Below are 55,950 nucleotides of genomic sequence, written 5' to 3' on the forward strand. Positions count from 1 at the left end.
TGCCGCTCAGAATCTTTCCCACTGATAAAGGCATCGGCCATTGCTCGGGAGGTGGTATTGGTTTCCAAAAACTGGATCAGGCTATCGGTATCCAGGTACTGGTAGGTAGCGATAAGGTGCGGGAGCGTACAAAACTTCGGGTAATCCGTTTTTAATTTCCAGATCAGTCCCCCGATTAGCCCTTCTGCGGCATCATTAAAAAATTTTGTAGTCCCCGAGGTACCTGACTCTCGTTGTTCAAGTAGGTTTTCCACTAGGACCCGGGAGACTTCATTGACGCTTTCCTCATTTTCCAGGTATCGTGGAGCTATGGGATTCACCCGATGGATGATTTTATCAAAGGAAATAATCTTAAAGGGAATTTCCCGGTCCTTAAAAAGGGGATAGGCCATTTCGGTAAGCTCAAAGTCCTTATAGTCGTGAATCACCCCACAAAAATTTTCCTTTTGAAAATGCTTTAAAAAGCCATACACCACGCTTTCGGTCTTCCCGCTTCCGGCAGAGCCAATAACGGAAACACCGCGTTTAATATTCTCCAGTTTAAATTTTCCGTTGGTGGTCGTAAAACCGACTTGGTATTTTCTATCGATCTTTTTATTATTCTCACCCTTATGTAAAAATACATACATCAGGGTATTGATTAGGAGCAACGGACACCCCAGGAATAATAAAGCCGGAATCCACTGGTTATCCTGGACCCCATAAATGCCAAGGGTCACTATCAGCAATAAATTCAAAATAAAAGCAAAGCGGTTGATCAGCCTAAAACATATATAGAACAATATGCTTACCAGCCCGATGATCAGAAGCAGTCTAACAAGATTTTCTATGTCCATAATAATTAAAATTAAATACCGATTGAACTTGATTTAACGGCTAGCTCCACCCCTTTCTTAAGCCTGTTAAAAATTTTGAGGGCAACTTGTGCCTGGGAAGTTGGAATGCTGGGCATCATCGGGATCCCTGATTCCCGGATAAGTTTAAAAGCAAGTGCTTTTTCGTTAGCCGGTAATCCCATTAGCGCGGTAAAATAGTGGTTCGGGTTTTTAATAAATTCCTTTCGAGCCGTATAGGTTTCCACAAAATTGCGCTGATAGCCGAAGGTTTTATCAAAGGTCTTTTCTGCTTTTTCAAAAAAGCGGTCCCGGTCAAATCCGCGTTTAACGGTCTTACCATTAAAATTAACTTCCGAAGCTTTGTATTTACTTCCCGGGGATAAGCTAACCGAATTGGAAGCATCTTTTCTACTTACGATAATATGAATATGGCTTTGGTTTCCTGCTTTGGGCATCCCCTGTACAATTCGCTTACCATCTTGCCGGTGTGGTGCCCTGGTTTCCAGTTTCTCAATTTCCTTTTCCCGTTTTTGAATACTTCCCTGCATCAGCTCGGTTTCTATTTTTCGGATTTCACTTTTGAGTTGAAGGATTTTAGTGGCATAAGGTTGGTTTTCGCGAACCTGGCGATCTGTACCTTTAAAACTCCGGCTATGTTCAATTTTAGCGTAATATTTAATATCATTGACATTAATTGGCCTTCCGTCTATTTCACGGTTAAAGCAGGCCACATAATCCTTCATCAATTCCCGGGTGTACTTTTTTAGATCCTTACTACTGCTTTGTAGGCGTTTTAATTCATATTTGGAAGGGCTAACGGTAATGGAATAGAACTTGGGTTCTTTCTTTTTGAGCTTGGAGGTATTATTATCAATTTCTTTGACGACTTTCTCAGGGGTAATGGCATCCTCATATTGATTAAAGAAATGTTCCTTTACCCCTTCTTCTATCCCTTCATTTTCTTTTTCCAGGTAGCTAACAAAACCGGCCGAACTTTGGGAGTAATTCCCACCTAATTTTTGGGGAGTGATCGTGATATACATAGCAGGAAATTTTAAAGGTTATTATCAGAAAAATTCTTTTCACCCCTACCATCTTGTTCCTGTTTGGGAATACCATCTTTTTTCTCCCGGAGGATTTTCTTTTCCAGGATGAGGGGTTTCTTTGGAGGTGCTTCGGTTTGGAAAAGTGAGGCGATCATCGCCGCGGTAGGTTTGGTTTGGGTTTTTTCCATATCACGCATAATGGCAATAACCGCATTGATACGTTTCTTAAAAGAAGCTTCGATAGTCCTGCCGGTTGGCCCTAATTTTTCGTGGGGGGAAATTTCATTATAGAAAAAAAACTCCAGCATTGTTTCCAGGGCTTCGGTGTGTGATTTGAAGTGTGTTCTTGAAAATTCCTGGAAACGTTTTGCTGTTTCTTTTTTAAACCTGATGCCAATAAATGAGTCCATAATTCGCCGATTTGTCGCAAATTCTTCCCTAGAAATGGGCGTTGGCAGGCCATTTGTCGCAAATTGCTTAAACACAGGAATTCAAACAAACATTAAATAACTGATTTACAGTTATTTAAAAACGAAAAGGAGTACTTAACATCGCGTAGCGTGTTACCCTCTTGCTACTCCTTTTCGTCCCGCAGCGCGGGACAAAAATTCCGTACAATTTGGCCTATTGCCTGTCTTGATAGACAGTCAAAAGCCCCTTGCCATTTTTCAGGAAAAAATTTCCGTTGTTAATTATTTGATTGCAGGTTTATCGGCGAAAGTCAAAAATGGATACGCCTGCGTAAATTTGAATGCTGAAAGTCAGCGAAATAAATATAAGGATTTTTTTAGTACCAGGTTGTAATAAACAAATATTTCCTATTCAACAGGGTGAGCAAATTCAGGAATTTTTTTATCTTTATTGAATAGGTTTCAATGACCTAAAAAGAAAGGGGAAATTCAGGTAACAGCGAATTTTCCCTTTTTGTTTTCAAGGAATTGGTTTATATAAAAAACTGCCGAATACATTTTAGAATAAAATACTTGGGAGCTTCTTGAATGATTAACCTATTCAGATATTAAAAATATAGGTATAGGAATATAAGTTTTTTAAGCCTTCCTCCTCGATTATTTTCTTAAAATCGGATTGGTGTTCCCTTGCATACCTTTGGATCGATTTCCCGTATTTTTGGGGTTACTTCTTCCCGGGAAATTTTGATTAGCCGTTTTTGGGGTTTTTTGTTCAAATCGTTAAAATTCAGATAAACCATGACTTTCGGGTTTTAAAGCATGCCATTATCGGCAAAACTATAGTAATCTCCACCGGGCGTTAAAATCAAATGATCCAACACTTTGATATCAAATAACCCAGCGGCATTTTTAATTTTACGGGTAAGGTCTTTGTCGGGGTTACTTGGTAGTAGCGTTCCCGAGGGGTGATTATGGCAAAGGATAACCGCTGTACTAAGGCTCTTTAGGATAACTCCGAAAATAAGGCGCAGATCCACAAGGGTATAGGTAATCCCGCCTCTGGACACTTCAAAAATCCCTTTTACACGGTTATTGTTGTTGAGCAGAAGGAGTTTAAAACTCTCGCTCACTTCTATTTCATCTTTATCCCAATTGGAATAAAGGACATCGGCAGCGGTAGCGGAAGATTTTATTTTTGGTGCTTCACTAAGTTTTACCCTGCTGCGATAGGCTATTTTTATTTCACTAACTTTGGTTTTCATAATTATTGATTTTCTTAGATTAATAATTAAAAGAGGGCGCAACTTTGGAGATAGGCGCCCTCTTAGTTTTAAAAATTACTGGTCTGCGTTTTCCTTGTTTCCAAGGAATAGGATTTCATTCACCAAAATTTCGGTAACATATCGTTTCTCCCCGCTTTGGGTTTCATAGGACCTGGAAGTTAGTTTGCCACGGATGGCCACTTCTTTACCTTTATCAACATATTTCTCGATAAGCTCCGCCTGTTTTCCCCATGTCACAACATTGTGCCATTGCGTATCCTGTACTTTTTCTCCTTTTGAATTTTTATAGAATTCATTGGTTGCAATTGAAAAGCTGGCTACTTTTTTACCACTTTCAAGATTTCTGATTTCCGGGGTTTGTCCCACATTTCCGATTAACTGAACTTTGTTTCTAAGCGTACTCATAATTAAAAGATTTAAAAATTAATAATTGATTTACTTATTATATCCGGGGCGTTTTCCTGTTTTTGATTTTTTTTACTTCGCTTCCGGGTATGTTGTTTTGAAATGATTTCATGAGATTTTTATTTGATTTACTTCCTATAGAGTATCCTATGATAAATCCAAATTTCCTTTCATAATTTTCTTCTATAGTTCTGCTTTTTATCCACAAAGCCTTTTTGATCGACATACTTTTTATATCCAGAGCATTTTCCTTTTTTTGATTCTTTTGTGCCGTTGCGATATTTTGTGGTGGATTTGATTTCATCTTTTTTTGTTTTCGACTTACTTCCCATAGAGCCTTTACATTACCTTTTTTTGATGCAAATAATTTTACAATATCCAGACCTGCATAGGGCGTATAAAAAGCGAAGCGGCTTTATGCCGCCCGCAGGAATGGATGTTGTTATTTCGCCACCAAAAAAAGTTAATGTGCTATGTGGACGGCCAGGAAGTCGAAGGCCTGAAGATGAAGAGAAGCTACCTTCAACGCTAAGGCATAAAATGAGGTATGAAGGAATTCTATGCAGAATTTGGAAAATAAGTTTCTAACCGCTAAAAATGTTCACTTGGATTGAACCTTCTTGCAGTACATATGAAGAATAACTGGAGCGGTGAATTAGGAAAAGTAGCCCATTGTATTCACATAAGGTGTCCCTCGCGCAATCACCGCAAATGCCCGGGCCACCAACTTATTTCTTATTATATTGATTGTACTCATTTTGCTCTTACCCATTTCAAGCCTCCTCTCATTGTATATATTATGACAATATCCCGTTGTCCCTACAGTAAAACCTAAAAACTTAATCATGAAATAAGTAGGGAAATCTTCAGAATATCCATGAGAACTAATTGAAATTTAAACTTTCTTACCAATACTTTAAAACCTATTTAACTAATTGCGTAAATAATTATATATAATTTGAAGTTCTAATAATAAAAATTAGAGCTATGAAAATATCTAATATTTTATTTGCATTCGCAGGCAGTATGGGAAGTGGGTATTTAGCCACTAAAGTGATGGAGAAAGTGTCCATGAAGCTGTTTGAGTTAGGACCTCAAAAAGATCAAGAGAAAGAAGAAGAGGTAAGGCCAGGTCCTCCCTTTAAAATCGCGGCAAAAAAAACTCTTAAAAATTTGGGATTTGAATTAAATGAGGATCAGGAAAAAATGATGGGACAGGTTTTCCATTTTGGTCTGGGTATGGGATGGGCAGGTCTATATCCTATTTTAAAATACACCAATTCCTTCTCGACTACTTCTAATGGCTTGATTACGGGTGCTTCCCTTTCTCTAATTGTAGATGAAGGGATTACCCCTGCACTAGGTTTTAGTGCTCCAAACAAAAAATATCCTACATCTACCCATATACGCGGTTTTCTTGCACATTTGGTTTATGGTGTGGCAGTGGCGGTGATTTATGAGGGGATTTCCGGTATAGTGAGTAAAATTGATGAAAGGAGATAATTCAGCAGTATAGGACCTTTTCGGTTGGAAAATTAAGCAGTCTCATCTAACATTCAAATTAAACCAAAAGGGAGGCTAGAGAATTTGCTAATTTTTATATTTAAGTTTTTGCTTAAATAATATATTAATGATACATTTGTTTCGTAATTAAAAATACTATTTATGAGTTTAGAAATAACCTGTACCAGAAATGAAGCTGATCATAAGCAAATATTACGCTGTAAGAACACTATTGACAAATCTTCTTCCAGCTTTCAAACAATGAGTAAAATTTTAACGCTTGCGGGAAATGAGGTACGTTTAAAAATCCTTTTCCTGTTAGATATGGAAAATGAACTTTGTCCTTGTGATATCGCTGATATTTTGGAAATGAGCGTGCCGGCAGTTTCCCAGCATATCCGGAAAATCAAAGATGCCGGTATCATTTCGTCACGACGGGAAGGTCAAACCCTATTTTATTCTTTAAACGATGGAGGGGAAAAAATCCTTTCTTATATATTTCAAGGAATAAAACAATCTAAAATAGCCGTTTAAATAGTTTAATAAATAAATCACAAAAATAAAATAGCTTAAATAATGAAAACGAATTCTAAATCACCTAAAAAAAATGAATCCAGCGGACTTTTAGGAGCTGGATTGCTTACAGCGGCGGCGGCCTCACTTTGCTGTATCACACCGATATTGGCCTTGATTTCAGGCAGCGCCGGCATCGCCTCCTCTTTTTCCTGGATGGAACCCTTCAGACCATATCTTATTGGTATTACCATCTTAGTACTGGCTTTTGCCTGGTATCAAAAATTAAAACCAAAAACCCAGGAGGAGATAGACTGTGCCTGTGATGAAGACGAAAAGCCTTCTTTCTTTAAATCCAAAGCTTTTCTGGGTATAGTTACTATTTTCTCCGTGTTAATGTTGGCTTTTCCTTACTATTCTGAAATCTTTTATCCTGATAATAAAAAAGATATTGTAGTGGTGAGCCAGTCAGATATTCAAACTATAAAGTTTGATGTTGAGGGAATGACTTGTGCTGGTTGTGAAGAAAGCGTAAAACACGCAGTAAATCAATTGGATGGGATTTTAGATGTAATCCCTTCTTATGAAAATAAAAACACCGAGGTTAAATTTGATAATACAAAAACTTCTAAAGAAGATATTGAAAAAGCGATTAATTCTACCGGATATAAAGTGGTACATAAGTAAATTCAAACAAAATATTATGAAAAATCTATTAGTAATAACAGTTCTAGTTTTATCATTAACCTCATTCCAGGTTAAAGCGCAACAATGTTGCCCTACATCAAAAAGCCAAACAATAATGGAAGCAAGTATCAACCAGCAAACAACAAACACAGTTAAGTTTAAAATTGACGGAATTACCTGCGCGGGTTGTTCTAATGCTATTTACAATGCGCTTAAAGAAGTAGAAGGTGTTGTGGAACATTCGGTTGAATATCCCGGGGATATTGCCATTATTAAATTCGAAAACTCTAAAACAAATATCGAGACCTTAAAAAAGATTATAGAAAAGAAAGGCTATAAAGTTGAAAAGGTAATAGAGACTACCCAAAACGAGTCATAATTTTTTATTTACTCATATACTTAAGAAGTTACTTATATAATTAAGGAACAATTTACCTTTTTACATATTCAAAAAAAACAAAATTAAAATGGAGTGGTGAATCGTTATTTTATGCCTTCTACAATTTTAAAACAATATAAAGGAACTGAAGCTGTTGCAGGTGAACTTGATGGGTTAGTTAGTAATATTATTGCAGAAGTAACAAAATAAATCTATAAGCTATGTTGAATAAAAAATCTTTTTTATCCTTATTAGCCTTGTTTACAGGAGGATTTGTGCCTATAAACTTAATTGTGCTTTCTTTTGGCTATGCCCAATATTTCAAGGGAATCACAATGGGACCGAAAGTCATTAAAACAGCCCATGAATTTGGTGAGCCATATATGCTATTTGTATATATCCCTTCTATGCTCATCTTAACATGGATTATTTTTTACAGCAAGAAAAATTTCCCTGATCTATATAAACGAATTGTCGTGGGCCTCTTAGCAGGGGCAATAGCTACTATAGGTCTGGACTGGCTTCGTCAGATGGGGGTGATAGCCAGCTGGTTACCGGGAGATACTCCGGAAATGTTCGGGAAGATGGTAACGGGTAGTTCCGACTTTAATTCGTATTACTGGATAGGTCAATTGATCCATTTTATGAACGGTGCAAGTTTTGGATTGATATTTACCCTGGTATTTGGAAACTTTATCTCATATAATAAAACGGTTTTATGGGCAATAGGCTGGATGCTGATTATGGAGTTAGGCATGATGACCGGCCCTCCTATGGGACCGATGGTTGGGCTTTTTGGCATCAAATATATGTGGCCTCAATTATTTTTGATCACCCTTGCGGCCCATATTGTCCACGGTACCATTTTAGGATTGTTGGTACACCACTGGCTGGGGATTAACCATACCAAATGGCTAATTCCATTTTTAAAAGATAAATCATAATCAAAAATAAATTGGGTAGTAATTACCCTCAATATAAAAATAAAATAAATATGCAGAAAGAGATCACTTTGCCCATTCAGGGTATGACCTGTACCGGTTGTGCTACAGGCATCGAAAAAAAAGTAAAGCAATTAGAAGGAGTTATAGCATTAGATGTATCTTATCCTAAAGGCGAAGGAAAATTCATCTTTGATTCCAGCACCACATCTCAGCAAGATATTATTGATAACATAGAAATGTCTGGCCAATATAAAGCTAGTAACGGCCAACAGGTTTCAGATAAAAATAATTTTGACCTTATCATTGTTGGTGGAGGGTCAGCCGCATTTTCAGCAGCCATAAAAGCTGAAAGTTTAGGTCTTAAAACCCTTATGGTAAACGCGGGCTTGAATTTTGGCGGCACTTGTGTTAATGTAGGCTGTGTTCCTTCAAAAAACTTAATAAGAGCTGCCGAAACGGCATATCACGCAACCCATTCTAATTTTCAAGGGATCAGGCCTAAAGGTGTAGATATAGATTTTAGCCAGGTTATTAAAGATAAAAAAGACCTGGTAGCGGCCCTGCAGCAACAGAAATATATGGATGTGGTAAAAGATTTTAAGAACCTGGCCATGTTAACAGGATGGGCTGAGTTTGTGGATAAAGGTACCATTATTGTTGATGGGAAAGATACTTACACAGCCACAAACATTCTTATTGCGACCGGAGCTACCACCTACATCCCTAATATTGAAGGATTAAATGAGGTTGGCTATCTAACCAATGTATCCTTATTCGATTTAGAAGAAAAACCGCAAAGCCTGACCATTATGGGTGCGGGCTATATCGGGTTAGAAATTGCCATGGCATACAATAGATTGGGCGTAAAAGTGCGTATCATAGAATTCACCGACAGGCCTTTAAGAAGCCAGACCAAGGACATAACAGATGTGCTCGAAGCACAAATGAAGAAGGAAGGAATAGAAATCCTGCCTAATTTTCGAGCCTTTAAATTTGAAAAACAGGGAGCGGATACTATTATTCATTGTAACTGTCCCGACGGTACTACCACACAAATTATTGAAAAAGGCAAAATAGTGGTTGCCACAGGAACAAAACCTAATACTTCTAAACTAGGACTGGATAAGATCAAAATGAACCTTTCAGCGGTGGGACATGTTTTGGTGAACGAAAAGATGGAAACCAATATATCCAATATTTTTGCTGCCGGGGATGTTACCCAGACCCCTCCTTTTGTTTATACTGCAGCCACTGAAGGAAGTACTGCTGTAAGCAATGCGTTCTCACTTTCAAAAACCGGTATCGATTATTCTTCATTGCCTTGGGTAGTATTTACGGACCCTCAAGTTGCTGGGGCAGGTATGGACGAAATAGTAGCCGAAGAAGCCGGCCTTCCCTTCGAAGTGTCTAAATTAGACCTTAGCCATGTTCCCAGGGCTTTGGCCGCACAGGATACCAGAGGGTTTATTAAACTCATACGTAATACTGAAACCGATAAATTAATTGGCGCCAGAGTAATCGCACCCGAAGGAGGTGAATTGATACAACAATTAAGTATGGCCATAAAGTTTGGTATAACCGTAAAAGATTTGGCAGAAAGCTTTTATCCTTATTTAACCTTAGGAGAAGGGATAAAACTGGCAGCTATTACTTTTGGAAAGGATGTTTCTAAATTAAGCTGTTGTGCCAGCTAATAGTATGGGAGTTTCACGATGTATTCAATTGAAGAAAGGGATCATGCCGGGATTATTGCTAATCCCGGATATTACTGGCTTTACTAAATATATTAACGAGGCAGATCTACAATACAGTCAGATTACTATCGCACTCTTGCTGGAGGCAATACTTAAAAACAACAAATTAGGGCTTCAGGTTTCAGAAATAGAAGGTGATGCCATACTGTTTTATAGTTTCAAAAAAGATTATACTGTAGATGAAATTATAGAACAATGTTTTTTAATGCATCGAGCGTTTCACCATCAATTAAAGCAAATAATTGAAACAGATTGTTCGTGTGGGGCATGTACGCTTTTAGGAGAGCTTAGTTTAAAGTTCATTCTCCATTATGGAGAATTGGGATCTGTTATGATCAATGATTTTTGCAAACTCTATGGTAAGGAAGTAATTATAGCCCATAGATTATTGAAAAATGATTTGGCACTCAAAGAGTATATCCTTGCTACGGAAGATTTCTTTACCCAGTACGGAACTAATTATATAAGAAATTTACAATTTGAAAAAACATCTCAGGTTATTGATGAAGTCGGGATTATAAATTATCGATTTCTAAAATTTTATTAATTGTAATTATTAAAAGCATATGAAGAAACAGGAAATAATATTTGACGGTCATCAATTTGTGAATGGTTTTGAAAAGATGCTCAAGGAAATGAACCTTCCCAATAGTGATAAAGTGTATTGGGAATTACTTAAGGGAAGACCCCTGCCTCGAGGTCGCTTTTCTGAAGTGATGGATGTCCCTATAGATAAAGCACATCAAATAATACAGCAATACGGAGAGGTCAATAAAGAAGGTGAAATTGTGGGTTATTTAGGACTTTCTTTAAATAAAACTGTACATCAACTAAACTTTGACAATAAAACTTTGTATGCCTGGTGTGCAATGGATAGTATTTTATTACCCCGGTATCTAATGCATAGATGGGAAATAATATCAATAGATCCTATAACCGACATTCCTGTAAAATTGTCTATTTCAGATAATCTTCTAGAATGGACCAGGCCTGTTCCCCTCTTTATTTCATGGGTCGAAAAGGCCGATAGTTGTGATATCAAATCAAGTTTCTGCCGGCACTCCTTCTTTTTTGGTTCAGAGGATGCCGCAAACAAATGGTTAGAAAAAAATCCATTAGGAAAAATTTCAAAAGTAGAAGATTTTTTTTCCAATTCTAGCGGGTTTAAATGTTGTTAATTCTATTTGTATGTATATCATAAAGTTATTCTAAACCTTCTTTGGTTTTTAGGAAAGAAAACGAGATTTATATAAATTAAAAACTAACCAATCTAAAATTTAAATTATGAAAAAGTACGATGTATTTGTAATAGGTTCTGGTATGTCAGGTATGACCGCTGCCAATAAATGTGCCTCCAAAGGCCTTAAGGTAGGCATTACCGATGAACTTCCCTATGGTGGAACCTGTGCCCTAAGAGGCTGTGATCCCAAAAAGGTGATTATAGGCGCAACGGAAGTACGTGATTTTGCAGAAAGGCTTAAAGGAAATGGAATAGATACAGTGCCTAAAGTCAATTGGGAAGATATTATGGCATTTAAACAATCTTTTGTGGATGCCATGCCTCCTAAAATTGAAAAAGGATATAAGAATAAAGACATAGACACCTATCATACTTCAGCTAAATTTTTATCTGATAACACCTTAGAGTTAGGTGATGAAGTTATTGAAGCCGATAAATTTGTGATCGCAACCGGAGCAAAACCCCGGGTACTGGATTTTGAGGGTGGAAATTTGGCTCTTTCAAGTACAGATTTCCTTAACCTGAAAAAACTACCTGAATCGCTTTTATTTATTGGAGGTGGCTACATTGCCTTTGAATTTGCTCATATCGCTGCACGGGCTGGTGCCGATGTTACCATATTGCATCGTGGTGATCACCCATTAGAAAACTTTGATCATGACATTGTACAACATCTTGTGAATGCAACCCGAAACCTGGGAATTAAACTTGTTTTGGAAACTGAAGTCTCTAAAATTGAAAAGAAAGAAGATCATTATGTAGTTACAGGAAAATCAAATGGAAAAGAGGCCACTTATAAGACTGACTCTGTCTTTAACTCGGCCGGTCGTCCTCCCGCCATATTTGATTTAGATTTGGAAAAAGCAGGGATATCTTTTTCAAAAAAAGGAATTGCGGTAAATGAATACCTTCAAAGTACCTCTAACGCCAATATTTATGCAGCGGGAGATTCGGCAGATTCAAGAGGATTACCCCTTACCCCTGTTGCAGTAATGGAAGGGCATGTTGTGGCATCAAATATCATCAAAGGGAACAAGAAAAAAGTTAATTATCCACCAATGCCTTCCGTAGTTTTTACTTTGCCTACCCTGGCATCAGTAGGATTAACCGAAGCAGAAGCCAAATCAAAACAGATAGAATATCAGGTCAATTATAACCATGCGGAAAGCTGGTTCAATGCAAAAAGACTGAATGTTAAGGAATATGCCTACAAAACTATCATTGATAAAGAGAATCAGACTATTCTTGGCGCACATTTAATAGGACCTAACACGGAGGAAACCATCAATTTATTTGCCATGGCGATAAAGACCAAAATGAAAATCAATGAGTTAAGGACGATGATCTTTACGTATCCAACTTTGTCATCAGATATCCCTCATATGCTTTAAAAATAAATAGATTATGGAAATAGAACTAGTTTCTACCATTACATGTCCTGGTTGCGGACACACAAAAGAAGAGGAAATGCCCACAACAGCCTGTCAGTTTTTTTACCAATGTGATAATTGCAAGCATTTATTAAAACCAAAAGAAGGTGATTGCTGTGTTTATTGTTCTTATGGTAATGTTGCCTGTCCACCCATTCAGGAAGGAACAAATTGCTGCTAAAAATTTAAAATACTTTTGGTGACCTCCCCCACTCCAGATGTATCTTGCTGAAAATTAAAAGTATGATTCCTAGAGATCTAAGTAAAGATATAAAAACTCGCTTGCAGAGCATCAGCGGCCAGCTTAACGGACTTATAAAAATGCTGGATGAAAATAAAGATCCAGAAAAGATTCTGATCCAGTTCAAAGCGGCGCAAAAAGGACTTGATAAGGCGCATTTTCTTCTTTTAGATGAAGTGTACCGCAAAGCGCTGGCGATCACAATTTCAGAAACTGTGGAAGCCTGTCCCGGTAATTGCGGTAATGAAGAGCGAATTGAATTTATTCGCAAACAATTTCCCGACCTTGAGCTTAACAGCCTTACCGATAAAATGAAGGAGATTGATGAACTTAAACGAAGGCTGGAATCTTACATTTCCGAAAATAGATCAGAGTAAAACATTCAAAAATTTTCCATTTAATTTTAATACTAATAAAAATCTGTCGTAAAAAAGCAGGTTTTTTTATTTGGAGACCACCCCGGTTCCGCTCTTATCTTTGGATTGTTCTTTAATAAGAAGGATAAAACTGATTGTTAATTTAAATTCAAAAAAAAATGAAAAGACAAATAGAAATATTTACGGCAAATTGTCCGGTTTGTGATCCGGTTGTAAAAATGGTGAAAGAGTTGTCCTGCGATAGTTGCGAGATTACCACCTATAACCTGGTGGAACAATGTGAGGATAAGACCTGTATAGACAAAGTGCAGGAGTACGGTGTAAAGAGAATTCCCGCGGTGGCGGTTGATGGAAAATTGCTTGAGTGCTGTACAAACAATGGTATAAGCAAAGAAAAACTTATCGAAGCAGGAATAGGAAAAGCCAGTTAGCAAAACCATCGTACTGAAATTAAAATCTGAAACTTTTTATGGCAGCCATTTTTGGCTGCCTTTTTTTTTAATCAAATTAAAATGTTAAATCTTTATTAATCGGCTTGCCTACCCCCCGGGCTATGAGTCGATATTTGAAAAGAGGTTCGGCTCTTAATCTTTTATTTCTGATTTCCGAGCAAATCAGGAAGTAACTAAAACCATTTAAATTATGAAACCATTAAGTTCAGAAATGCAAAAATGTATCGATGATTGCAACGCCTGCATTACTGCGGCGAGAATTTGCCTTGACCAACATTTGGGGGAACCAGACATGAAAGAATGCCACAAATTTTGTCTGGATTGTATTGCTTTATGCACAGCCTGTGTTCAACTACTTGCAAGCCAGTCTGATTATTCAAAACGCCTATGTGCCATTTGTGCCGACTTATGTAAAGCCTGTGCTGATGAATGTGCAAAGTTTGACAGTGAAGTTTGCCAGCAATGCGCAGAAAAATGTCGAACCTGTGCCGAAAGCTGTAAAGAAATGGCAGCTTAAAAAAAATGTAAAAAAATTTTAAAAGGAGCGGCTAAAAAGTTGCTCCTTTTTTTTAATAAAGAAAGCTAACATTAGGATACCACCCCAGGTTAGATTTTATGTTTGACATCTTTATAACTGTGAGATGGCAGTTTATTCAAGAAGCCAAATAAATATAACAGCTTTAAAATTCCCAGTAAAAATAATACAGAGTAATGGAAAATCCCAATTCAAATAAACCCTTAAAAACCATTTTTGCTCCCCTGGCCATGGCAGCGGGCTTAATATTTTTTCAGGCGTATATGATAGCGCCACTTATTCCTAAACTGGCAACTATTTTTAATGTATCAGAACAGCGGATTGGTCTTATAGTACCAGCTTATATGCTGGCTTACGGAGTTTCAGTCCTGTTTTATGGTTTCATATCCGATAAATTTGGAAGAAAACGCATACTTCAAATATCCCTACTGGCTTTTATTGTATTAACAGCGATAACCGCCCTGGTGCAATCTGCTTCACAACTCATCCTGTTACGATTGCTAACGGGTTTAGGGGCAAGCGGTGTGGTGCCAATGTCCCTGGCCCTTGTAGGAGATATGTTCAAACCTTCAGAGAGAGGGAGACCCCTGGGACTTTTATTTGCCGCTATGGAAGGGGGAATGGCTTTAGGTTCTACCGCCGGGGTAATGTTGGAACCTTATACAGGCTGGCGTATGTTATTTTTGGCAACTGCCCTCTTGGCCGCTTTGGCTTTGTGGATACAAGTAGCCCGAATGGGCTGGAAACAGGAACCTCATAAATCCAATCGTACTTCATTCAAAAAAATGGTAGGTGGGTTTTACAGGCTACTTGCTTTCCCACGCGGGTTAAGGACCTATTTATTTGTATTCTGGAATGGGATCTTCCATTCAGGTATTTATACCTGGTTAGGGGTCTATTTTGTACAAAAGTATGATCTGGGGCCAATAGAAATTGGTTTGGCCATTCTGGGTTATGGCCTGCCAGGATTTTTCTTTGGTTCCCTTATAGGGCGCGCAGCCGATCGCAGGGGGCGATATCCTATTATTTTAACAGGCTTGGCAACAGCGGCCATAGCAACAGCCAGTCTCGCCCTGGAAATACCCGTTCTTGTCGCGGCCCTTGCAGTCACCTTGATCTCTTTGGGATACGACCTCACTCAACCTCTATTTGCAGGTATAGTAACCGAATTGGGTGGTAAAACAAAGGGAGGCCAGGCCATGGGACTGAATGTTTTTGCATTGTTTACCGGCTTTGGCCTTGGGAGCTTATTGTTTGGGGAATTATTGAAATTAGGATTAGATCAGGCGTTAATTATTTTTGCGGTTGTACAGGCAGTATTTACGATTGTAGCCGCAAAACTTTTGCAGACAGAAATGAAATTATCAATAAAATGATAAGCTATAACATCCATTTAGATTCTGGTAAGGCCATAACTTTTTTAAGGTGGAGCATTGGCATAATTTTCATCTGGTTTGGGATGGTTAAATTTTTTATTGGTCTGAGCCCGGCAGAAGATTTGGCTTCCTCAACCATTTGTACCCTGAGCGGCCATTTCCTTCCACAAGGAAGTTGTATGCCTATATTGGCTATTTTTCAAAGCCTTATTGGCATATCCTTGTAATTGGGGAAGTTTTTGAAATGGGCTTTAGGCTTATTTTTCCTGCATATGTTAGGAACTTTTTCAACCTTCTTCATTTTTCCCGAACAAATGTTCTCCCATTTCCCATTTGTATTAACTATGAAAGGTCAATATGTAATGAAAAATATAATCATACTGGCAGCAGTGACCAGTATTTGGGCCTCAACAAGAAAAATGGTGTCAATAAGGGATGATCCCAAAAAATAGAATGTGCTGCAAACAATTTTTTAAAGCCTATTTTAAATATAAAATTTTTAGCCTATGAGAACTACAGAAGAAGTATTAAAAGATCATCTGGAACTTTCTAAAAAGGGATCTATAGAAGAGGACCTGCATAGAAACTTTTCCAAAAATTTGATCCTTCTTACTACGCATGGTATTGATAAAGGACATGAAGGACTAAGGGAATTAAATAAAATGCTGATAAAGGATTTCCCCGAAGCGGAGTTTAACTATATCAATTTTCTTTTTGAAGATGAAATAGCTTTTCTGGAATGGACTGCATATTCAGACAGTTCACAAATAGATGACGGAGCAGATTCCTACATAGTGCGCGAGGGGCTGATAATTGCCCAGACCATTCATTATACTATCCGAAAGAAAAAATGAAAAAAGAATATTTCAGATTTTTAGAAGATTAAGCAGTAGGATTTTTTTAAAGAAAAAAATAAAATCTAATTTGGTTACCACCCCCCTGCTGCCCCTAATTTTGACATAGTTAATTTTTAAAAATCAATTATAAGATGATAGGTTTACATAAAGAATTATTCGCGGTATTGTTAACCGGAACGACCCTTGCGTTTTCTGGAAATACCGCTAGCGCTATGGATCAGAAAAATGAAAATCAAATTGAATTTAAAATCCAAAAGGAGATGACGGAAAAAATCTTACACTTAAAAATTAAAGGCATGCATTGCCAGTCCGGTTGTGCTAATGGTATCGATACGATGCTGAAGGAACAAAAAGGCATTATAAAAAGTGAGACAAGCTTTGATAAAAGCTCCTCGATAATTGAATATGATCCAAAGCAGATTTCAGAAGAAAAGATACTCTCCCTTATCAAAGACCGTGGGTTTGAAGTGGAAGTTGTAACCGAAAAGGGGGCTTCTGTAAACGGATAGAGATACCTGTATAAAAACAATAAAGATGTTTGCTAAAATAAAAGAAGACTTCGTAAGTATAGGATCCCTTTTTACCTCGGTTTCCACCTTACTGTGTTGCGCCCTGCCTTCGCTACTGGTTGCCCTGGGAATGGGAGCTGTGGTTGCGGGATTGGCTTCTGACCTGCCCTGGCTCATTACCATGAGCAAATATAAAGACTGGACCTTCCTGATTGCCGGGATTATGATAGGCTTTAATTTCTGGTTGTTCTACGGAAGAAAAAGAAACCAAACCTGCGAGATCGATGAAAACGGAAATGAGACCGCATGTGATACAGCAACAAGATGGAGCAAAGCCATTCTTTGGTTTTCCTTTGGCCTTTATGTCCTTGGATTGTTTGCTGCTTATTTACTATTGCCCATTCAAAGATTTTTAGAAGTTTAAATTTACAAAACATGAAAAATTATTTTTTGATCCTATTCATAGGGTTATCGACACTGTATAAAGTAGAAGCCCAGGGGCATGGCCCAATTTATGGATTACAAACCCCCACCCTGGCAAAAGGCGGTATAAACATGAACGCTTCCGGAATGAGTATAGCGACCGAAGACGAGGCCTCTTATATGCTTCGGTATACATTTTTCTATGGCATTACGGAAGATTTACAGGTTACCCTTACCACTCCTACTGTGATTGAGCGTCTGGAAAATGCTCCACGAACCCGTGGAAATAGCATGATGCCTTCCAATGGAGATATCGAGGCTGCTTTGTGGTATCGTTTTTTTTCAAATGCTTTTGGGGTAGGAAAGAGGTTTGAATCCACAGCAATTTTAGGTGTATCTGCCCCTACTGAGGATGTTCGCGGACAGGTGAATGTAGGGAACTCTATCCATGGGGCCATTTCTACGGGATATGCCTCACGTACCTGGTACGCCTGGTTAGGTGGCGGTTACCAATATTATTTTGAAAAGGACAACGAGCAATTAGGCGATTTACCCTATGCAAGCATGGTGATAGGTTATCGTCCCGATGTTTTTATGGGGGATTATCCTAAACCCGACTGGCGGATATTTGTAGAATCACTGGCCGAATTTCCCGGAGATAATAAAGTTAACGGACAATTTTTTTCTACAGATGAACGGAGTAAAAAAGTATTGGTTGGTCCTTCAATTTTAGGACTTACCGGTCCCTGGGGAATTTCCTTCGGGGCATTGTTCCCGGTATACCAGGATCTTATTCCGAATACGCCCCGTGAAAAATATAGGGTCTCACTGAACATAAGTTATTGGTTATAACAGATATTAAAGAAGAATTTTAAACATAAAAAAAGAGTAAAATGAAAAGAATAGCATTAATTATCGTAGTGACAGTGTTTGGAATCATAAGTTCCAACGCCCAAATCACCAAAGTAGATCAGGAAGTTTTTGGAATGGATTGCGCACCTTGTGCCTATGGCCTTGAACGCGGACTCAAAAAAATGGATGGTATAGAAAAGGTACAAGTAAGTCTGAATGAAGGCAAAGCTTATTTAGATCTGACTGCAAACAATAATTTAAGCTTGAAACAAATTCAGGAAGAAGTGAAAGTGAATGGTTTTTCAGCTAAGAATGCCGAAATAGTTATAAAGGGCAACTTCGTTGAGCAGGATGGCACTTATGCAATACAAACCGGGAAAGAAACTTTTAAGATAGCTGAAGCAACTTCTACCAACTTACGTTCCAGGTTAAAACCCGGAGTCCTTACAGTTAAAGGGATAGTTCAGGATGAAGAAGACGGGGAGCTAACCACTAAGTGGGAAATTGAGCTTACTGAAATCCTTTAATTAAATGAAGATTAAAAAATACAGCTTATTGGGCGCAAGTTTTCTTAGTGCAGGGGTTCCATTTTTATGTTGCTGGACCCCTGCTATATTAACTGGAGTAGCGGGAGTCACCGGTATTTCCTCTGGTTTTGAATGGTTACATCCAGTAAGACCGTATATGTATAGCATGTCTTTCTTATTCTTAGGTGTCGCTCATTATAGGGTGTATAAGGATACCAAATTCTCGACTTTAGAAAATAACAAAGATGAAAACGAATGTGGATGTAGTCAAAATCCTGAAAATTCAACAAAAAACAAATCGATATTATGGCTAACCACTTTTTTGGTCTTTTTTATGATGATAATAAACTACTTTCTGGAATGGTGAAGATTTCCGGGAAGAATATTATTATTACCTGCTTAATATTCATATTGGGTTTTAATATGAATGCTCAGGGCCCGCCTATTTTTACGGATACACCTATCATATTAGGTGTGCAGGGACGTGGAGTGCGTACTTTTGGCAATATAACTTCTAAGGAAAATGCCAAGGCTTACGCGCAGGTACTTATTGTTCCTTATAACATTACCAGTAAATGGCAGGTAGATGCGGTAATACCCTATGTCTCAATTTCGCCCGATGGCTTGGATTCCCAGTCGGGATTTGGAGATTTAAAAGTATTTACAAAATATCAACTCTTTCAAAAGGATGATAAAGGAGAGGCCTTAAGAAGTTTAATTAAATTAACCGAAACTTTTCCTACGGGAAATTCCAGTCAAATGCCTGCCCTGGGTGCCAGTGCTTTTCAAACTACCATAAGCCTTGTATTGACGCACAACCTTCCCGTTCCCCTGTAAAACCTTCCTAAAAGTTCGATTAACCACGATCTGATCACCGGGACATGATTCCAGGTATCCAGTATACCTTGTATATCAAGCTTTTCGCGGAACTGTGAAAGCAAATCTGTATCTTCGTCGATAGCCTGTAGCATACCAAATTCAATCCCATTGTGCACCAGCTTAGTAAAGTGACCTGCCGATGGAGGACCGGCATGTACATAACTCTACCAGTAGCAACAGAATAGCTGCCTTACGATAATCTTTCGCACATATTGTTCATTGAATCTCGAATGGTTTGTAATACTTCATGTGTATAGAATATGGTTATCCTTAAATGGGTATAATCCAAATCCCGCTAAATTACTTTCTTTCTTATTTTCAACAACAGTTGCGAGGTTAAAGCCAAAATTGGCAATTCAATTAAAGGACCTATAACTAATGACAATGCAACCAATGGTTCATAAGCAAATGCGGAAACTGCAATGGCCAATGAAATAGGTGAATTTCTTGCCATTGTTGTCAATGTGAGGCTTACCCTGTTTTGATAACTGAATTTAAAAAACCTGCTGACCAGCTGTGCCAGTAAAAAAGTAATGATAAAAAATATAATCACGGGAAATAGCAATTTGTAAATAACATCAGGATTTTCCAGTAGATTTCTTCCTTCTGAAGCAAACATTGCGACTACTGCCAATGATAAAAACAACACCTGGGATTTTACAAAAAAGCCGGTAAAAGACGTCCCTGAAGTATTGCTTCGGCTAACTATTTTTTTGGTAACTAATACTAATAAAAAAGGAATCAGGAGCACCAGAAGAATACTTTCAACCAGTGACCTGAATTCAACATTTCCTGATCTTCCAAAGAATAGTAACAAAAATATTGGAAGTAAAAGAATCTGCAATATCAGGTTGATTGGAAGAATAGAAGTAGATAGCGGCACATTTCCTTTTGCAACACCGGTAAACACCAGGTACCAATCTGTACAGGGAGTTACCATAAGCATCACAAACCCTATCTAGATGGCCAGCTCGTTATCCAGAAACAAGTATCCCAGCAAATAAGCAAACAGGGGAGTCCAGATAAAATTAATAACAAGGCTGCTAACTGAAAATTTGAGATTGAAGAAAGCACTTTTAAGCTCGCCGATGTTTATACTTAAGAATAAGCCGTAAAGCATTACCATAAGCAAGAGTACAATAAAGCTCGATGCATATCTCTCCAAAATAGCCAAATTCCCCAATAATAATCCCAGTACAACTGCCAATAAAATGACACCTGTTTGGTATTTATTGATTTTTTCCATTTACTCTTCTGTAACCAATTCTTGTGAGGACTTGTCTGCTTTTTGATTCAGATTCCTCCATTGGAAAAAAACTATAATACCAAGTACGAGGAGCTGCGCCAGGATAGACTGTAAATTCGGGTAAATCCCCAATAGTTCTATACGGGGAGCAAAATCTATGGGTGAAATGGGGATGTAACCTGCTTCCTGAAAGGCCATAATTCCTTTGCCTGTTAAAACAATTGCCAGGGCTGCTACCATATAGGAAGCCAATTTGAAGAATTTTCCTACAGGTAGTTCTTTAGTAAATTTCAGAAACACGATTGTTATAATGGCTATTATAATAACGGAAGTCAATAAGGCCCAGTTAATAGCAGAATTTGCGACATCGGGATTGCTCAGTTTCAGTGATGAAAGAAACAGAACCACTTCAAAAGCTTCCCTAAACACCACGATGAACGAGAAAATCAACAAACCTATCATATTTCCGGTTTCAGAAATGCGGTTTATTTTATTTTTTATGAAGTGTTTCCACTTCGATATCTCAGAATGGGAATGAAGCCAAATACCTGCAAAGAGCAATACCAGTACAGCCAGAATAGCTCCAACACCTTCCATCAATTCTCTTGACGCACCGCTTAAATTGATAAGTTTATCTACAAAAAACCAACTCACCACACCAGTTAGTACTGCGAAAATCCATCCGGAATGGACGGCTATCACTGCGCGTTTGATTTTCATAGGTCTTAGAACACGGAGAATAATGAGGATAATAAGCAACGCTTCCAAGGCCTCCCTGATAAGGATTGATAATGCAGCACCATATATAAATGCAAAGGAATAATCCTTTTCTGCTAAAACAGTTTTGGCAGAGGTTATTTTTTCTTTAAGGGCATTATAATAATTTTCCGCACCTATTTTGTTGTTGTTTTGAAGTGCTTTTCGGTAAGCAATCATATCCCGCTCAATACCCCTCACTAATGAAGGCGCAGATGCACCCAATATATTCTCCACCAGCTCAACGCCTTCAAGGTAGGATGTCAAGGCATATTTTTCGGCAATTTTATTATTGCCTTTTTGAAATTCCTGATATGAAAGATCAAGGTTGGTCATAGCAACATTTAGAGGTTCAGGCCTTTCAGGTTCATAATTCCGCACCTGGCCAACTGTTATATTGCTGAAAGATTTATTCAAAAAATGTTGCAATTCTTCATCGTTCCATTTGCTGATGCTGTCAAGATGCAAATTGGAAGGCAATGGAGCTCTTGAAATTTCTTCATTGTGCTTTAGTGACAGCACGTAAAAAGATAAGTCCCAAAGCTCTTCTTCTGTAAGACGGTTGTAAGAAGCCATCCCCGTGCCCTCAATCCCCAATTTGATGACATTGTAAGCCTGAAGTGGGGACAACTGGGCTTCGTGGAAATTGGTCGGTGCAGGATTTAAATTTCCGGCTAAAGCTCCGTTCCCATATCCTTTGCCTCCGTGGCAGGATACGCAATTATTCTGGTACAGGGTGGCTCCATTCTTTAACGAGGGATAACGATTAGGTGTAATTTTTAAAATTCCAAGATCGAGAATTTTGTTTTTGATATTTAAAGCAATTGTAGAAATCGCTTCTGGATTTTTTTTGTCCGCAACAGCTTGTTGCAATTCCCGCAGGGGTTCATCAAGCTTTTCAAACCTGGTATTATTAATTGTCGGCAATAGATCCTGCTGAAGTGCAATGGATTTTTTTGCAAACTCGCTCATTTCGGCGAATTCAAACTCATTGATTATTTCGCCATTCTCCACCGCTACTGGATAATCCTTGGAAATGTAATCCAGGAGAGTCACCAAAGTGCGCAAATCTGTGTCATTAGCCGTATTTTGCGAAAACGTATTTATTGAAATGAAAATGACAAAGAAGAAGAATACCCTATATTTATTCATACTAAATCTAAATAAGGGCAAATATACAGTTCTGTGATTTTATAAAAAAATTTATAATCACTAATACAGATTTTTTTTTTCGTTTAGCTCCAAAAGGATAATGGGATTCCTTTCGGTGCCTTAATCCGGTGGTACAAGATTTAATCCCTGGGGTTGTTAAAGAAAACTATCGGGTATTTCTTAATTTAAGTTATTGGTTATAGTATAAACAAACTTTAAAAAATTAACAGATGAAACATCCATGACAAGGGACTTGACACAAAGAAGAATGATTATTAACTTTGAGACAATTCCAAAGGGCGATTTTTACTGGAGGTTGAAATATCTTATTCAGGCCTTGAGCCATAGAAACCCCGAAGATGAAACTGCCCTCACACAGCTAAACACAAAGAAGTATTGCCTTGAGAAGGAACCTGAAATTTTCAAATTCTTAGCTGTATTTTTCTTACCAATTAGAGTTCCTGCTTTAGTGGGTAAGGGTACTTTTGTGATGGTTCCAGTTAGTAAAAATCCTACTTAATTGAAAAACTTCCGGATGGGAGTGTAATAATAGTTATTGTATTTGGAAGTTTTAGTTCCAATGCTCAGATTCAGAAAGTAGATCAGGAAGCGTTTGGAATGGACTGTGCCCCCTGTGCCTATGGTCTGGAACGCGGACTTAAAAATATGGAAGGTCTGGAAAGTGTAAAAGTGAGTCTTAATGACGGTAAAGCTTATTTAGATTTGGCAAAAAATAATGATTTGAGACTTAGGCAGATCCAGGAAGAAGTGAATAAGAATGATTTTTCTGCTAAAAAAGCCGAAATTGTTATAAAAGGTACTCTCGTTGAACAGGATGGTAATTAAGCCAATTCAAACCGGGAAAGAAACTTTTACAATAGCTGAAGGAACTTCTACCAGCTTAAAACCCGGAATTGTAAAAGTGAAAGGAACAGTTCAGATGAAGAAGATGATAATTTGACTAATGAGTGGAAATTAAATATCATCCAGATTTATTAGCCACTAAAAACGTAGTAATAATGAACACTAATTAATGGCGGACTCCACATCGAGTCCGCCATATTTTTTTAAATTTTAGAAGTAGAATATTCTTTTCTGGTAACAATCTGATACACATAAAAGGAAAATATGTTTGGAAACTATAAAAACTAACGGATTACTAATCATTTACTTTATATGGCTATTTGTTATCATTTCTGAAAGTTAATTTAAATCATTAACCTAAATCTACCTGCCGGCTGGACAGGCTGGCTTTACTATTTCAGAGTTCAGTAAATCGATTATTAGTTATACGATACTCGGTAAATTACGCCATTGGTATCATCACTAACTAAAAGCGATCCATCGGGCAATTCTACCAAACCGGCTAACCTGGCGAATCGGGAAGTACCTTCCTCCATTAAAAAACCTTTTACAAAATCTTCAGCCTTTACAGGCTTCCCATTTTCGAAAGTTACTTTCATTATTTTGTGTCCGGAAGCTGGCCGTCTATTCCAGGATCCCCGAAAAGTTACCAGGGCAGTATTTTTATATTCCGAGGGAAACATTTTCCCTCTGTAAAACTTTAAATTCATTGGAGCGCTATGGGCTGTAAATAACATCTCCGGTTCTGTAGCTTTCTGCGCGTATTCTTTCCAGGTCATTTTTGGCGGTTCATCTGCCTTATTATATTTACCATCGTCGTAGATATACGGCCACCCATAATCAGCTCCCTCAGTGATACGATTTAATTCTTCTTTTTGTTCATCATCTCCCAGCCAGTCAATTCCGCTATCCATCCCAAAAAGTTCCCCCGTCTCAGGATGCCAGTCAAAACCAATGGTATTTCGCAGTCCCGATGCAAATATGGTTCTATTGCTCCCATCAGCATTAGTCCGTACTATAGTGGCATTTTCTTCCCGTGTTTCATCACAGGCGTTGCAGGTGCTTCCAATCGATATATATAGCATCCCATCTGGGCCAAAACCAATCGTGCGGTTGGGGTGCTGACCACCATCTGGTAGGTTCCCTATAATCTTTTCCAGTTCTCCAATAGTACCATCTTCTTTTAACTGTGCCCTGAAAACATCATTTACCGTAACAAGGTAAAACATATCTTCATGAAAAGCTACCCCATGCGCTCCTTCTTTAGTTACTACCGTTTGTTGATGGTCAGGTTTCCCGTCATCATTAGTATCCTTAAGCATCACTACGTCTCCCTCCCTTCGAGAAACATATATATTTCCCTGGGGGCTTACAGCCATCATTCTGGGTTCTCCCAGATTATCTGCGAATTTTTCTATTTTAAACCCCTGCGGTAATTGAAGTTGCGATATCCTCTCTTCGGTGGCCCCAACCATCTTAGGTTTATAAATATGTCCCGTAATATTTTCTGAAATAAGGCTATCCTTCTTTTGTGCCATGATTATACTCGTTGAAAGAAGGAGAAACAGTAAAGCTTTTTTCATAAGTGATTGATTTTCAAAATTTAAACTCATTAAAAATATAACATATGGTTTCGATGGATTGTTAATACATGGTTAAATGAAACTTATTTTTTTCATCATATAAGATTCTAATTGAGCTGTTCGACAGAGGAAAAAAAAATTTAAAACCAACTATATCCGCCTGTCCGGCTAGCAGTACCGTGGCGAAGCTATCGGGGAATTTTTAAGATTAAAAGTTTAAAAAAATTGAAACTAAACACCTGTTCGACGTTATCTTACCGTTCTAAAATAATAAAATCTGAGACCGGTAATAAATAATATTAGGGGGACAAACCCGGAGATAAAAACTAAAATTCTCCCCAGCATGCCTGCCATTTCTCCAATATGAATCGGATAAAATTGTGCTGCTATCTGTTCGCTAACCGGGTCGTCGTTAAAGGATGAGGAATAAATGGTATTACTATTATTATCTAATTTTAATTCCCTGGTTTTTCTTAGACCGGGGTTTATAAATCGGTTTTTGATATATCTAAATTGATACACTTCATTTCCATCTTGAGGAAAATAAATTGCCCGGAGTGCATATTGGTTGTCTGGAGTCTCCAATAAGTGCAGTATATCGATCCCGGTACCTGCTTCAATCTTTTTTTCAGGTTGTTTATTGCCTATAAAACCATCTATTAACTTCAAACCATCCTTATAGTAGCTGTTATAAGTAAAATATCCACCAGAAAAGGCCATTACAGCCAAAGGAAGGGAAAAAAATATTCCAAGTGACTTATGTACATCGTAGTTAAATCTTTTTCTATTTCGTTTCCATTTAATTTTAATTCCCTTTTTAAAATTTGATTTATACTTTTTCCACCATAGAAATAAACCGGAGGTAAGAAGAAACAAGAAAAATATAATAGCACTACTACCTACAATGTATTTGCCAATCTTAGGAATTCCAAGGCTTCGATGGATCTTCAACAAATCTTCAAACAATTTTATGGAAGCTGATTTTTTTCCTAAAGGTACTCCCGTCTCCGGGTGATAATAAAGGGTTTGACCATTCTTATAAATAATGGAAACCGTCTCCTGCTCTCGATAAGGTAGGAATATCTTTGCTATAGTATCTTTCTGACTCCTATAAAGTTCTGAGGAAGTTTTTAATAATGTCTTTTCCGAAAGAGTATTAGTAGATTCCCTTTGTAGTAAGCGTTGATTTAAGGCCGACGTTATTTCCGGCTGCCATACATACATGGAACCAGTAAGACCTGAAATGGATGCCAAAACCCCACATGTTATTCCTAAAAAAAGATGTACTTTCTTAACTATGTTTGAAAATGCTTTCAAGCAATAAATTTTAGTGTAAAATGGTAGTCGTTACTTCTGAATATCAATTCTTAATAACGACTACCACCCCTTTTAAAAATTATAAGTTACACCAAGACGGGCATTCGCTCCCTCCCCAGCTGTAGTAAAAGACCTTAATGGCGCCGCCCATTGAGATCTTGCCGGTAAATAATACTCATTAAGAAGGTTATTGATACCCAAGAAAACATCAATATTACTCTTAATTTGGTAGGTGGCCGTTAGATTTACCAGGGTATATCCATTTACAGGAAATTCCGTATGCCTAAAAGCATAATTTCCTTCCCCATCCTGAAAAGGAGAAAACCTGTTTCGATCTCCTAAACTCATAACATTCAATGAAGTATTAAACTGTTCTGTTGGCTTCCAGGTAACATAAGCCGTTAATTTTGGAGCAGAAATGACATCACCACCAACATAACTTAAATTATTTTCATCATCGTTTGGGTTTTTAAGCCCTTCCACATACGAATAAGAAGTCCCAATAAGTAGTTTATTGCTTGGGAGAGCATAATCTATTGCTACCTCTCCACCGAATATTTTCTGAGGTTGTTCAGAAGGTATAAACGAGTTTAGTTCATCACTAAATACAACACCAGTACCTAAATTAGAGGTACTGTAGTATCCTACAGCCTCTAAACGAAAATTATTAAATTTTGAAATAAACCCGAATTCATAGTTATTGGTAACTGCGGGCTCCAGTTGAATGTTGTCTATACTTTCAGCTCTTGCAGATCTTAAAATAGAACCTAAATCAGCTATGGAGAAACCCTGGGAATAACTAATGTAGGGAATGAATTCCTGATGTTCAATATACCGGACTCCCATATTAAATGCCAGATTATCGAACGCCAACTCTCCGCCCTGAACGGAGACCGAAGGATTAAAGTTACCATCTCCTTTAGGTGAATAGGGAAGTGTATTATAATTGGCAATATCCATTTTTAAATCATCGTATCGTAATCCAGCTTTAAAGGCCCATTTTTTATCTAGTTTTAAAGTGGTTTGTAAATACGGTGCTACGCTCATCAGTTCGATATTCGGCACCCAAAGCCTTCCATCTAACAGCCCCTGATTAGTCTTATCCCTTAAAAGATCCAGTCCATAGATCAGAGATATATTCATATCGCCATACAAATTGAACTGAGTATTAAAATTAGGTCTTAAGCCATACTTTTCTGAATTGATCACGGATTGCCCTCCGTCTTCGAATTTATCAGAATAAAAGAAAATACTTTTGGCTTTGGAATAATATAGATCGGTTTCAAAATCTGTGGTACCGGAGAAAATATTATTTAAATTGTATTTTAACCTCCCATTTATCAATTCGGAACCAGTTGGTTCCTGTCCAGGAATTGATCCTTCGATACCATAACCCGGTTCTAAAGAGTAATCCCCTTGGTCATTAAACACCTGAATATTTGCAAAAACCGGAATAAAAGGAGAATCCTGAAGTGATTTATAAAGATTCCCGTTAATGGTTATTTTTTGATTAGAAGAAAGGAGATATTCCAGTTTTCCATACGTGCTGTAAATATCGGTATTATCTAATCCATAAGTAGGAAGTAAGGGAATCCCTTCAGCATCGTATTTATTCCCGGTATGTTCTATACTTCCGCTTATATAGTAACTAAACTTATTAAATTGTCCGGAAAAGGATTGATATACCCCATATCCCAAGGCATCTTGGCTATTGGAAAGTTGGGAGGTTCCCCAAATATCAGTAGTGCCGCTCAATTTTTCTGAAGTGGTTGGATTTTTGGTGATATAATTGATAAAGCCTCCACTACCACCATTTCCAAATATTGAAGTAGCTCCTTTGATTACTTCAACTCTGCTTATATCGTTAGGATTAATACTTTTAATTCCCAATTGTCCATTACGTAGCGGGGTGGATTGAGGGATTCCATCTACCATAACGAGTAATGACCTACCTCTTAATGTTTGTCCCCAATTGGAAAATGTTCCTGTGCTTACAGCAAGACCGGGCACTGTATATGCTAGAATCTCGTTAATATTGGAGGAGATTTTAGTAAATTCCCGCAGCTTTTCTGAGTTCACCACAGTAACAGAAGCTGGAATTTCTGAAAGATATTCCGGGTTCCTGCTTGCAGAAATCACCACTTCATCCAAACTTCCATACGTATCCTGAAGGTTCACACTATAGGTTGTTAAGGAATCTCGTCCAATTTCTATAATTTGCTCTATAGTTTGATAACCCAACATTTTGACCGTTACCTTCCAGTTTCCAGGGGGAACCTCCTGGAGTTTATAAAACCCGTCAAAATTTGTAGTAGTTCCTTTTTGTAATTCCTCGATATAAATAGAGGCACCGGCAATAGGTTCATTTGTTTCATTTTTTATTTCCCCTTTTAATCCTGATTGGGAGAAAGCAGAGAGGCTTAAGGCCATTAAGGCGAGAAAAGTAATGTGTTTCATTATTCTTATTTAGATTTATTAAAAATAAATGCAAATATAGAAGCCTCTTTTAATTACACCAAGAAAATTTGATTTTTTTCAATGGAGTGGAGTGGAGTGATCACAGCCCTCTTGAAGATAATTGGTAGATTATTTTTTGATTTAATATAATGATTAAAAGCAATTTTTTACTCAAAAAGGATTGGCATAAAAAATATGATATTGGGAAACAACTAAAGTTACCATTCTATCCCTTTCTCAGTTTTTAATCGTTTCATTATGAAATGCTAAAATCCTATTATTTAACAATACCTGTTATCTGCGATGGATTTGTGGGCGGATGTATTTTTAATTATGATTTACAAATAGAGCAATTGGATTCTCCAATTAATTTGCCATCTTTATCAAACTCGTATTTACAACATTCATTGAATTTTTGTTTTAAAATATCTTTAGCTCTTCGTGTTCTAGCCTTGACATTTGTAAGACTTATTTCTAAGATTTCAGCCGCTTCCTTTTGTTTTAGTCCTTTGATATAAATCAATTCAATTATCTTTTTATAAATATCTGGTAGTTCATATACGAATTTATCAAAACAGCATATTGACTGATATTTTTCTAAAGCAGTTTCATTCTGTAAATTAACACTCGGTAAATAAACAGATTCTTTATTGAAGTAGTTTGCTATCTCGTTTCGAGCAATTTGAAAAATCCAGGCTCTTACTTTTTCATCATTCTCAAGTTGATGTAATTTTTTATGGATTTTTAAAAATGTATTTTGAAAAATATCATTTGTAGCACTTTCATTTTTTACTTTTTTGAGAATAAAGAAGAATAACTCTTCATTGAAATTGTGCCAAACTTTTTGAGTCTCCATAGTTCAAAAATAAATAAAGGTTAGCTTTTAAACCAACCTTTATTCAATTCAGCAACAATCGCATTTACCACATTCACATTTTGTACAAGGGCAATTGTTATCTAAACAATTTATGCAATTACATTTAGTGCAATCACAATTAGTACATTTACAATCATTCATACTTATAAATTTTATTGTTTACTACGGAGACCTTTAATTTTCTAAAAAGATACATTTAAATTGAATTTTCTTTTAAAATATGGCTGCAGACTCATGTTAAGCATTTTATTGACTAAGCTTTGCGCCTGGAACATTTTCTCCAACTTCTCTAAAAAACTGAGAAATTTTAAGCCTTCTGCTTCGTAATATTGTAATTATCCGAAAGATAAACTAATCATGCTACCCCGAGCAGCCCACTCCATTAGTTAAAAAAGCATATCATTCTTAAAAATAGGTGCTAAAACCTAGGTACCAGGTGGCCGTTTTTGTGGCTGGATTATTTAAAATGTCATTCTGCCACTGATAACGATAATTCAACCTTAAAACCGTTGCAGGTGACGGTCTAAAACTTATGGAAGGAGTAACCGCAATTAAATCATCCCCTATATTTGTATTAGTTTGAGTGAAGTTACCAATATTAAAATCAACATAATCTGTCCGAGCGGAGACGTTTAAGGATGCATTTTCCCAACCGAACATTTTCTTTTGCAACACTGGTTGAACTACATCCAGAAAAAATCCTGCTTGTTTATTTCCAAACTGTTGCGTAAATGTTTTTGGCACATCCACCCACACATAAGCGCCTTCTCCAACAATATAAGTGCCGGTTGATTCAATAGTAGTGCTAAGATCAATAGCGAAGACATCCACCCTCCTATTCTTTTCATCTATCTGTAGTCCATCTTCCATTACACGATTGTATGTACCGCCCATATAAGAAAAACCAACCTCACCTATATTTCTATTTCCTATAGCGAGTTTTGTAGTAATTAAAGGGTCACCGCTGAAATTTTCTTCAAAACGCTCTTCATTTTCTTTAACGGATGAAAGAGAGGTTCGATCTTTTGAATTATTAATTATACTATTGTCAAATCCATTTGAGAGGTATGCTTCATATCCGATAATCCAATCTCCAGTATTTGTTTTACCATACATTCCAAAACCTGCATTAGAAAAAGTGGCGGGTAGTAATTTTACTGCCACATCAGGTCTTTCTACAAACTCCCATTTAGGACCATCGTGATTTTGATTAAAAGCACCGATTGGATTCAAGATTATTCCACCTCGTAAATTGAGAAGAGGATCAAAGGAGATATCCATAGCAGCAAATTCTATGGCAATCTCTTTACCTCCCTCTTCAAACTCTACTTCCGTTAAAAATTTAATTCTTTTGTTAATTGAGGCAGACAGAAATAATGTTAAACGTCGTGCTTGAAAAGATAATCCTTCTGTCAATCCATCTTCCACTGCATATATCGAATTGGCTTCAAGATATCCCCCAATAGATACCGGAGCTTTATTTATTGTTAGAGCTGGTCGATTGTATACCGCATCCATGTTAAGTTGAGTATCTGTTGTATCTGACTTCGTTCTTTTAAGTATATCATCCTCGTTTTGGGCTATTAAATTTCCACTGAGGGTGAACAATATTAAGGTAATGATCAAATAATTAGGAGAATAAAATATAGATGTTTTCATCGTCTGTTTTCGTTGGAAATGTTTTTAGTTTTTGTTCAGCAGGTCCTTGTAATACGGTTCCTTCATTGGAAAATTGGCTTCCATGGCAAGGACAACTATAGATACCCCCACCAACATTAAGCTCGCACCCTCGATGAGTGCATTTTAGTAAGGAAGCTATATAGTCTTCACCAACTTTATATAGACAAATAGGGAATCTGTATTTGTTATTTTGTATAAGGACAAACTCTCTTTTAGACACCTTGTTATTTTTTTCAAGAATAAACTCATGCTTCGCTATGGTTAACTTATCTACCTCTTCCTTTGCTGTAGCATAGTAAATTCCACTGCATGAATGTAAAAAACCTAAACTTGGTATTGTTATAGCAACAGAGGAAAGGGTTTGGATAAATTTTTTTCTTTTCATCATAATGAATTTATAAATTCAAGTAGTTGCTTTTTTTCCTGATTCGATAGGGCATTGAACTCATCCCTTGAATTTTTGGCTTCACCGCCATGCATCAAAATGGCTTCCTCAATACTTCTTGCCCTGCCATCATGTAAAAGAAACAAACCTCCTCCTTGTGAGTTTTCAGAAAGGCCAATTCCCCATAGCGGAGGGGTTCTCCATTCGGATGTTTCAGCAAAACCTTCGGTATATCCATCGTCCAGACCAGGACCCATATCATGAAGTAGTAAATCTGTATAGGGATGAAATCCTTTATTAGATAGTGCTTCGATAGGCGAATATCCCGTTTTCATGCTTGGGGTATGGCAGGCAGCACATTGAATTCGGGAAAAAATTTGTTTGCCAGATACAACATCAGGATCATTTTGATTTCGAGGTATCGGAGCTTTTAAGGTTTTTAAATAAAAAACCACCTCGTTAACTACCTGAGTACTGATTTCCGGGTCCTCTTCCAGCCCGCTATAAGGATCTATAGGTTCAAATAATGATGTAATACCTATATCTTGATTATACGCACCTACTGTTTGATGCAATAAGTCATAACTAATTGCCTTTTTACCAAACCTAAAAATATATTTACCTCCACGTGAAATACTATTTGGCCGAATTTGAACATATTCAGGAGGATATGCGAAATGAGCTCTACCACTTATTCCGTCGCCATTCTCATCATAAGGATCGGCTAGAGAAAGTATACTTTCATCTGGAACAGCATCCAAAAAACCTAATCCTGTGACCGCAGGCGCAACCAAGGTTGTGAAGGGTGCTCCTGGAGGTAGCTTTTCAGGCTGAAACCCCTGAATTGCTTTATTCTGTAATTGATTTTTACCATCCCCAAAGTCTGCAAAAGGATTTCCTAAAGTATCACTTTGACCGAATCTTATAAATTGATTAAACGGGTGACCTTTACCATCCCCAGAATGACAACTAACACAGCTAGTACCTACGAAAACGGGGCCGAGTCCAGTTTCTGCGGTAAATACTTCATCATTGAACGCTATATCCCCATTCAAGAACTGAATCTGCTCTTCAACTGATAATCCTTCTACAGGGCCATCAAGAAGTTCATTTTCCTTTGGAGGAACAGGACCATATTCATCAGCTAATTTTTCACAGGATGTAAAAAAAGCGATAAAAATAATTAGACTTAACCATTCTATTTTCATTACCTAAAATATTATTTAGACAAATCTAAAATTTATTTTTTAATAATCTAAATATTGAAAGTTATTATCTTAAGAATATATTTTTAAAGTTGTAGGAATATATAGTATTAAGCTTCTTAAAAGATTTACCAACGGCGAAAACCTCGTTTGTACGTTTAAAGTTTCTAACTTGGAAGCTTTGTATTTACTCCTATGAGACAGCCTACCTATTAGGAGTATTATGAAGGTTCTCAATAATATGAGTATAATTCTGGTCGCCCCTCCTTTAGAAGTACTTGAATTGAAATACCAGAGAACTCCCGATTCCTTATATTACAGGGAATCGGTTTTTAATTGAAGTATTTTGTTTACAAAAGGTCAATTTTCTACGCCTCTTAAAACTTCAACTTTTAAAAAGAAAAATAATGAATTCCATAGAATCATTAGATTAAGAAAAAGTTGGTAGGTAAACATTTTTAAATAATCAGGGCTTATGAATAAAGTCTTTTAAGACAAAAAAATACAATAAAAATGATGCAATGACCAAAAGGATTAATGAAAAAATTCCAAAAAGCTTTTCTTTTTTAGTTATTTTATTCCGGGAAGATTTTTGACCCTTCTTCTTTCTTCTATTTCTCCTATATTTTGACATTTTTCTTCTACACTTTCTTTTGGGTAAATTGCAAACTTATCGCTTTAAAAAGGGTTTATTCCCTCTAATTAGATAAAAATTCATTGTACTGTAGTCTTACAATTGCCTTAATTTAGGGCACCTAGGATACCATAGGAATATTTCACAAATAATTCTGTGGTCTTACTGAAGGTATGAAGCTCAGGAATTCAGTTAATTTCTAAAAAATAGTGACTTCATAAACTTAAAAATGCAGATTTGTTTTCAATCCTACTATCATTTTAAAATAAGTACAGGAACTTCTGATTTGAAAATCATTTTCCGTCTCAGCCCCAGTTCAGTTAGTTTTTCTATAAAGGCATGTTTCCTGTAAAGTAGCGCCAAAATATCTATGGCATTATCTTTCAAAAAACCGGTTATTTTATCTTCAGTTTTCCCTTCGGAAAAAAGGTGAACAGAAATATTCTGTAGATTAAAAAACTCCTCATAATAGTTTTTTATCTCCTGTTCTTTAATAACTTCATCTTTACTTTTAGCAAAATGAAATATAAAAAGGCGCGCGTTAAATGCCTTTAATAGATCAGCCAGAACCTTTAGTTCCCTATCAGGTTTCAGATTATCTGAATCCAGCGCCAGACAAATTCTTTTTAAACCAAAAGTTTCTAAATCTTCAGGTACAACCAGCACAGGGCAGGGTACATCCTTGCTCACTTTTTCACTGGTAGTTCCTGCAAGGTAACCTTCTACCTCACCTGCACCTTCTGTCCCCATAATTATCAAACCTGCTTTTTCTTCTGTTGCTAATTGATAAATTATATCTGAAGGTCTTCCTGGGGCTACCATACTCTTATATTTTATTGTCGCCAGACGTGGAAAATTTTCGAGAAATTCCAGCATTTTTTCTTTGTACAATTTCTGATAAGAACTAAAGTTGTCGGGAACCGGATAAACTATAGCCCCGTATCCGGCATATTGATAACCTTCAGAATAGGCATGAACAAAGATAATTTCTGAATTTAAAGATTCGGCCACCTTTATGGCATACTCAACTCCAATTTTGGAACTTTGACTAAAATCAATCGGAACTATTATTTTCATGGTTTTTTAATTTTAATTATACATTCAGTTTTTCAATTAATTGTTTAAATAAAAGCTTTATTGTTTAATCCACTTTTTGGCAATCTCCTTTTCCTCTAAGTCAAAATATTTTACTTCAGCATTGGTAAAAGGTTTCATGAACTTTGTAATCCAGTCCTGCCATTTTTTATCACCTACCATGGCGATTTTTTCATAATCTTTTGCGTGGGCAGTATCCATTTTTAGATCTTCCCACAGGCCTGGAAAATCCCAGCCGGTAAAATTCTCCATTTCAAAATACCAGCGTACGTTTAATCCTTTGTCCAAAATAGCATGAATAATGGGATGTACCTTCTCAATATCCATTTCGGATAAATCTCCCGATGCTCTGGTTGCAATAATATTATCTCCTGAAATCTCTATAATTTGTAACATATCTATTTTTATTAATTATTAACCGCCTAAATCGTAAAACCATTCTTCAGCTTTCATAATTCCTTCTTTTATGGCATTTCCCTTAGTATAATTCTTTTCTATAACCAGACTTTTAGCAATTTCCAGGGCTTTTTGCTTCACTGCAGGATGGAGGCCATCCAAACTGGTTTTAAATTCTTCAAAGGTCCATTCCATAGCTTCATTTTAATGGTTGAACAGTTCTTTTTCTTTTTCGGGATCCATCTCATTCTTTGACTTTTTGTCCAAAAAATAATCCAGCACGATGCCCACTATAATTGCTCCCACAAAAGCAACATACACCTGCCAGTTAAACTGAACTACCAGAGACAGGCTAATAATTATGGCCAAAATGGGTAGGATAGGTACTTTCCCTATGGAAAGGGGAACTTTAAAAGGTCTTTCTTTGTCAGGTGCTTTATAACGCAAAACGATGAGTGCAATATTCACAGCTACAAAAACGAGTAACGCCCCTAAAGAGGACATTCCTGCGACAATTTTAATATCTCCCAATAACAAAAATGCCGCTACCGCAGCCATAACCACCAGTGTAGTTACCCAGGGTACTTTCTGTGCATTGGTCTTGGTCATAAATTTTGGAAGCTCGCCCACGCTTGCCATACCGAAAAGCAACCTGCTAATGGAAATAATGCCACTAAAAGCCGCATTAGCCGTAGCAAAAAGTGCCGCAACTGCCAGGGCTACGGGCAACCAGGAATTTAAATTTGAAGCGGCCAGCGACAATGGGGAATTTACCTTTGCTATTTCTGCGGGGTCACTTATATTGAGTACCGTAAAAGATATTAGTAGGTATATAATTGTGGTAAACACCATTGTCAATAAAAATGCCCTCGGAATCGTCTTGCCCGGATTTTTTACCTCGGAACCCAATGCTGCCATATGCTCAAAGCCGGTATAAACAAAAAATAAGGTAGCAGTCGCTGCCAGGGTGCCGGAAAAGGACTCCACTTTAAAAAATTCTGATTTTGGTGGTCCTGTTTCCAAAAGTCCGACCGCAATAAGAATAAACAATCCCAATAGCTGAATACTGACCATAATGATATTGGCGGTAGATGATTTTTTGATGCCCGTAATGCTTATAAATGCAAGAATCAGTAGCACAGCATAGCTAACCAGTAAGGAAGGGATGTTAAAAAACGTATTGAAATACCCTGAAAAAGCAAGTAGCACCGCGGCGATGGTGGCCGAACTGTGAAATGCAATCGTCCAACCTGTTAGAAAAGATGGAATGTCGATTTTTGGAAAAGCTTTCCGTACAAAAATGAATTCTGCACCGGCATTAGGATAGGTAGAGGACAGCTCTGCATACGACATTGCCGAGACACTGGCCGCAATGGCGGCAAAAATAAAACTCAACCAAAGGTCTGTTCCCGCCTGTCCAGCGGCTGCACCAATTACAGTATATATTCCAGCACCAACAATGGTACCTACACCATAAAAAGTAAGGCGAAGAGTACCCAGAGATTTTTTTAATTCTGCCATAATACTATTAGTAATATATTATCCATTTCTATCTAAATTCCTTTTTTCCATCTCTGCCTTTACGATGCCACGCTCAATAGCCTCTTCTTTTGAACAATTTTTGTTCAAATAGAAATCCCTTGCATATTTTAATGCTACTGCTCTAATATTTTCATCCAGCACATTAAGCCTCTCCTGGTAATCCTTAAATAAATCCTCCTTCATTTTTTAAAATAGTTTTAGAACAAAAAACACCATAGTTAAAAGATATACAATATACGCTGCATCGAAAACGAATATCTGCCATCTGCTGAACCCGTGAAGTTCCTTGCTTTGATGGACAAATACTGAATATAAAAGCGGCATCAGTCCTACAAAAGCCAGGTTGACCCAAAACAACTGGAAATCTTCGATTGGGGTCGTTACCAGTGCCAGGGGGAAAAATGCCACTGTCATGGTAACGGCATTATCTGCAATCACACTGGTGGTACCCGCAGTCACTTCACCTCCCTTTACCACACTCCATGTTTTGAATATTTCAGGGGCGGTAGTCATAATTCCGGTGATAAACAACCCTCCAACAATTTCGGAAATATTCAGTGCCGAAACAATATTTTCGGTAGCTTTTACAATAAAAAAAGCCCCCACGGCTATGGCCAGGGCCCCTGCAACCGAAAGCCATATTTTCTTTTTATCCCATTCTACCTTCTGACCCTTTTCCCTGCCTTTTATAATGGCATGCGTTAAAAAAGCCGCATAGGCAGCCAGCATGATCCACCCATCAATGGGTTGTAATCCACGCCAGGCTTTGGGAAGCGTTAATATAGCCACCAACCCGATAATTACCAGATAGGGGATAGATAATACCGAGACGGAACGTTTGTTCAGGGCCAGCAGGTTGGCATCCAAATGTTTTTGATGCTCCTTATTGTTTTTAAACTTTCTTCTGGAAGCAAAGTATGCAATGGTTACCATGAGCGGAATGGAAATGATATTGGAACCAAGCAAATTCCCCAACCCGATATCAGATACCCCACGGGCGGCGCTCGTAATATTTATCGCCACTTCAGGGCTCGCTGTTACAATAGCCAGGAAAGCTGCCCCTGCAGAAGCAGTAAGCCCCCATTGTTTGCGCAGCATCTTTAAAGGGGTAAGGAGTTGATCAGCACCCCAATGGGCAGCCCAAGCTGCCAATCCCAATACTACTACCCAAAGCCAAGCGTTCATAACTAATCGATTTTTATAATTGTCCTGTTACTTTCAGTATATTTCAACTTTTTCTTATCCGATATTTTCTGGTCTTTTTTTTGTTGGCTTTGAAAGATCAGGAGTAAAATCACTCCCGTGCTAATCCAAACATCTGCGGTATTGAATACAGGGTCGAAAAAAGTAAATTCATTACCTCCCCATAATGGCAGCCATTCCGGAAGCCTTGTATCAATAATAGGGAAGTACCACATATCCACCACATTGCCATTTAAAAATCCGGCATAACCACCGCCTGAGGAGAATATTTCTGCAATATTGCGAAGTGCGGGATCACTTTTTTCAAAAATCAGTCCGTAAAATGCACCGTCAATCAAATTGCCCAATGCACCTGCGTATATAAATGCGGCACAGATTATAAAGACTTTTGCATATCCTTCACGTATCATCTTTTTGATATAAAAGGTCCCCCAAATAACGGCTACGAAGCGAAATAGTATTAAAACAAATTTGGCCAGATAACCTTCGCCAAATTTAAAGCCCCAGGCCATGCCGGCATTCTCCAAAAAATGTAAGCGAAACCAATCCAGGCCAAACACAAAATATTCCTCGCCATAATAAAAATGGGTCTTCACATAAATCTTTATGGCCTGGTCTATTACCAACAACAGTAAAATTAATAATGCTACACTACTTTTATTCATAATTTCCTTATTCTTGCCCAACGTCTTGTGCAACATATATTTGCATTATTTAGATAATTTTAAAATTCTTATGGCGCCCCGCATTACAAACGTGAAAACGATGCCGCCAATTACCAAATCGGGCCATTTGCTATCCAGAAAATAGACCAGCACCCCGGCCAGTATCACCCCGCCGTTTACGATGATATCATTGGACGTAAAAATAGCACTGGCCTGCATATGCGCCTCCTTACTTTTGGCCTTATTTATCAACCAGAGCGAAATAAGGTTCCCCAGTAAGGCTAAAATGGAAACTATGATCATCCATTCGAACATTGGTGTTTCACTACTTGTAAAAAACCTTCTTAATACCTCTGCAAAACCAAGTGTTGCCAATGCAATTTGAAAGTAGCCGCTGAATTTTGCCACCTTCTTTTTTCTGGAAATGGCACCACCTACTGCAAATAAACTTAGCGCATATACTATCGAATCTGCCAGCATATCCAAAGAATCTGCAATTAGGCCCATAGAAGAAGAAATCCACCCCGTGGTCATTTCGATAATGAAAAAGCCGAAATTTATCCCCAGGACCCACCAAAGGATTGTTTTCTGTTTGGATTGGTCTTCTATTACGGGAGGCTCGGCTTCTTCGGTCCCCATAAATTTATCACCTAATTTTAATTCTGAAATCGAGGCTTTGATTTCCTCATTCCCTTCAAGGTGATATACTTCAAGTTTTCGATTGGGTATATCAAAATCCAAATATTTCACTTGAGCATAAGATTCCAATTTCATCCGGATCATCTGTTCTTCTGAAGGACAGTCCATTTGACTTACTATAAAAGTACTTTTGTTCATTTCTCCCATATCACTTAACTATATTTTTCCTTCCTTTATTGGAAGTTAATAAGAGAATTACCGCACCGCCAATAGCTGCAAGTAATGAAGCTATCAAAATGCTTATTTTCGAAATTTTAATCAATTCCTGATCATTAAATGCGAGATTGGTAATAAAAAGGGACATGGTAAAGCCAATTCCCGCGATCATACCAATTCCAATTATATGTTTCCAGTTTAGTGTAATATGTAATTCGGAAACTCCAAGTTTTTGCCCGATCAATGTAAAAATACCAATCCCTGTTACTTTCCCAATAGCTAATCCCAAAAGGATCCCCAGCCCTAAAGAACCGGAAACAACCTCAATTAAATTTACATCGAGCTTTACTCCCGCATTCGCGACTGCAAAAATTGGAATGATAAAGAAAGTATTGAAATCAACAAGGGAATTTTCCAGTTTGAGCAAAGGAGGCCTTGAATTCTCAGTATCTGTTTTAATAGCTTTTAAAATTATTTGTTGTTTTTTATCCTGAAGAGGATTTAATTTTTCCAGCTCTGTTTTCTCAAGATTAGTAACGTTTGTGGCGGTCCTTTCTTTTAATATTTTACTGTCTAATTTGGGCACTATTGGAATGGTAATGGCAAAAAGTACTCCCGCAATAGTTGGATGGATCCCCGAATTAAGGAAGCAATACCATAAGATGATCCCAATAATAATATACCAAATCAAATTTTTGATCCCAGTCCAATTCATTAATAATAATAACCCAAATGCCCCCATGCCCGATCCAAGGTATATCCAGCTCAACTCGTTGCTATAAAACAATGCTATCACCAATATGGCACCTATATCGTCAGCAATAGCGAGGGCTATTAAAAATGTTTTTAACTGCCTGGGGACATTTTTTCCCAGTAGGCCAATAATCCCTAGTGAATATGCGATATCGGTAGCCATAGGGATGCCCCAACCCTTTATATTTTCAGTGCCTAAATTTAGGCTAATAAAAATGAGGGCCGGAACTGCCATGCCACCTAAAGCTGCCAACAATGGGGCTGAGGCTTTTTTAATTGAAGATAATTCCCCCACCATAACCTCCCTCTTCAATTCAAGGCCGGCAACCAAAAAGAAAATTGCCATTAGGCCATCATTGATCCATTCTTCAATTGTTAGCCCAAAACTAAGATGCTCGGAAAATTCAAAAAGCAATTCATCGCCAAGAAAATGATGATAGGCACCTGCCCACTTTGAATTAGCTAAAAGAAGGGCAACTATAGTAGCAATTATTAAAAAAATCCCCCCAGCTGTTTCCCTGTCGAGGAACTTTGTTGCCGTTTCCCTGATATACCCAATAGTGGATTGATTTCGAACTGATTGTCCCATTTTATCTTATCTGTTTTTTGAGTTCATTACTTAAACCTTAATATTTCAAAAAGCTCAGTAGCGTCTTAATTTTTAAGAACTTACTGTTAGGTCAACTTTAAATATGCAACGCCCTGTCTTCGGTAGCTGCCAGACAGGCCTCCTTAAAGGTCTCGGAAAATGTGGGGTGACCGTGTGACATTCTTGCAATATCCTCGGCAGCCGCCCTAAATTCCATCGCTACCACCGCTTCGGTATAACTGTCTGCTATGCGAGGGCCTATCATATGCACGCCCAATATCTCATCGGTTTCCTTATCTGCGATTACCTTGATAAAACCATCCGTATCCATACTTATCTTCGCCCGTGCGTTTGCCTTATAGGGAAAAGAGCCCGTTTTTATACTTCTATTGGTCTTCTTCAGTTCTTCTTCCGTCAAGCCTACACCGGCGACCTCAGGCTGGGTGTACACGATATTTGGGATAAGGGAATAATTGATATGTGGCTTTTGACCTGCTATGCTTTCGGCTACAAAAACGCCTTCTTCACTGGCTTTATGGGCAAGCATTGCCCCCCGGATTACATCCCCAATGGCATACACACCCTTGACATTGGTTTCAAGGTTTTTATCTACCGTTATCTGTCCTTTCTCATTGGTTTCCACTCCTATATTTTCAAGCCCTAAACTGGCGGTGTATGGTTTTCGGCCAATGGCCATAAGACAGTAATCGCCATCTAAACTCATTTCTTCTTTATCGGAAAGATTTTCCGCTTTCAATTCTACTTTATCCTCAGTTGCCGTTGCGTTTGTCACCTTATGTTCCAAATAAAAATCAATTCCCTGTTTTCTAAGGGAACGGTGCAATTGATGTCCCAGTGCGCCGTCCATAGTGGCGATAAGGCTATCAAAATATTCTACTATGGAAACCTTTGAACCCAGGCGGGCGAATACGGAACCTATCTCAACACCGATAACGCCACCCCCAACGACCATTAAGTGCTTGGGGATTTCCTGTAGGGCAAGGGCTTCGGTGGAAGAGATGATACGCTTTTTGTCTATTTTAATATTGGGCAGTGAAGCGGGTTTGGACCCTGTGGCAATGATGATTTTATCGGTTGTTATGGTTTCCGTTTTGTCCCCGCCCTTAATCTCAATCGTGTTTTTGTCCTTGATGGTGCCGTGGCCTTGATAGACGGCAACCTTGTTCTTTTTCATCAGATAATCAACACCATTGATGATTTCCTGTACCACATCCTGAACCCTTTGGTTCATTTTCAGGATATCGACATTGGCCTCTTTAACATCAATCCCAAAATTTTCGAATTGATGCTTGAGTTTGTAATAATGCTCAGAGGCTTCCAACCAGGCTTTTGACGGGATACAGCCCACGTTAAGGCAGGTGCCGCCAAGCGTGTTGTACCTTTCGATTATGGCCACTTTAAAGCCCAGTTGTGCAGCACGTATGGCACACACATAGCCACCCGGACCGGAACCAATAATTGTTAAATCATATTTATCCATTTTTCTGTTTTTTTAAGATCAAATCTTTCCAGCTTCACTCGAATTATTTGCCTTTCTGAAGGGCAGTCTATTTTGATTATTTTCAATATATTTTTTTCAATTTTCCAATTCTTTATACGCCAACAACTTCGCCACCTTGAAGGTAACAACCAATGGAGGGCCTTCGTGCGTTATTCGTATAGATTTTGCGTTTCTTCATCAAGCAAACCTTCAAACTCGGGCACAGGCCTTTTTTTCCTTTCATCTTCTGTTTCTACTACACCATTTTCTCTAATGTCATTGATCAACCACTGCATTTCCATTATTTCCCTGCGTTGGGCTTTGATAATTTCATCAGCCAGTTTCCTTACCCGTATATCCTTAATCTGGGCACGCTCACTTGTAAGAATAGCTATGGAGTGATGCGGAATCATACCTTCCATATAATCAACACCTGTAACAGTAATCTGGCTTCTCACCAGTCCAATGCCCCCGGCAATGAGCAAAATACCCAACGAAATGACGGCGATATTGGCACTACGCTTCTTGTACATATTGAGCATAAACAACAGCATGATGATAATCATGGAACCGGCCATGACCAGCGTCATAAAAAGCCTTGTTTCACTGAACCAGAAATGATCAATGATCTGGTAAGAGTTGGTATACATCAAGAAGAACATTGCTACCATGGCGGTTGCAATCATTGCAAAAAATTTTGCGTAATTTCCTTTTTTCATTTCTTTGTGATTATTTTCTTTTGAGTTCATTTGTTTTTGATTTTTTAATAGGTTTGTACTAATCGTTGACCATTTGGATAATTTGGGACAGCAAGGAATCGGAACCTACCCAAAGTCTACCACAGCAGTGGGTGCTGAGTGGTTACGGCGTCTAATGCCAAAACCAATATGGGCCTCGTGATAATAAATCCTTTTTTCATCCTTTAATTTTAATGTGAATGTTCACTGCTTTCCTTTTGGCCTTCTTCAGTTTCACTACCTAAGTATTTTCCTTGTGGGCCCACACCTTCAATATATACCAGTTGTGAGCCGTAGTGACCCGCCTGGGATACGGAATAGGCCGAAAATGCCATCACCAGCAACACGGCAATCTCGAAACCGCGTCTTAGTTTAAACCAAAACAGGCTTACCAATTTCATTACCGCCGCGACGGCACTTGACCACACGGTCCAGCTGGCATATTTATCGTGTTCTTCCAGTACTTTTTTGGCCATTTCGGTAAGTCCCTCGGTATCAGGATGAACCAAAGTGCCTGCTACATAGGCCCCTATAAATCCAGATCCCACTATTAACAGGATGACCCAATCCATAGTGTGTTTCATAACGAATAGTTGGATCAATTGCAAAATGGCGGCGAACAATAAAAGCACAATGGGAAAATGAACCACCATAGGGTGCAAATTTGGAAATTCATCAAAGTCTGCCTGCACATTCCCTGATTGCATGGCTACAGATGGGACGGTCATTAGTTCGGTGACATCAACGTTACTGGGCTCTATGCCTATAGCATAAGAAGGGGCTACAAACGCGATCACGGCAATTATTGCCAGGCTCAAAAAAATGTTCCTAATGTTCATAATTATAGTTTTAAATTAATTTCCGTTCAGTTTTTATATCACAGATAATTACGGCCGCAATCATGGCATACAGGACAAGATGGAATCCTTTCTTTGGCACCCTTGCCTTGGGTTTTCTTTGAACCTGTTTTGTAAAAGTCATTCAGCGGCTTTTATTTTTATAGATTTTGAGTTATTGATTAATTGATAATTGGTCTTAAAATCTTAATGATAGCCCACCTCCCGCACCAAAGCGGTTATCATAACTGCCCATTAGCGAAAAATTCTTGGATAAGAAATATTCTATACCGGTACTCCAGGTAATTTCTTTTTTAAAATTATCCCCTTGTGGCAACTCATCCACCCATCCAAAATCTGCCTGGTACTCGTAGGTTCCAAACAAGATGGTCCTTGGGAAGATCGATATGGCACGACTCAAACTTATCTGTGGCCGCAACTTACTGTCCATGCGAACATCAAGGGTAAAGAGGTAAGGGGTGAGGTACCGAATCCCGGCAATGGCAGTAGTTGTTATCTCCTCAAGGCTATCCTCCATTCCATTTTCAATATTCACACCACCAAAAACGGTCAAATAATCATATAGATACCTGTCATAAGCCGCTTCTACTTCCATATTTTTGTTCCAGCCGTATTCGGCCCTCAGGGAAAACTGGTTGCGTATGTTTGAACTTACCAGGTTCAATGCGGTCATATTGGAAGCGGCATCCACCATACCCCAAGAGTAGTACTGGTCGGTCTCATCAATAAGTTTGGACACAGGATATTCTTCCATCCTAGGGTCACGTGGCGTACCATAGCTTACTATGCGGGACATACCGCCTACCAGATGGTATAGAATATGGCAATGGAAAAACCAGTCGCCGTATTCATTGCCATAGAATTCAATGGTTACCTTTTGCATAGGGGGTACATTCACCGTATGTTTTAGGGGGGAATATTCCCCGTTCTCGTTGATGACCCTAAAGAAATGACCGTGCAGGTGCATAGGGTGGTGCATCATGGTGAGGTTATTGAAGGTAATCCGGGTTACCTCGTCCCCCTTTATCTTGATTTTATCCGCTTCGGAAAGGGGCACACCGTTCATACTCCAGATGTACCGTTGCATGTTTCCGGTCAGGTTCAATAGGATTTCTGTTACGGGCACATCGGGATCATAGTTGGTTTTTTCGGGGGCTTTTAAATAATCATAATTGTATTGTGAAAAAAGGCTCATTCCCTGCATATCTCCCGTTTCCCCCATTTTCATTCCACCCATATCAGCCATTTTCATGTCATCCATTCCAGTCTGTCCCTTCCTTTCAGGATCCTTTTCCATACCTGCCCGTCCGGCAGGCGGGTCCATTTTTGCCATTTTGGAATGGTCCATCTGCATGGAATCCTTTTTCATATTGGACTTCTCCCTGTTCATATTGCCCATACCTTCCGATCCGGCATTGGGCGCCATATCGTTCATCCCTTCCATCTGCATGGTTTCGTCCATTTGCATTCCCCAATCCTCGGCCATTTTATAGGGATCTACCTTACCGGGCCTAAATTTTAATGCCGGGGCGCCCATTCTCATCTTCATCTTGGCCATTTGCTGCATCATCCCTATTTTATCCGGCTTGGGAACGTCCGCGGCAGCAACGATTGTGCCCTGGCCCAGATAGGCAGTTGCGGTACCGGAACCATCCTGGGCCATAATCTTGAATTCCAACTTGCCAGTTTCCGGTATGGTCACGATAAAATCGTAGGTTTCTGCAACCGCAATAAAGGTTTTGTTCTTTTCTACGGGAACAACGTCCTTACCATCGGCTGAAACCAATAGTGGGTCTTCCCCACCAAAGGTCATCCAGAACGAAGTGGATGCAGAACCATCGATAATACGCAGACGTACTTTCTCCCCGGGCTTGAACTCGGGATATTCGACCTTTTCCTTTCCATTGATCAGAAACGCGGGATAGTAAATATCCGCTATATCCGCACTTTCCATGCGTTGCCTCCAGAAATTAAATTGTGCGCCCAAAGCGCCTCTTTTGATGACCTGGTTCAACGGTGTGGCCGTTCCCTTCCTGATGTTGTACCATTCCGTGCCCCGTTTTAAAAACCGCATTACGTCCCTAGGTTTCTCATTGGTCCAGTCTGAAAGCAGCAGTACCAGTTCCTTGTCATACTCCAAATCTGTTTCTTCCTTTGGTTGGATAACAATAGGGCCATAAACACCACTTTGTTCCTGAAGCATGGTATGGGAATGGTACCAATAAGTACCGTTTTGCTTAATTGCAAATTCATATTTCAGGGTTTCTCCGGCTTCAATGGGGGGTGTGGACAGGTAGGGCACCCCATCGTAGAAATTTGGCAACAGAAGGCCGTGCCAGTGTATCGATGATTCTACGCTCATCTCGTTCTTGACATAGATTACTGCGTATTCACCTTCATTAAATTCAAGTGTCGGTCCTGGTATCTGACCATTTATAGTCATTCCCATAACCTCCTTGCCCGCCTTGTTTACAGCTTCTTCCCGCAGTGTAAGGGTATATTCCCTTACGGGCAGGTTATCTACATTCCCTTCTACGGAAGGTTCGGTTTGTGCCTGTAACCCAACGGCAAATAAAAAGGCAAAATAGATAAATAGAGTTGTTTTCATTGATAAATTATTTTTACATTAAACTTTATTTATATGGTTCCTAATTTTCATAATATCCATCTAACCAGAAATGAAATAATATAGATTAACATTCAACCCGAACTTATCACAAAATACAGGCTTCTAAATCACTTTTATTTTTTATAAGCCAAAAGCCTTAATGCATTGACCACCACTACCAACGTAGAGCCCTCGTGAATGGCCACGGCTATCCCTATACTTGCCCAACTCATTATGGTCGCAGGAATTAAAAGGGCAACAACCCCCAAGCTAACCCATAAGTTTTGCTTGATTATCGCCTTCGCTTTTCTGCTCAAACCGATGGCAAAAGGCAAGGTTTCCAGTTTGTCTGCCATTAGTGCTATATCTGCGGTCTCTAAAGCCACGTCGCTTCCCGCCGCACCCATTGCAATACCAACGGTACTGTTTGCCATAGCAGGGGCATCATTGACCCCATCACCTATCATTGCCAGTTTATTTTCCTGTTCCGCAAGTTTTTTGATGGCCTCCACTTTTTCTTCGGGAAGCAGACTTCCGCGAGCTTCGGTCAAACCGATTTCCTCGGCTACAGCGTCGGCTACTTTCTGGTTGTCGCCGGTAAGCATTATCATTTTCTTGATGCCTATTTCCTTTAGTTGGGCAAGGGTTTCCTTGGCTTTTTCCCGTGGCGTGTCCATCAGCCCCAGCATCCCTATAAATTCATTGCCCCTTTTTATTAGCATCGTGGTCTTTCCTTCCCCTTCAAGCGCTCTTACCTTTTCTGATACATCGCTGGGAACACCTTTATCAATATCCTCAAAAAGCTCAAGGTTGCCTATGTAAATGGAATTCCCTTGATAGTTTGCCTTTATGCCCTTGCCCTGTACGGCCTCCAAATCATCGGCATCCGGAATCTTGGTGTCCTTCCCAAGCCGCTCCATCCCATCCCTTACAACAGCCTTTGCCAGGGGATGGTCGCTCAGTTCCTCAACCGCAATCGCGATTTCCAACAGTTCCTTTTTATCTATACTGCCAAAACTTTCGACGTCGGTAAGCTTTGGTTTTCCTTCGGTAAGTGTTCCCGTCTTGTCAAAAGCCAGTGCGGTAAGTACCCCTAAGTCTTCCAAGGGGCGACCGCCTTTTATCAAAACCCCGCCCCTTGCTGCTCTTGCCACACCACTCAATACAGCAGATGGCGTAGAAATGGCCAGCGCGCACGGACTGGCTGCCACAAGTACCGCCAGGGAACGGTACAGGCTTTCATTCCACGTTTCATCGATGACCAAAAAAGCAAAATTTAATACTATGACCAATAAGATTACCGATGGCACGTAGTACCGCTCAAACTTGTCTGTCAATAATTGTGTAGGCGATTTTTGGTCCTGGGCCTCTTGAACCATAGTGACCAAGCGGTTGAGGGTAGAATCTTTTGCCTCTTTAATCACCTTTATTTCGAGGGTATTGTTGCCATTGATAGTTCCTGAAAATACACGGTTCTCGTCGGGAATATCGCTTTTTGCTGTATATTCCTTATCGGGATTTTCTATTGGTGTTTTGTCCACTGGAACGCTTTCCCCGGTAATGGGTGACTGGTCTATACTACTATTGCCCTTTACAATAACACCATCAGCAGATATTTTACTGTTGGGGCGTACCACGATAGTATCACCTATCTGTAACTCTTCTATACCGACTTCAACGGTATCGTCATCCTTCTTTAATAGTGCGGTTTTAGGCGCAAGGTCTGTTAACGCTGCAATGGATTTCTTGGCCTTGCCCATTGCATAGTTTTCCAGTGCGTGACCCAAACTAAACAGGAACAGCAACAAGGCACCTTCTGCCCATTCGCCCAAATAGGCGGCTCCTGCAGCTGCGACCAGCATCAGGAAATCGATTTCAAATTCGCCTTTGGACACTTTGGTAATGGCCTCCTTTAGGGTAAAATAACCTCCAAAAAAGTAGGCTGCAATATAGAGCCCAAAAGGGATGTTAGCTGAAACCCCTGTATATTTTTCCAACAGGAAACCTGTAATTAGTGTGACCCCACTTAAAATTGCAAAATAGAGCTCCGTGTTTTTACCGAAGATGCCACCGTGGTCGTGATTGTGGCCATCGCCTTTGCTGTGTTTTTCCTTGTCTTTCATATTATTAATGGTTTTGTTATCGTTAATTAAGATTTAATCCAGTTTTGAGCCTGTTGTTTCTCAGAAATATCAAAAAATTTAACTTCAGACTTTATGAAAAAATCAGTTGCCTTCGCGGCCAATTCCTGCCATTTTTTATTGCCCACAAAGGCCATCTTGCCATAATCTCCCAAATGAGCCGAATCAATCTTTAGGTCTTCCCAAAAGCCTTTAAGGGTATAACCTTTAAAATCTTCCATTTCAAAATAGAAGTCCACTTTATGGCCTTTTTCTATGATGTTGTGGATAAGCGGATGCATCTTTTCCATATCCTTTTCCGTAAGTTTCCCGCTGATTTTAGCGGCAATAAGGTGTTCTTTTTCCAAGTTTATTATCTGTAACATATTTGTATATCTTTATATTCATCTATTTAAAATATTAGTGCGTTGTATGTGCAAATGATACGCTCTACACGTCACACTAATTTTCTTATTTCAATTACACTTTGTTTATTCATTGTTACCCCTTGTTTCTTTACCGTACTTAGCCTTAAAAAATGGGAAATGATGCGAAACCAGCAATAGTATAATCAATAGTGTACTGGTTATACCAATTAAATACATCCCATATCCTATGGCAATGCCAACACCAGCACTGGCCCAGATGGTAGCGGCCGTTGTTAACCCTGATATGGTATTCTTTGAACTGTCCCTAAAAATGATACCCGCTCCCAAAAAACCAATACCAGAGACAATATTGGCGACAATCCTGGTTTGGTCTGCCACTTCAATATGTGTATTGATGATAGTTAATAGTGCCGCTCCCAAACAAACGGAAGCATAGGTCCTTATGCCAGCGTCGTGACCATGAATTTCACGGTCAAGCCCAATCAAGAAACCCAGCAACAAGGCAACCAATAATCTGGGAATTAGCGTTATTTCAGTTTGCAAATCCATATCATAAAACGTAATATGTTTCAGGTTTCTTTTTCTCGGGGATGTCCTCATCACCTGTCATCTGCTTTAAATTAATTTCTATAGTTTGAGCCAAATCGGTCATTGGTGTGTCCATTGGGTCGTTTTCAAAGGGATCCTGCATTAAAATCGAGGTCTTCTCAATGGCTATAAAGATGATAGGGATAGCGATGGTAAGCCCAATTTCCACAGATAGGTAATTATCAGACAGGCCGAATGGTAGCATTGTGGCAAATACATAAATGATAAGGTGGATTAACAGGCTATGCGCTTTGGGGAAAACCGTATTTTTGATCCTTTCGCATTTGCCCATTGAATCGCAGAGACGCGCAATAGTGCTATCAATTTGTACCTGTTGGAATTTATTGATCACCTTATCGTTAAGGGCTTCTGATAAGGCTTCAGAATGTTTTAATAGAATAGCATTAGGAACATTTTGATCATTAATGTCCTGAATTTTTAAAAAGCCAGCTACCTTAGGGGAAAAATCCACTTTCCTTAATGACTCACCCAGTGCATAGCACCACGTAATTTGTCGTAAAACTATTTCTTTAATCCTAAATTCATACTGACCATCCTGCCGGTCATAAAAGGTTATGCCCTGTCGTACCAAAGTACGGGAGTCGTTGACAATGGCGCCCCAAATAATACGGGCTTCCCACCAGCGTTCATAGGCTTGATTGGTTCTGAAACCTAACAGTAGCGCTACAGCAGTCCCGAAAACACCTGTAACGGCAATAGGGATCGAAATTTTACTCAGAAAACCAAATTGGTCCAAAACACCAATTGCTATAGCATAAAATACAATAAATAAAATATCATATTTAATATATTTAAGAAAGGACCAGATGGATATTCGTTTATTTAAGAGCATTTCATTTGATTATTAAATTACTGGTTGTCCAATTTCAAAACCATTTGGGCAAATTGTACCTCTATGGTGTCATCGATACCCTCTATTATGGAATCCAAACCAGTATTAGAAACCAATAATTGTCCAGTTGCACTTATAAGACACGACATACGTAAACCTTGTTCTATATGAGTGATGGTTGCTTTAAATTGTGATTTAAAGGCTTTTCCTTGATAAGTAACATCTATCAGCCAATTAAAGTTGATAGGGTCGTGCCGTTTTGACAAAAAATCAACAGAAGGCACCGTACCGGTAAACCGAAGCATCAAGGGGTCTTCCTGCCTTTCCAGCATTGCGCTGATTTCAGGGTTGTTGGTCGATAGCGTTTTAAGGTCGAGTACCCCACTGACCACTTTGGAATCATAGTCGAGATATAAGGCCAATTTATGACTTTCTGCCTTAATGGGTAAATTCTCAACCATTGCCATCATCTCAACGTGGCCTTCTTCGGTCCTGTAAATTTTTTGGGCGTTCGCTTTCAGAAAACCAAAAAACAGGATTATTAAAACATAGTATTTCATCTATTGTTTTATTTCAGTACCGCAATTAGGGCAAAATTTTGCCTCGACTGGCACACTCTCGTTACAGTTACTACACTTGGACTTGCCTAAAGGTGAACCGCACTTTTTACAAAAGGCTGCGCTCTCTTCATTTTTCTCACCACAGGCCGTGCAACGAATCATAACCTTTGCATCTGGATTATTTTCCCTATAATCATAACCGCGCTTATTATGATGCCCGCGGGAATGATGGCCTCCATATCCGGAGCCTCTAAATAAATGTTTTAAAAATCCCATATCAATATATTTTTAGTTTATTCTTTTGTTAATCACCAATGCCATGTCATTACTCACTTTCAATCCATATTTTGGCCTCCTGTTTCTCGTCTGGATCGAAATATTTAATTTCGGCATTGCAAAATGGTTTCATAAACTGGGCCGCCCACTTTCGCCATTTTTTTTCCCCTACCAATGCTATTTTTTCGTACTCCTTTTCGTGGCCAACATCTTTAGAGAAATCTTTCCATAGACCTTCTATATGCCAGCCTTGAAAATCGTTCATCTCTAAATACCACCGAATCTTTAATCCTTTTTCAAGAATACTATGGATAAGGGGATGTATTTTTTCAAGATCGTGTTGATTTAATTTACCACTGGCGACCGTGACAACCACATTCTCTCTTTTTATATCTGTAATCTGCAACATATATTAAATGTAATTTGAACAAACGTGCAACGTAAGTGCCACAGTTATTCCCGAAAGCCCCCTATGAAGTTACTTTAAATTATACTGAGCCTTTATACTATGTATAAATCCCAGAGCTGCTAGCAGAGCGAGTTCTCCTAGGGCAAATAGATAAATTTTATTTTTTATCCTTTAGCAGGAACGCCCTGCGTTTTTCGAACTCCTTTTCGTCGATTTCGCCGCGGGCGTACCGCTCCCTCAGGGCTTCAATTGCCCTGTCCTTTCTGTTTTTCTGTCCCGGTGTGGGGTAGGGAATTAAAAATATCCAGAAGATGAGGATTATCCATAAACCCCACCATATCCAGTGCATTCCCCCAAAATATCAGTCGTCCATCATAATCTTTCTGTTTAAATTTATTTAACTTTTTTAATGATTTCCTTTCTCCATCCATTCCTTGGCCAAATCTTTTTCTTCAGGGCTAAAGAATTTAATATGTGCCCTTGTAAAGGGAATCAAAACTTCCGTAAACTGTTCCTTCCATTTTGTATTTCCCACCAATGCAACCTTTTTAACGCGTTCTTCGTTCGGAAGTTTCAGTTCAATGCTCTTCCAATACGCACTTGCGGTCCACCCCTCAAAATTTTCCATTATTAGTAATAAGCGAAAAATGATAAGACGGAAATATTTATATATCACATCTATGTCCCTAATTGCGGTACAAATTTTGTACGGCAGGAGGATATTTTATTTACACTTATTACATCTCCCCAGCGCTATTTTAATAAGGCACTACTGGAAGAGGATGGGATTCTATTTATACTTTTTCATCTTTCTATGTTATTTTGAATTAAATGGCATTCACTCTTTCTTTAAAATAAGCTGGGCAAATTTTATTTCTATGGATCCTTCAAGTCCAGGAACCACTTGATTTAAGCTTGGGCTTATAGTTTTCTCTATAAATCCACCGGCACTTAAAAGACAGGAAAATGTAGGACCTTGGGGGATGTGGGTCAATGTCGCTTTAAAGTAGTTTTGCACTTCTTTATTAGGAAGCCTGATCGTTACCAACCAATTAAAATCAATTGGTTCATGTGGGCGCAAAAGGAAATCCTCAACCGGGACCTTCCCGGAAAATCTTATCCATATAGGTGCTTGAGTACTTTTAAGATAGGTGGCTAGCTGTGGATTATTTGTGTCTATAGTTCTCAAATCTATGGAACCCGTAATTTCTTTACTTGTGTAATCAAAAAACATGGAAAGTTGATGGCTTTCCGCCTTAAATGCATTGCCATCTATATTAGCTTTTATAAGGATATGCCCCTCCCGTGTACTGTATATAGTTTGGGTATGCAGGATAGGAGCCAGCATTAAAAAAAATATAGTTAGTTGTCCTTTTCCCATTATTTTTCCTGCCTAATTTTTTTCTGGTCCTTTGGTTCATTTTTATTTTGAAGTATATTTACCCGGTGTTTATATTCTTCCTCGCTTATTTCGCCCCGTGCAAAACGCTCCCTTAGAATTTCCATTGCTCCGTCTTTTTTCCGTTTTTGTCCCGGGGTGGGGTAAGGAATTAAAAATATCCAAAAGATAAGAATTATCCAAAGTCCCCACCATATCCAGTGCATTCCCCCAAAATTCCAGTTGTCCATCATAATCTTTCTGTTTAAATTTACTTAACTTTTTTAATGATTTCCTTTCTCCATCCATTCCTTGGCCAAATGTTTTTCTTCAGGGCTAAAGAATTTAATATGTGCCTTTGTAAAGGGTATCAAAACTTCGGTAAACTGTTCCTGCCATTTTGTAATTCCCACCAATGCAACCTTTTTAACGCGTTCTTCATTCGGAAGTTTCAGTTCAATGCCTTTCCAATACGCACTTGCGGTCCACCCCTCAAAATTTTCCATTTCAATATACCAGTACACTTTATGGTTTGCCTGTATATGGTTTTTTAATTGAGATATCAAATTGTCATAATCGGTAGCATCCAATCTATTTTGAGCTACCATATATACCTTGCTTTCTTTCTTATAAATTTTCATCATTGTTCCAATTTTTTAAATCAAAAAACTTAATCCAAGTCATTGCTACATTTCTCACAGACTCCCTTGGCCACCAGATTGATATCCTCTGCCACATAGCCTTCGGGCAGGTTTATCTGAGGGATTTTGTGCTCTGTAAGGCACACGGTTTCCCCGCAACTATTGCAATGAAAATGTAAGTGAAGGTCGTTGCCAACCTCGCATTCACAATTGTCTTCGCACAGGGCATATTTAATGATGCCGGTGCCATCCTCAATTTGATGCACGATTCCTTTTTCTTCAAATGTCTTCATAGTACGGAAAAGCGTACTCCTTTCCGAGCTTTCGAAATCCTTTCCAAGGTCGCCTAAGCTAACGGCCACATTCAGTTGTGCCAGCCGTCTATAGGTCATCAGGCGCATTGCCGTAGGGCGGATGCCTTTGCTTTCCAACTTTTTTACTATTTTTTCCATTTGCTATAAAAGTATTTAGGGATCGTAACGCTTTATGGATTCCCCGGTTTTTATCTGGAAGGCATCTTCAATATCGGAAAGATAAATTATTCCGTCACCGGGTTCAGTTGTTTTTGCATTCTCAAGGATAATATCTATTGCTGATTGTGCTTCTTCGTTTTGACATACCAGTTCTAACTTTACAACCGGACTGTCTGTTACACGGAAATCTAAAGAAGGTGATGCGCCTTTTGCTTTAAAAGCCCCGGTACCTTCCCCCTGGGAAAGCGTCATACTTTTGAATCCACTTTCACTAAGGGATTCTATCACTTTTTGAACTCGTTTCGGTTTTATAAATGCTTTTATTTCTTTCATTGCTGTAATATTAATTTTAGTATTAAGGATGAACCCTCTGGAATTTTAATTAAGACAAACATTTAACAGAGAGTCCATCCATCTAATTTTTTTAATTTAATGACCATGGGAAGTCTGGCTTTTCTGCATTTCAGAAACCAGATAATAGGCATTATTATAGGCAACCAACGTACCTTCAGGCAGAGGCTCCAGCAGTTTAATTTCAACCCAACCATCTTCATTTATTCCCGTTCTAACCTGCACTGGTTTCAATTCCCATTCGGTTTCACCATCTTCCTGGTGTTTTTGGGCCGTAAAGATGTAGGGATTTCCTTCTTCTTCAATTATTGCTTCTTCCGGTAAGGCAGGAACAGCTTCTTCACCGGTCCTGATTTTTCCGTTTATATACATCCCCGGAATTAGAAAATCTTCTTTATTATCGATTTCTGCATGCACATGTACCGCTTTGGGGTTTTGTTCAAATTGTTTCCCCACTGAATAAATTTCCCCGGTTAAATTACTGCCTGGAACCGATTCCAGTGTAAACGCAATCTTTTGGCCTTCTTTCACCTTATAAATATCTTTTTCAAAAACCATTAGATCGGCATGCACATATTCATTATCAACTACCATAAACATACTGGTCTGAGGGTCTACATATTGTCCTACCTGTACCAGTACTTTTTCAATATAACCTCCAATTGGGCTTACTACCGGAATATATTCATATAATTCACCGTCTCTAACCTGGGAAGCATTTAGGTTTAACTGCCGTAACTGTGATTCATACCCCCGCACTTCACCTTGTACAGACTGGTAATCTGATTGGGTTTGTTGAAAAGATTTTCCAGATCCTACCTCTGCTTCATATAAACGTTTCTGTCTTTCAAATTCCTTTTCCAAAAATTGCATCCTACTATATGCATTAATATAATCAGACTGCATTCTGGTTAAATTTGGGTGAGAAAGATAAGCCAACACCTGACCTTTATTTACCTTATCCCCCTCAATAACCTTTATAGAAGTTATATTACCGCCTAAAATTGCCGTAACGGTAGCTTCATATTGTGGCGGCACTTCTAACTGGCCATTGGCTTCCACAATACCCGACAAAGCTTTTTTAGGCAAGGTATCTACTTTAATCCCCAGACTATTGAATTTCATTTCTGAAAGATGTACCGAACGCATCCCACCTTCTTCTTCACCGTGTTCTTCATCTCCTTCCTCACCGTGATTTTCACCTTCTTCGGTATTAGTAGTTGCAGTTTCACTGGAAGCATCTTCCCCTGCCGCAGGATTTTCTTTACATCCAAAGAATATGCTGAGCGTTAAGGCAAGCATTAGAATATTTATTGATCTTGTATTCATATCGATTTTCTTATTTTAATTTTTAATTTGAATTCTTAAGGTAATATTCCAGTTGGTAGCGGCTGTCGAGATAATCGTTAAAAGCACTCCAGGCATTTACCTCGATTCTAATGGCATCTCTTATATTTTGGAGAAATGTCACATAATCGATAGCGCCTTCCTTAAAGG

General features: G+C 38.6%; 69 protein-coding genes and 2 pseudogenes (2 of these 71 cut by a window edge). 24 read left to right on the plus strand and 47 right to left on the minus strand.

Annotated features, from left to right (window positions below):
* From ZPR_RS18960 to ZPR_RS18985, 6 genes are all read right to left on the minus strand, one after another.
* Positions 1-836 carry the 5' portion of a type IV secretory system conjugative DNA transfer family protein gene (locus ZPR_RS18960; protein ID WP_041579134.1) on the minus strand. 757 nt of this gene lie to the left of the window's left edge, so the window shows 836 of its 1,593 coding nt (coding positions 1-836); the start codon lies at positions 834-836; its stop codon lies beyond the left edge, outside the window.
* Between the two features lie 11 nt (positions 837-847).
* Positions 848-1,879 carry a MobB family relaxase gene (gene mobB / locus ZPR_RS18965; protein ID WP_013073396.1) on the minus strand — a complete coding sequence of 344 codons (1,032 nt, stop codon included), beginning with the start codon at positions 1,877-1,879 and terminating at the stop codon, positions 848-850.
* An 11-nt stretch (positions 1,880-1,890) separates the two neighbouring features.
* A complete protein-coding gene (locus ZPR_RS18970) occupies positions 1,891-2,292 on the minus strand; it encodes a BfmA/BtgA family mobilization protein (RefSeq protein WP_013073397.1) in 402 nt (133 codons plus the stop codon).
* Between the two features lie 812 nt (positions 2,293-3,104).
* Positions 3,105-3,554: a JAB domain-containing protein gene (locus tag ZPR_RS18975; RefSeq protein WP_013073400.1), complete on the minus strand. Its 450-nt coding sequence runs from the start codon at positions 3,552-3,554 to the stop codon at positions 3,105-3,107.
* A gap of 75 nt (positions 3,555-3,629) precedes the next feature.
* The gene (locus ZPR_RS18980; RefSeq protein WP_013073401.1) at positions 3,630-3,980 is read right to left on the minus strand and encodes a single-stranded DNA-binding protein; all 351 of its coding nucleotides are present in this window, start codon (positions 3,978-3,980) and stop codon (positions 3,630-3,632) included.
* Positions 3,981-4,017: 37 nt separating this feature from the next.
* Positions 4,018-4,284, minus strand: coding sequence for a hypothetical protein (locus ZPR_RS18985; RefSeq protein WP_013073402.1), 267 nt, complete (start codon positions 4,282-4,284; stop codon positions 4,018-4,020).
* A 53-nt stretch (positions 4,285-4,337) separates the two neighbouring features.
* On the opposite strand from ZPR_RS18985, the gene ZPR_RS18990 reads away from it, so the two are divergent.
* Positions 4,338-4,568, plus strand: a complete 231-nt coding sequence (locus tag ZPR_RS18990) for a hypothetical protein (RefSeq protein ID WP_013073403.1) — start codon at positions 4,338-4,340, stop codon at positions 4,566-4,568.
* Between the two features lie 67 nt (positions 4,569-4,635).
* Here the strand turns inward: ZPR_RS18990 and ZPR_RS24115 are convergent.
* Positions 4,636-4,773, minus strand: a pseudogene (locus ZPR_RS24115) (IS110 family transposase); the annotation flags it as partial.
* 194 nt (positions 4,774-4,967) lie between these two features.
* Between ZPR_RS24115 and ZPR_RS18995 the strand changes: the two are divergent.
* The 21 genes from ZPR_RS18995 (at position 4,968) to ZPR_RS19095 (ending at position 19,416) form a co-directional block, all read left to right on the plus strand.
* Positions 4,968-5,483, plus strand: coding sequence for a DUF1440 domain-containing protein (locus tag ZPR_RS18995; protein WP_013073404.1), 516 nt, complete (start codon positions 4,968-4,970; stop codon positions 5,481-5,483).
* A 162-nt stretch (positions 5,484-5,645) separates the two neighbouring features.
* Positions 5,646-6,017, plus strand: a complete 372-nt coding sequence (locus tag ZPR_RS19000; RefSeq protein ID WP_037314308.1) for an ArsR/SmtB family transcription factor — start codon at positions 5,646-5,648, stop codon at positions 6,015-6,017.
* Positions 6,018-6,059: 42 nt separating this feature from the next.
* Positions 6,060-6,683 carry a mercuric transport protein MerTP gene (gene merTP, locus ZPR_RS19005; protein WP_037314311.1) on the plus strand — a complete coding sequence of 208 codons (624 nt, stop codon included), beginning with the start codon at positions 6,060-6,062 and terminating at the stop codon, positions 6,681-6,683.
* A 16-nt stretch (positions 6,684-6,699) separates the two neighbouring features.
* Positions 6,700-7,062, plus strand: coding sequence for a heavy-metal-associated domain-containing protein (locus tag ZPR_RS19010; RefSeq protein WP_229792233.1), 363 nt, complete (start codon positions 6,700-6,702; stop codon positions 7,060-7,062).
* Positions 7,063-7,283: 221 nt separating this feature from the next.
* Complete coding sequence (locus tag ZPR_RS19015) at positions 7,284-8,006, plus strand: hypothetical protein (RefSeq protein ID WP_013073410.1); 723 nt, start codon at positions 7,284-7,286, stop codon at positions 8,004-8,006.
* 50 nt (positions 8,007-8,056) lie between these two features.
* Entirely contained in the window at positions 8,057-9,700 is a 1,644-nt protein-coding gene (merA, locus tag ZPR_RS19020) for a mercury(II) reductase (RefSeq protein WP_013073411.1), read from the plus strand.
* Complete coding sequence (locus ZPR_RS19025; protein WP_075325754.1) at positions 9,690-10,307, plus strand: DUF2652 domain-containing protein; 618 nt, start codon at positions 9,690-9,692, stop codon at positions 10,305-10,307. Before merA ends, ZPR_RS19025 begins: the two co-directional genes overlap by 11 nt.
* 19 nt (positions 10,308-10,326) lie before the next feature.
* Positions 10,327-10,938, plus strand: coding sequence for an organomercurial lyase (merB, locus tag ZPR_RS19030; protein ID WP_013073413.1), 612 nt, complete (start codon positions 10,327-10,329; stop codon positions 10,936-10,938).
* 106 nt (positions 10,939-11,044) lie between these two features.
* Complete coding sequence (locus ZPR_RS19035) at positions 11,045-12,391, plus strand: dihydrolipoyl dehydrogenase family protein (RefSeq protein WP_013073414.1); 1,347 nt, start codon at positions 11,045-11,047, stop codon at positions 12,389-12,391.
* A gap of 13 nt (positions 12,392-12,404) precedes the next feature.
* Entirely contained in the window at positions 12,405-12,611 is a 207-nt protein-coding gene (locus ZPR_RS23130) for a GDCCVxC domain-containing (seleno)protein (RefSeq protein ID WP_075325753.1), read from the plus strand.
* Positions 12,612-12,673: 62 nt separating this feature from the next.
* Complete coding sequence (locus ZPR_RS19040; protein WP_011709211.1) at positions 12,674-13,048, plus strand: metal-sensitive transcriptional regulator; 375 nt, start codon at positions 12,674-12,676, stop codon at positions 13,046-13,048.
* Between the two features lie 158 nt (positions 13,049-13,206).
* Positions 13,207-13,479: a thioredoxin family protein gene (locus ZPR_RS19045; RefSeq protein ID WP_013073416.1), complete on the plus strand. Its 273-nt coding sequence runs from the start codon at positions 13,207-13,209 to the stop codon at positions 13,477-13,479.
* Positions 13,480-13,826: 347 nt separating this feature from the next.
* Positions 13,827-14,039: a hypothetical protein gene (locus ZPR_RS23495; protein WP_156858131.1), complete on the plus strand. Its 213-nt coding sequence runs from the start codon at positions 13,827-13,829 to the stop codon at positions 14,037-14,039.
* A 172-nt stretch (positions 14,040-14,211) separates the two neighbouring features.
* A complete protein-coding gene (locus tag ZPR_RS19055; RefSeq protein ID WP_013073418.1) occupies positions 14,212-15,411 on the plus strand; it encodes an MFS transporter in 1,200 nt (399 codons plus the stop codon).
* A gap of 506 nt (positions 15,412-15,917) precedes the next feature.
* A complete protein-coding gene (locus tag ZPR_RS19065; RefSeq protein ID WP_013073421.1) occupies positions 15,918-16,265 on the plus strand; it encodes a nuclear transport factor 2-like protein in 348 nt (115 codons plus the stop codon).
* A 134-nt stretch (positions 16,266-16,399) separates the two neighbouring features.
* Entirely contained in the window at positions 16,400-16,777 is a 378-nt protein-coding gene (locus ZPR_RS19070) for a heavy-metal-associated domain-containing protein (protein WP_013073422.1), read from the plus strand.
* 25 nt (positions 16,778-16,802) lie between these two features.
* Positions 16,803-17,201, plus strand: coding sequence for a hypothetical protein (locus ZPR_RS19075; protein ID WP_013073423.1), 399 nt, complete (start codon positions 16,803-16,805; stop codon positions 17,199-17,201).
* An 11-nt stretch (positions 17,202-17,212) separates the two neighbouring features.
* A complete protein-coding gene (locus ZPR_RS19080; RefSeq protein ID WP_013073424.1) occupies positions 17,213-18,052 on the plus strand; it encodes a hypothetical protein in 840 nt (279 codons plus the stop codon).
* Positions 18,053-18,093: 41 nt separating this feature from the next.
* Entirely contained in the window at positions 18,094-18,579 is a 486-nt protein-coding gene (locus ZPR_RS19085; protein WP_041579141.1) for a heavy-metal-associated domain-containing protein, read from the plus strand.
* A gap of 4 nt (positions 18,580-18,583) precedes the next feature.
* On the plus strand, positions 18,584-18,946 hold the full coding sequence (locus ZPR_RS22730; protein ID WP_049771487.1) for a hypothetical protein: 363 nt from the start codon (positions 18,584-18,586) through the stop codon (positions 18,944-18,946).
* Positions 18,886-19,416 (plus strand): hypothetical protein, encoded by a 531-nt coding sequence (locus ZPR_RS19095; RefSeq protein ID WP_013073426.1) that lies wholly within the window; start codon positions 18,886-18,888, stop codon positions 19,414-19,416. Before ZPR_RS22730 ends, ZPR_RS19095 begins: the two co-directional genes overlap by 61 nt.
* On the opposite strand, the pseudogene ZPR_RS24090 reads toward ZPR_RS19095, so the two are convergent.
* From ZPR_RS24090 to ZPR_RS19110, 4 genes and pseudogenes are all read right to left on the minus strand, one after another.
* A pseudogene (locus ZPR_RS24090) lies at positions 19,365-19,580 on the minus strand (hypothetical protein); the annotation flags it as partial. The gene ZPR_RS19095 and the pseudogene ZPR_RS24090 overlap by 52 nt on opposite strands.
* 173 nt (positions 19,581-19,753) lie before the next feature.
* Positions 19,754-20,404, minus strand: coding sequence for an arsenic resistance protein (locus ZPR_RS19100; RefSeq protein ID WP_013073427.1), 651 nt, complete (start codon positions 20,402-20,404; stop codon positions 19,754-19,756).
* Between the two features lie 12 nt (positions 20,405-20,416).
* Positions 20,417-20,704 carry a sodium/bile acid symporter family protein gene (locus ZPR_RS23595; RefSeq protein ID WP_013073428.1) on the minus strand — a complete coding sequence of 96 codons (288 nt, stop codon included), beginning with the start codon at positions 20,702-20,704 and terminating at the stop codon, positions 20,417-20,419.
* Positions 20,705-22,612: a cytochrome c/FTR1 family iron permease gene (locus tag ZPR_RS19110; RefSeq protein WP_057482991.1), complete on the minus strand. Its 1,908-nt coding sequence runs from the start codon at positions 22,610-22,612 to the stop codon at positions 20,705-20,707.
* A gap of 241 nt (positions 22,613-22,853) precedes the next feature.
* Here ZPR_RS19110 and ZPR_RS19115 point away from each other — a divergent pair, with 241 nt between their 5' ends.
* Positions 22,854-23,132 carry a hypothetical protein gene (locus ZPR_RS19115; protein WP_041579146.1) on the plus strand — a complete coding sequence of 93 codons (279 nt, stop codon included), beginning with the start codon at positions 22,854-22,856 and terminating at the stop codon, positions 23,130-23,132.
* Positions 23,133-23,230: 98 nt separating this feature from the next.
* On the plus strand, positions 23,231-23,458 hold the full coding sequence (locus ZPR_RS23790; protein WP_013073430.1) for a heavy-metal-associated domain-containing protein: 228 nt from the start codon (positions 23,231-23,233) through the stop codon (positions 23,456-23,458).
* 437 nt (positions 23,459-23,895) lie between these two features.
* On the opposite strand, the gene ZPR_RS19125 is transcribed toward ZPR_RS23790, so the two are convergent.
* From ZPR_RS19125 to ZPR_RS19295, 36 genes are all read right to left on the minus strand, one after another.
* Positions 23,896-25,014, minus strand: a complete 1,119-nt coding sequence (locus tag ZPR_RS19125; protein WP_201765797.1) for a PQQ-dependent sugar dehydrogenase — start codon at positions 25,012-25,014, stop codon at positions 23,896-23,898.
* A 294-nt stretch (positions 25,015-25,308) separates the two neighbouring features.
* Positions 25,309-26,376, minus strand: a complete 1,068-nt coding sequence (locus ZPR_RS19130; protein WP_013073433.1) for a PepSY-associated TM helix domain-containing protein — start codon at positions 26,374-26,376, stop codon at positions 25,309-25,311.
* Positions 26,377-26,448: 72 nt separating this feature from the next.
* A complete protein-coding gene (locus ZPR_RS19135; RefSeq protein ID WP_041579150.1) occupies positions 26,449-28,833 on the minus strand; it encodes a TonB-dependent receptor in 2,385 nt (794 codons plus the stop codon).
* Positions 28,834-29,164: 331 nt separating this feature from the next.
* On the minus strand, positions 29,165-29,689 hold the full coding sequence (locus ZPR_RS19140) for a sigma-70 family RNA polymerase sigma factor (RefSeq protein ID WP_013073435.1): 525 nt from the start codon (positions 29,687-29,689) through the stop codon (positions 29,165-29,167).
* Between the two features lie 426 nt (positions 29,690-30,115).
* On the minus strand, positions 30,116-31,369 hold the full coding sequence (locus ZPR_RS19145; RefSeq protein WP_037317188.1) for a hypothetical protein: 1,254 nt from the start codon (positions 31,367-31,369) through the stop codon (positions 30,116-30,118).
* The gene (locus ZPR_RS19150; RefSeq protein WP_013073437.1) at positions 31,341-31,778 is read right to left on the minus strand and encodes a QcrA and Rieske domain-containing protein; all 438 of its coding nucleotides are present in this window, start codon (positions 31,776-31,778) and stop codon (positions 31,341-31,343) included. Before ZPR_RS19150 ends, ZPR_RS19145 begins: the two co-directional genes overlap by 29 nt.
* Positions 31,775-32,983 (minus strand): di-heme oxidoredictase family protein, encoded by a 1,209-nt coding sequence (locus ZPR_RS19155; RefSeq protein ID WP_013073438.1) that lies wholly within the window; start codon positions 32,981-32,983, stop codon positions 31,775-31,777. Before ZPR_RS19155 ends, ZPR_RS19150 begins: the two co-directional genes overlap by 4 nt.
* Positions 32,984-33,869: 886 nt before the next feature.
* A complete protein-coding gene (locus ZPR_RS19160) occupies positions 33,870-34,691 on the minus strand; it encodes a universal stress protein (protein WP_013073440.1) in 822 nt (273 codons plus the stop codon).
* Between the two features lie 57 nt (positions 34,692-34,748).
* On the minus strand, positions 34,749-35,105 hold the full coding sequence (locus ZPR_RS19165; RefSeq protein WP_008615606.1) for a SpoIIAA family protein: 357 nt from the start codon (positions 35,103-35,105) through the stop codon (positions 34,749-34,751).
* 18 nt (positions 35,106-35,123) lie between these two features.
* Positions 35,124-35,300 (minus strand): hypothetical protein, encoded by a 177-nt coding sequence (locus ZPR_RS23500; protein WP_013073441.1) that lies wholly within the window; start codon positions 35,298-35,300, stop codon positions 35,124-35,126.
* Positions 35,301-35,309: 9 nt separating this feature from the next.
* The gene (locus tag ZPR_RS19170; protein ID WP_013073442.1) at positions 35,310-36,626 is read right to left on the minus strand and encodes an APC family permease; all 1,317 of its coding nucleotides are present in this window, start codon (positions 36,624-36,626) and stop codon (positions 35,310-35,312) included.
* An 18-nt stretch (positions 36,627-36,644) separates the two neighbouring features.
* Positions 36,645-36,830, minus strand: coding sequence for a hypothetical protein (locus tag ZPR_RS19175; protein WP_013073443.1), 186 nt, complete (start codon positions 36,828-36,830; stop codon positions 36,645-36,647).
* Positions 36,831-36,833: 3 nt separating this feature from the next.
* The gene (locus ZPR_RS19180; protein WP_013073444.1) at positions 36,834-37,832 is read right to left on the minus strand and encodes a sodium:calcium antiporter; all 999 of its coding nucleotides are present in this window, start codon (positions 37,830-37,832) and stop codon (positions 36,834-36,836) included.
* 2 nt (positions 37,833-37,834) lie between these two features.
* Positions 37,835-38,515, minus strand: coding sequence for a lipoprotein signal peptidase (locus ZPR_RS19185; protein WP_041579156.1), 681 nt, complete (start codon positions 38,513-38,515; stop codon positions 37,835-37,837).
* Between the two features lie 45 nt (positions 38,516-38,560).
* Entirely contained in the window at positions 38,561-39,352 is a 792-nt protein-coding gene (locus ZPR_RS19190) for a cation efflux transmembrane domain-containing protein (RefSeq protein ID WP_217806691.1), read from the minus strand.
* A gap of 10 nt (positions 39,353-39,362) precedes the next feature.
* Positions 39,363-40,712, minus strand: a complete 1,350-nt coding sequence (nhaA, locus tag ZPR_RS19195; protein WP_013073447.1) for a Na+/H+ antiporter NhaA — start codon at positions 40,710-40,712, stop codon at positions 39,363-39,365.
* A gap of 97 nt (positions 40,713-40,809) precedes the next feature.
* Positions 40,810-42,213, minus strand: coding sequence for a dihydrolipoyl dehydrogenase (gene lpdA, locus ZPR_RS19200; protein WP_013073448.1), 1,404 nt, complete (start codon positions 42,211-42,213; stop codon positions 40,810-40,812).
* Positions 42,214-42,383: 170 nt separating this feature from the next.
* Entirely contained in the window at positions 42,384-42,962 is a 579-nt protein-coding gene (locus ZPR_RS19205; protein WP_013073449.1) for a DUF305 domain-containing protein, read from the minus strand.
* 179 nt (positions 42,963-43,141) lie between these two features.
* Positions 43,142-43,789, minus strand: a complete 648-nt coding sequence (locus ZPR_RS19210; RefSeq protein WP_041579163.1) for a DUF2231 domain-containing protein — start codon at positions 43,787-43,789, stop codon at positions 43,142-43,144.
* A gap of 196 nt (positions 43,790-43,985) precedes the next feature.
* A complete protein-coding gene (locus ZPR_RS19215; protein ID WP_013073451.1) occupies positions 43,986-46,415 on the minus strand; it encodes a multicopper oxidase domain-containing protein in 2,430 nt (809 codons plus the stop codon).
* 134 nt (positions 46,416-46,549) lie between these two features.
* Complete coding sequence (locus ZPR_RS19220) at positions 46,550-48,538, minus strand: heavy metal translocating P-type ATPase (RefSeq protein ID WP_013073452.1); 1,989 nt, start codon at positions 48,536-48,538, stop codon at positions 46,550-46,552.
* Positions 48,539-48,564: 26 nt separating this feature from the next.
* Positions 48,565-48,921, minus strand: coding sequence for a SpoIIAA family protein (locus ZPR_RS19225; protein WP_041579168.1), 357 nt, complete (start codon positions 48,919-48,921; stop codon positions 48,565-48,567).
* Between the two features lie 105 nt (positions 48,922-49,026).
* Complete coding sequence (locus tag ZPR_RS19230) at positions 49,027-49,524, minus strand: MgtC/SapB family protein (protein ID WP_233421324.1); 498 nt, start codon at positions 49,522-49,524, stop codon at positions 49,027-49,029.
* Positions 49,475-50,365: a bestrophin family protein gene (locus ZPR_RS19235; RefSeq protein ID WP_013073455.1), complete on the minus strand. Its 891-nt coding sequence runs from the start codon at positions 50,363-50,365 to the stop codon at positions 49,475-49,477. Before ZPR_RS19235 ends, ZPR_RS19230 begins: the two co-directional genes overlap by 50 nt.
* Positions 50,366-50,382: 17 nt before the next feature.
* Entirely contained in the window at positions 50,383-50,925 is a 543-nt protein-coding gene (locus tag ZPR_RS19240; protein WP_013073456.1) for a hypothetical protein, read from the minus strand.
* Complete coding sequence (locus ZPR_RS19245) at positions 50,926-51,201, minus strand: zinc ribbon domain-containing protein (protein WP_041579171.1); 276 nt, start codon at positions 51,199-51,201, stop codon at positions 50,926-50,928.
* Between the two features lie 49 nt (positions 51,202-51,250).
* Entirely contained in the window at positions 51,251-51,610 is a 360-nt protein-coding gene (locus ZPR_RS19250; RefSeq protein WP_013073457.1) for a SpoIIAA family protein, read from the minus strand.
* A 157-nt stretch (positions 51,611-51,767) separates the two neighbouring features.
* Complete coding sequence (locus ZPR_RS23145; RefSeq protein ID WP_083759793.1) at positions 51,768-51,959, minus strand: SHOCT domain-containing protein; 192 nt, start codon at positions 51,957-51,959, stop codon at positions 51,768-51,770.
* Positions 51,960-52,016: 57 nt separating this feature from the next.
* Positions 52,017-52,238, minus strand: coding sequence for a SpoIIAA family protein (locus ZPR_RS19260; protein ID WP_013073459.1), 222 nt, complete (start codon positions 52,236-52,238; stop codon positions 52,017-52,019).
* A 210-nt stretch (positions 52,239-52,448) separates the two neighbouring features.
* Positions 52,449-52,991, minus strand: a complete 543-nt coding sequence (locus ZPR_RS19265; protein ID WP_013073460.1) for a hypothetical protein — start codon at positions 52,989-52,991, stop codon at positions 52,449-52,451.
* Complete coding sequence (locus ZPR_RS19270; RefSeq protein WP_013073461.1) at positions 52,991-53,242, minus strand: SHOCT domain-containing protein; 252 nt, start codon at positions 53,240-53,242, stop codon at positions 52,991-52,993. The genes ZPR_RS19265 and ZPR_RS19270 overlap by 1 nt, the downstream gene beginning before the upstream one ends.
* Before the next feature lie 30 nt (positions 53,243-53,272).
* Positions 53,273-53,632 (minus strand): SpoIIAA family protein, encoded by a 360-nt coding sequence (locus ZPR_RS19275; RefSeq protein WP_013073462.1) that lies wholly within the window; start codon positions 53,630-53,632, stop codon positions 53,273-53,275.
* Between the two features lie 26 nt (positions 53,633-53,658).
* A complete protein-coding gene (locus ZPR_RS19280; protein ID WP_008613756.1) occupies positions 53,659-54,081 on the minus strand; it encodes a Fur family transcriptional regulator in 423 nt (140 codons plus the stop codon).
* Positions 54,082-54,096: 15 nt separating this feature from the next.
* On the minus strand, positions 54,097-54,435 hold the full coding sequence (locus tag ZPR_RS19285) for a P-II family nitrogen regulator (protein ID WP_008613762.1): 339 nt from the start codon (positions 54,433-54,435) through the stop codon (positions 54,097-54,099).
* A gap of 96 nt (positions 54,436-54,531) precedes the next feature.
* On the minus strand, positions 54,532-55,782 hold the full coding sequence (locus ZPR_RS19290) for an efflux RND transporter periplasmic adaptor subunit (protein ID WP_187288243.1): 1,251 nt from the start codon (positions 55,780-55,782) through the stop codon (positions 54,532-54,534).
* Between the two features lie 22 nt (positions 55,783-55,804).
* Positions 55,805-55,950, minus strand: partial view of a CusA/CzcA family heavy metal efflux RND transporter gene (locus tag ZPR_RS19295; protein WP_008613766.1) — the 3' portion only. 4,288 nt of this gene lie beyond the right edge of the window; only the last 146 of its 4,434 coding nucleotides appear in the window; its start codon lies beyond the right edge, outside the window; the stop codon is at positions 55,805-55,807.

Origin of the sequence: Zunongwangia profunda SM-A87, from assembly GCF_000023465.1 — a bacterium.
Classification (GTDB): domain Bacteria; phylum Bacteroidota; class Bacteroidia; order Flavobacteriales; family Flavobacteriaceae; genus Zunongwangia; species Zunongwangia profunda.

Coding starts and splice junctions, on each gene's coding strand:
- ZPR_RS19175 (WP_013073443.1), bottom strand. CDS start 36,830: ATGAAGGAGGATTTATTTAAGGATTACCAGGAGAGGCTTAATGTGCTG.
- ZPR_RS19180 (WP_013073444.1), bottom strand. CDS start 37,832: ATGAACGCTTGGCTTTGGGTAGTAGTATTGGGATTGGCAGCTTGGGCT.
- ZPR_RS22730 (WP_049771487.1), top strand. CDS start 18,584: ATGAAGATTAAAAAATACAGCTTATTGGGCGCAAGTTTTCTTAGTGCA.
- ZPR_RS19110 (WP_057482991.1), bottom strand. CDS start 22,612: ATGAATAAATATAGGGTATTCTTCTTCTTTGTCATTTTCATTTCAATA.
- ZPR_RS18985 (WP_013073402.1), bottom strand. CDS start 4,284: ATGAAATCAAATCCACCACAAAATATCGCAACGGCACAAAAGAATCAA.
- ZPR_RS23130 (WP_075325753.1), top strand. CDS start 12,405: ATGGAAATAGAACTAGTTTCTACCATTACATGTCCTGGTTGCGGACAC.
- ZPR_RS19040 (WP_011709211.1), top strand. CDS start 12,674: ATGATTCCTAGAGATCTAAGTAAAGATATAAAAACTCGCTTGCAGAGC.
- ZPR_RS19265 (WP_013073460.1), bottom strand. CDS start 52,991: ATGGGAAAAGGACAACTAACTATATTTTTTTTAATGCTGGCTCCTATC.
- ZPR_RS18975 (WP_013073400.1), bottom strand. CDS start 3,554: ATGAAAACCAAAGTTAGTGAAATAAAAATAGCCTATCGCAGCAGGGTA.
- ZPR_RS19270 (WP_013073461.1), bottom strand. CDS start 53,242: ATGATGGACAACTGGAATTTTGGGGGAATGCACTGGATATGGTGGGGA.
- ZPR_RS19045 (WP_013073416.1), top strand. CDS start 13,207: ATGAAAAGACAAATAGAAATATTTACGGCAAATTGTCCGGTTTGTGAT.
- ZPR_RS19155 (WP_013073438.1), bottom strand. CDS start 32,983: ATGAAAATAGAATGGTTAAGTCTAATTATTTTTATCGCTTTTTTTACA.
- ZPR_RS19010 (WP_229792233.1), top strand. CDS start 6,700: ATGAAAAATCTATTAGTAATAACAGTTCTAGTTTTATCATTAACCTCA.
- ZPR_RS19215 (WP_013073451.1), bottom strand. CDS start 46,415: ATGAAAACAACTCTATTTATCTATTTTGCCTTTTTATTTGCCGTTGGG.
- ZPR_RS19135 (WP_041579150.1), bottom strand. CDS start 28,833: ATGAAACACATTACTTTTCTCGCCTTAATGGCCTTAAGCCTCTCTGCT.
- ZPR_RS19260 (WP_013073459.1), bottom strand. CDS start 52,238: ATGGAAAATTTTGAGGGGTGGACCGCAAGTGCGTATTGGAAGAGCATT.
- nhaA (WP_013073447.1), bottom strand. CDS start 40,712: ATGGGACAATCAGTTCGAAATCAATCCACTATTGGGTATATCAGGGAA.
- ZPR_RS19245 (WP_041579171.1), bottom strand. CDS start 51,201: ATGGGATTTTTAAAACATTTATTTAGAGGCTCCGGATATGGAGGCCAT.
- ZPR_RS19205 (WP_013073449.1), bottom strand. CDS start 42,962: ATGAACTCAAAAGAAAATAATCACAAAGAAATGAAAAAAGGAAATTAC.
- ZPR_RS19285 (WP_008613762.1), bottom strand. CDS start 54,435: ATGAAAGAAATAAAAGCATTTATAAAACCGAAACGAGTTCAAAAAGTG.
- ZPR_RS19240 (WP_013073456.1), bottom strand. CDS start 50,925: ATGAAATACTATGTTTTAATAATCCTGTTTTTTGGTTTTCTGAAAGCG.
- ZPR_RS19065 (WP_013073421.1), top strand. CDS start 15,918: ATGAGAACTACAGAAGAAGTATTAAAAGATCATCTGGAACTTTCTAAA.
- ZPR_RS19115 (WP_041579146.1), top strand. CDS start 22,854: ATGACAAGGGACTTGACACAAAGAAGAATGATTATTAACTTTGAGACA.
- ZPR_RS19150 (WP_013073437.1), bottom strand. CDS start 31,778: ATGATGAAAAGAAAAAAATTTATCCAAACCCTTTCCTCTGTTGCTATA.
- ZPR_RS19230 (WP_233421324.1), bottom strand. CDS start 49,524: ATGAGGACATCCCCGAGAAAAAGAAACCTGAAACATATTACGTTTTAT.
- ZPR_RS19100 (WP_013073427.1), bottom strand. CDS start 20,404: ATGCTTATGGTAACTCCCTGTACAGATTGGTACCTGGTGTTTACCGGT.
- ZPR_RS19080 (WP_013073424.1), top strand. CDS start 17,213: ATGAAAAATTATTTTTTGATCCTATTCATAGGGTTATCGACACTGTAT.
- ZPR_RS19185 (WP_041579156.1), bottom strand. CDS start 38,515: ATGAATAAAAGTAGTGTAGCATTATTAATTTTACTGTTGTTGGTAATA.
- ZPR_RS19140 (WP_013073435.1), bottom strand. CDS start 29,689: ATGGAGACTCAAAAAGTTTGGCACAATTTCAATGAAGAGTTATTCTTC.
- ZPR_RS18970 (WP_013073397.1), bottom strand. CDS start 2,292: ATGGACTCATTTATTGGCATCAGGTTTAAAAAAGAAACAGCAAAACGT.
- ZPR_RS19170 (WP_013073442.1), bottom strand. CDS start 36,626: ATGGCAGAATTAAAAAAATCTCTGGGTACTCTTCGCCTTACTTTTTAT.
- ZPR_RS19075 (WP_013073423.1), top strand. CDS start 16,803: ATGTTTGCTAAAATAAAAGAAGACTTCGTAAGTATAGGATCCCTTTTT.
- ZPR_RS23500 (WP_013073441.1), bottom strand. CDS start 35,300: ATGGAATGGACCTTTGAAGAATTTAAAACCAGTTTGGATGGCCTCCAT.
- ZPR_RS19085 (WP_041579141.1), top strand. CDS start 18,094: ATGAAAAGAATAGCATTAATTATCGTAGTGACAGTGTTTGGAATCATA.
- ZPR_RS19035 (WP_013073414.1), top strand. CDS start 11,045: ATGAAAAAGTACGATGTATTTGTAATAGGTTCTGGTATGTCAGGTATG.
- ZPR_RS19210 (WP_041579163.1), bottom strand. CDS start 43,789: ATGAACATTAGGAACATTTTTTTGAGCCTGGCAATAATTGCCGTGATC.
- ZPR_RS19235 (WP_013073455.1), bottom strand. CDS start 50,365: ATGCTCTTAAATAAACGAATATCCATCTGGTCCTTTCTTAAATATATT.
- ZPR_RS18980 (WP_013073401.1), bottom strand. CDS start 3,980: ATGAGTACGCTTAGAAACAAAGTTCAGTTAATCGGAAATGTGGGACAA.
- ZPR_RS19165 (WP_008615606.1), bottom strand. CDS start 35,105: ATGTTACAAATTATAGAGATTTCAGGAGATAATATTATTGCAACCAGA.
- ZPR_RS23790 (WP_013073430.1), top strand. CDS start 23,231: ATGGACTGTGCCCCCTGTGCCTATGGTCTGGAACGCGGACTTAAAAAT.
- ZPR_RS19000 (WP_037314308.1), top strand. CDS start 5,646: ATGAGTTTAGAAATAACCTGTACCAGAAATGAAGCTGATCATAAGCAA.
- ZPR_RS23595 (WP_013073428.1), bottom strand. CDS start 20,704: ATGGAAAAAATCAATAAATACCAAACAGGTGTCATTTTATTGGCAGTT.
- ZPR_RS19220 (WP_013073452.1), bottom strand. CDS start 48,538: ATGAAAGACAAGGAAAAACACAGCAAAGGCGATGGCCACAATCACGAC.
- ZPR_RS19055 (WP_013073418.1), top strand. CDS start 14,212: ATGGAAAATCCCAATTCAAATAAACCCTTAAAAACCATTTTTGCTCCC.
- ZPR_RS19225 (WP_041579168.1), bottom strand. CDS start 48,921: ATGTTACAGATAATAAACTTGGAAAAAGAACACCTTATTGCCGCTAAA.
- ZPR_RS19095 (WP_013073426.1), top strand. CDS start 18,886: ATGGCTAACCACTTTTTTGGTCTTTTTTATGATGATAATAAACTACTT.
- ZPR_RS18990 (WP_013073403.1), top strand. CDS start 4,338: ATGCAAATAATTTTACAATATCCAGACCTGCATAGGGCGTATAAAAAG.
- ZPR_RS19250 (WP_013073457.1), bottom strand. CDS start 51,610: ATGTTGCAGATTACAGATATAAAAAGAGAGAATGTGGTTGTCACGGTC.
- ZPR_RS19275 (WP_013073462.1), bottom strand. CDS start 53,632: ATGATGAAAATTTATAAGAAAGAAAGCAAGGTATATATGGTAGCTCAA.
- merTP (WP_037314311.1), top strand. CDS start 6,060: ATGAAAACGAATTCTAAATCACCTAAAAAAAATGAATCCAGCGGACTT.
- lpdA (WP_013073448.1), bottom strand. CDS start 42,213: ATGGATAAATATGATTTAACAATTATTGGTTCCGGTCCGGGTGGCTAT.
- ZPR_RS19070 (WP_013073422.1), top strand. CDS start 16,400: ATGATAGGTTTACATAAAGAATTATTCGCGGTATTGTTAACCGGAACG.
- ZPR_RS18995 (WP_013073404.1), top strand. CDS start 4,968: ATGAAAATATCTAATATTTTATTTGCATTCGCAGGCAGTATGGGAAGT.
- ZPR_RS19190 (WP_217806691.1), bottom strand. CDS start 39,352: ATGAACAAAAGTACTTTTATAGTAAGTCAAATGGACTGTCCTTCAGAA.
- merA (WP_013073411.1), top strand. CDS start 8,057: ATGCAGAAAGAGATCACTTTGCCCATTCAGGGTATGACCTGTACCGGT.
- ZPR_RS19280 (WP_008613756.1), bottom strand. CDS start 54,081: ATGGAAAAAATAGTAAAAAAGTTGGAAAGCAAAGGCATCCGCCCTACG.
- merB (WP_013073413.1), top strand. CDS start 10,327: ATGAAGAAACAGGAAATAATATTTGACGGTCATCAATTTGTGAATGGT.
- ZPR_RS19160 (WP_013073440.1), bottom strand. CDS start 34,691: ATGAAAATAATAGTTCCGATTGATTTTAGTCAAAGTTCCAAAATTGGA.
- ZPR_RS19145 (WP_037317188.1), bottom strand. CDS start 31,369: ATGAAAACATCTATATTTTATTCTCCTAATTATTTGATCATTACCTTA.
- ZPR_RS19015 (WP_013073410.1), top strand. CDS start 7,284: ATGTTGAATAAAAAATCTTTTTTATCCTTATTAGCCTTGTTTACAGGA.
- mobB (WP_013073396.1), bottom strand. CDS start 1,879: ATGTATATCACGATCACTCCCCAAAAATTAGGTGGGAATTACTCCCAA.
- ZPR_RS19290 (WP_187288243.1), bottom strand. CDS start 55,782: ATGAATACAAGATCAATAAATATTCTAATGCTTGCCTTAACGCTCAGC.
- ZPR_RS19125 (WP_201765797.1), bottom strand. CDS start 25,014: ATGGCACAAAAGAAGGATAGCCTTATTTCAGAAAATATTACGGGACAT.
- ZPR_RS23145 (WP_083759793.1), bottom strand. CDS start 51,959: ATGCACTGGATATGGTGGGGTTTATGGATAATCCTCATCTTCTGGATA.